The 54,969-nt window shown below is 60.0% G+C and carries 52 protein-coding genes and 4 tRNA genes; 11 read left to right on the top strand and 45 right to left on the bottom strand.

All coding sequences use genetic code 11. The features are described from left to right. Positions 1 to 414: transposase (locus G7Y52_RS07445; protein WP_165068458.1), on the top strand; the 414-nt coding region annotated here is incomplete at its 5' end. A gap of 104 nt (positions 415 to 518) precedes the next feature. Here G7Y52_RS07445 and G7Y52_RS07440 read toward each other — a convergent pair. The 4 genes from G7Y52_RS07440 to G7Y52_RS14960 all read right to left on the bottom strand — a co-directional run bounded on the left by G7Y52_RS07440 (position 519) and on the right by G7Y52_RS14960 (position 4,075). Next, positions 519 to 1,358 (bottom strand): menaquinone biosynthesis protein, encoded by an 840-nt coding sequence (locus G7Y52_RS07440; protein WP_165069194.1) that lies wholly within the window; start codon positions 1,356 to 1,358, stop codon positions 519 to 521. Between the two features lie 138 nt (positions 1,359 to 1,496). Beyond that, positions 1,497 to 2,639 (bottom strand): cyclic dehypoxanthinyl futalosine synthase, encoded by a 1,143-nt coding sequence (mqnC, locus tag G7Y52_RS07435; protein WP_165069190.1) that lies wholly within the window; start codon positions 2,637 to 2,639, stop codon positions 1,497 to 1,499. Then, positions 2,639 to 3,784: an aminofutalosine synthase MqnE gene (mqnE, locus tag G7Y52_RS07430; RefSeq protein ID WP_165069185.1), complete on the bottom strand. Its 1,146-nt coding sequence runs from the start codon at positions 3,782 to 3,784 to the stop codon at positions 2,639 to 2,641. The genes mqnC and mqnE overlap by 1 nt, the downstream gene beginning before the upstream one ends. A gap of 9 nt (positions 3,785 to 3,793) precedes the next feature. Beyond that, the gene (locus tag G7Y52_RS14960; protein ID WP_206215233.1) at positions 3,794 to 4,075 is read right to left on the bottom strand and encodes a hypothetical protein; all 282 of its coding nucleotides are present in this window, start codon (positions 4,073 to 4,075) and stop codon (positions 3,794 to 3,796) included. Positions 4,076 to 4,249: 174 nt separating this feature from the next. Between G7Y52_RS14960 and G7Y52_RS07425 the strand changes: the two genes are divergently transcribed. Beyond that, positions 4,250 to 5,095, top strand: coding sequence for a 1,4-dihydroxy-6-naphthoate synthase (locus G7Y52_RS07425; protein WP_165069182.1), 846 nt, complete (start codon positions 4,250 to 4,252; stop codon positions 5,093 to 5,095). A gap of 258 nt (positions 5,096 to 5,353) precedes the next feature. Further along, positions 5,354 to 6,775: an MATE family efflux transporter gene (locus tag G7Y52_RS07420; protein WP_165069177.1), complete on the top strand. Its 1,422-nt coding sequence runs from the start codon at positions 5,354 to 5,356 to the stop codon at positions 6,773 to 6,775. A 51-nt stretch (positions 6,776 to 6,826) separates the two neighbouring features. Here the strand turns inward: G7Y52_RS07420 and G7Y52_RS07415 are convergent, their stop codons facing one another. From G7Y52_RS07415 to G7Y52_RS07395, 5 genes are all read right to left on the bottom strand, one after another. Further along, positions 6,827 to 8,329 carry a response regulator gene (locus G7Y52_RS07415; RefSeq protein ID WP_165069173.1) on the bottom strand — a complete coding sequence of 501 codons (1,503 nt, stop codon included), beginning with the start codon at positions 8,327 to 8,329 and terminating at the stop codon, positions 6,827 to 6,829. Positions 8,330 to 9,055: 726 nt separating this feature from the next. Beyond that, positions 9,056 to 9,466 (bottom strand): hypothetical protein, encoded by a 411-nt coding sequence (locus G7Y52_RS07410; RefSeq protein WP_165069170.1) that lies wholly within the window; start codon positions 9,464 to 9,466, stop codon positions 9,056 to 9,058. Positions 9,467 to 9,786: 320 nt separating this feature from the next. Beyond that, on the bottom strand, positions 9,787 to 10,404 hold the full coding sequence (locus G7Y52_RS07405) for a bifunctional nuclease family protein (RefSeq protein ID WP_165069167.1): 618 nt from the start codon (positions 10,402 to 10,404) through the stop codon (positions 9,787 to 9,789). Then, a complete protein-coding gene (gene miaB / locus G7Y52_RS07400) occupies positions 10,398 to 11,747 on the bottom strand; it encodes a tRNA (N6-isopentenyl adenosine(37)-C2)-methylthiotransferase MiaB (RefSeq protein ID WP_165069164.1) in 1,350 nt (449 codons plus the stop codon). Before miaB ends, G7Y52_RS07405 begins: the two co-directional genes overlap by 7 nt. 5 nt (positions 11,748 to 11,752) lie before the next feature. Beyond that, a complete protein-coding gene (locus G7Y52_RS07395; RefSeq protein WP_165069160.1) occupies positions 11,753 to 12,127 on the bottom strand; it encodes a hypothetical protein in 375 nt (124 codons plus the stop codon). A 243-nt stretch (positions 12,128 to 12,370) separates the two neighbouring features. Between G7Y52_RS07395 and G7Y52_RS07390 the strand changes: the two genes are divergently transcribed. Then, positions 12,371 to 12,937, top strand: a complete 567-nt coding sequence (locus tag G7Y52_RS07390) for a hypothetical protein (protein WP_165069156.1) — start codon at positions 12,371 to 12,373, stop codon at positions 12,935 to 12,937. Here G7Y52_RS07390 and G7Y52_RS07385 read toward each other — a convergent pair. Next, a complete protein-coding gene (locus G7Y52_RS07385) occupies positions 12,934 to 13,212 on the bottom strand; it encodes a DUF5334 family protein (protein ID WP_165069152.1) in 279 nt (92 codons plus the stop codon). The genes G7Y52_RS07390 and G7Y52_RS07385 overlap by 4 nt on opposite strands. A 68-nt stretch (positions 13,213 to 13,280) precedes the next feature. Between G7Y52_RS07385 and moaA the strand changes: the two genes are divergently transcribed. From moaA to ruvB, 4 genes are all read left to right on the top strand, one after another. Further along, on the top strand, positions 13,281 to 14,279 hold the full coding sequence (moaA, locus tag G7Y52_RS07380; RefSeq protein WP_165069206.1) for a GTP 3',8-cyclase MoaA: 999 nt from the start codon (positions 13,281 to 13,283) through the stop codon (positions 14,277 to 14,279). Positions 14,280 to 14,299: 20 nt separating this feature from the next. Then, positions 14,300 to 14,713 carry an EamA family transporter gene (locus G7Y52_RS07375; RefSeq protein ID WP_165069147.1) on the top strand — a complete coding sequence of 138 codons (414 nt, stop codon included), beginning with the start codon at positions 14,300 to 14,302 and terminating at the stop codon, positions 14,711 to 14,713. Between the two features lie 85 nt (positions 14,714 to 14,798). Further along, positions 14,799 to 15,410: a Holliday junction branch migration protein RuvA gene (gene ruvA / locus G7Y52_RS07370; RefSeq protein WP_165069143.1), complete on the top strand. Its 612-nt coding sequence runs from the start codon at positions 14,799 to 14,801 to the stop codon at positions 15,408 to 15,410. Beyond that, positions 15,411 to 16,430, top strand: coding sequence for a Holliday junction branch migration DNA helicase RuvB (gene ruvB, locus G7Y52_RS07365; protein WP_241159642.1), 1,020 nt, complete (start codon positions 15,411 to 15,413; stop codon positions 16,428 to 16,430). 72 nt (positions 16,431 to 16,502) lie between these two features. Here the strand turns inward: ruvB and G7Y52_RS07360 are convergent, their stop codons facing one another. The 29 genes from G7Y52_RS07360 to ribE form a co-directional block, all read right to left on the bottom strand. Then, on the bottom strand, positions 16,503 to 17,039 hold the full coding sequence (locus G7Y52_RS07360) for a HyaD/HybD family hydrogenase maturation endopeptidase (protein WP_165069138.1): 537 nt from the start codon (positions 17,037 to 17,039) through the stop codon (positions 16,503 to 16,505). A gap of 73 nt (positions 17,040 to 17,112) precedes the next feature. Beyond that, on the bottom strand, positions 17,113 to 17,811 hold the full coding sequence (cybH, locus tag G7Y52_RS07355) for a Ni/Fe-hydrogenase, b-type cytochrome subunit (protein WP_165069132.1): 699 nt from the start codon (positions 17,809 to 17,811) through the stop codon (positions 17,113 to 17,115). 82 nt (positions 17,812 to 17,893) lie between these two features. Further along, positions 17,894 to 19,702, bottom strand: a complete 1,809-nt coding sequence (locus G7Y52_RS07350; protein ID WP_165069127.1) for a nickel-dependent hydrogenase large subunit — start codon at positions 19,700 to 19,702, stop codon at positions 17,894 to 17,896. A gap of 11 nt (positions 19,703 to 19,713) precedes the next feature. After that, positions 19,714 to 20,925 (bottom strand): hydrogenase small subunit, encoded by a 1,212-nt coding sequence (locus G7Y52_RS07345; protein ID WP_165069122.1) that lies wholly within the window; start codon positions 20,923 to 20,925, stop codon positions 19,714 to 19,716. A 56-nt stretch (positions 20,926 to 20,981) separates the two neighbouring features. Continuing rightward, positions 20,982 to 21,548, bottom strand: coding sequence for a DUF305 domain-containing protein (locus G7Y52_RS07340; RefSeq protein WP_165069116.1), 567 nt, complete (start codon positions 21,546 to 21,548; stop codon positions 20,982 to 20,984). Positions 21,549 to 22,103: 555 nt separating this feature from the next. Next, positions 22,104 to 23,699, bottom strand: coding sequence for a (Fe-S)-binding protein (locus G7Y52_RS07335; RefSeq protein WP_165069108.1), 1,596 nt, complete (start codon positions 23,697 to 23,699; stop codon positions 22,104 to 22,106). Positions 23,700 to 23,711: 12 nt separating this feature from the next. Beyond that, positions 23,712 to 24,653, bottom strand: a complete 942-nt coding sequence (locus G7Y52_RS07330; RefSeq protein WP_165069102.1) for a respiratory nitrate reductase subunit gamma — start codon at positions 24,651 to 24,653, stop codon at positions 23,712 to 23,714. 523 nt (positions 24,654 to 25,176) lie between these two features. Next, the gene (rpoC, locus tag G7Y52_RS07325; protein ID WP_165069094.1) at positions 25,177 to 29,349 is read right to left on the bottom strand and encodes a DNA-directed RNA polymerase subunit beta'; all 4,173 of its coding nucleotides are present in this window, start codon (positions 29,347 to 29,349) and stop codon (positions 25,177 to 25,179) included. 73 nt (positions 29,350 to 29,422) lie between these two features. Continuing rightward, positions 29,423 to 33,562 carry a DNA-directed RNA polymerase subunit beta gene (gene rpoB, locus G7Y52_RS07320; protein WP_165069090.1) on the bottom strand — a complete coding sequence of 1,380 codons (4,140 nt, stop codon included), beginning with the start codon at positions 33,560 to 33,562 and terminating at the stop codon, positions 29,423 to 29,425. 1,000 nt (positions 33,563 to 34,562) lie between these two features. Further along, on the bottom strand, positions 34,563 to 34,865 hold the full coding sequence (locus G7Y52_RS14955; protein WP_206215232.1) for a hypothetical protein: 303 nt from the start codon (positions 34,863 to 34,865) through the stop codon (positions 34,563 to 34,565). Positions 34,866 to 34,885: 20 nt separating this feature from the next. Then, positions 34,886 to 35,272, bottom strand: coding sequence for a 50S ribosomal protein L7/L12 (rplL, locus tag G7Y52_RS07315; protein WP_165069087.1), 387 nt, complete (start codon positions 35,270 to 35,272; stop codon positions 34,886 to 34,888). Between the two features lie 54 nt (positions 35,273 to 35,326). Continuing rightward, complete coding sequence (gene rplJ, locus G7Y52_RS07310; RefSeq protein ID WP_165069083.1) at positions 35,327 to 35,854, bottom strand: 50S ribosomal protein L10; 528 nt, start codon at positions 35,852 to 35,854, stop codon at positions 35,327 to 35,329. Positions 35,855 to 36,168: 314 nt separating this feature from the next. Further along, positions 36,169 to 36,876 (bottom strand): 50S ribosomal protein L1, encoded by a 708-nt coding sequence (gene rplA, locus G7Y52_RS07305; protein WP_165069079.1) that lies wholly within the window; start codon positions 36,874 to 36,876, stop codon positions 36,169 to 36,171. 154 nt (positions 36,877 to 37,030) lie between these two features. Further along, on the bottom strand, positions 37,031 to 37,453 hold the full coding sequence (gene rplK / locus G7Y52_RS07300) for a 50S ribosomal protein L11 (protein ID WP_165069076.1): 423 nt from the start codon (positions 37,451 to 37,453) through the stop codon (positions 37,031 to 37,033). 66 nt (positions 37,454 to 37,519) lie between these two features. Further along, positions 37,520 to 38,092: a transcription termination/antitermination protein NusG gene (gene nusG, locus G7Y52_RS07295; protein ID WP_165069073.1), complete on the bottom strand. Its 573-nt coding sequence runs from the start codon at positions 38,090 to 38,092 to the stop codon at positions 37,520 to 37,522. An 8-nt stretch (positions 38,093 to 38,100) separates the two neighbouring features. Beyond that, positions 38,101 to 38,361, bottom strand: coding sequence for a preprotein translocase subunit SecE (secE, locus tag G7Y52_RS07290; RefSeq protein ID WP_165069069.1), 261 nt, complete (start codon positions 38,359 to 38,361; stop codon positions 38,101 to 38,103). A gap of 22 nt (positions 38,362 to 38,383) precedes the next feature. Beyond that, positions 38,384 to 38,460: transfer RNA gene (locus G7Y52_RS07285), tRNA-Trp, on the bottom strand. A gap of 42 nt (positions 38,461 to 38,502) precedes the next feature. Next, positions 38,503 to 38,652 (bottom strand): 50S ribosomal protein L33, encoded by a 150-nt coding sequence (gene rpmG, locus G7Y52_RS07280; protein ID WP_165069065.1) that lies wholly within the window; start codon positions 38,650 to 38,652, stop codon positions 38,503 to 38,505. A gap of 3 nt (positions 38,653 to 38,655) precedes the next feature. Beyond that, positions 38,656 to 39,849, bottom strand: a complete 1,194-nt coding sequence (tuf, locus tag G7Y52_RS07275; RefSeq protein ID WP_165069061.1) for an elongation factor Tu — start codon at positions 39,847 to 39,849, stop codon at positions 38,656 to 38,658. Positions 39,850 to 40,057: 208 nt separating this feature from the next. Next, positions 40,058 to 40,133: transfer RNA gene (locus G7Y52_RS07270), tRNA-Gly, on the bottom strand. A gap of 102 nt (positions 40,134 to 40,235) precedes the next feature. Then, positions 40,236 to 40,321: transfer RNA gene (locus tag G7Y52_RS07265), tRNA-Tyr, on the bottom strand. A gap of 52 nt (positions 40,322 to 40,373) precedes the next feature. Beyond that, positions 40,374 to 40,449: transfer RNA gene (locus G7Y52_RS07260), tRNA-Thr, on the bottom strand. A 281-nt stretch (positions 40,450 to 40,730) separates the two neighbouring features. Continuing rightward, positions 40,731 to 41,609 (bottom strand): peptide chain release factor N(5)-glutamine methyltransferase, encoded by an 879-nt coding sequence (gene prmC, locus G7Y52_RS07255; protein WP_241159641.1) that lies wholly within the window; start codon positions 41,607 to 41,609, stop codon positions 40,731 to 40,733. After that, the gene (gene lon, locus G7Y52_RS07250) at positions 41,587 to 44,067 is read right to left on the bottom strand and encodes an endopeptidase La (protein ID WP_241159643.1); all 2,481 of its coding nucleotides are present in this window, start codon (positions 44,065 to 44,067) and stop codon (positions 41,587 to 41,589) included. The genes prmC and lon overlap by 23 nt, the downstream gene beginning before the upstream one ends. Before the next feature lie 433 nt (positions 44,068 to 44,500). Continuing rightward, positions 44,501 to 45,193 (bottom strand): DNA repair protein RadC, encoded by a 693-nt coding sequence (gene radC, locus G7Y52_RS07245; RefSeq protein ID WP_165069053.1) that lies wholly within the window; start codon positions 45,191 to 45,193, stop codon positions 44,501 to 44,503. Positions 45,194 to 45,447: 254 nt separating this feature from the next. Then, a complete protein-coding gene (locus G7Y52_RS07240) occupies positions 45,448 to 46,473 on the bottom strand; it encodes a DNA polymerase III subunit delta (RefSeq protein ID WP_165069049.1) in 1,026 nt (341 codons plus the stop codon). Between the two features lie 91 nt (positions 46,474 to 46,564). Beyond that, complete coding sequence (gene leuS, locus G7Y52_RS07235; protein ID WP_165069045.1) at positions 46,565 to 49,078, bottom strand: leucine--tRNA ligase; 2,514 nt, start codon at positions 49,076 to 49,078, stop codon at positions 46,565 to 46,567. 23 nt (positions 49,079 to 49,101) lie between these two features. Then, positions 49,102 to 49,590 carry a transcription antitermination factor NusB gene (gene nusB / locus G7Y52_RS07230; RefSeq protein WP_165069041.1) on the bottom strand — a complete coding sequence of 163 codons (489 nt, stop codon included), beginning with the start codon at positions 49,588 to 49,590 and terminating at the stop codon, positions 49,102 to 49,104. 3 nt (positions 49,591 to 49,593) lie between these two features. Next, positions 49,594 to 50,064 carry a 6,7-dimethyl-8-ribityllumazine synthase gene (gene ribE / locus G7Y52_RS07225; protein ID WP_165069036.1) on the bottom strand — a complete coding sequence of 157 codons (471 nt, stop codon included), beginning with the start codon at positions 50,062 to 50,064 and terminating at the stop codon, positions 49,594 to 49,596. Positions 50,065 to 50,097: 33 nt separating this feature from the next. Between ribE and G7Y52_RS07220 the strand changes: the two genes are divergently transcribed. Next, positions 50,098 to 50,262 (top strand): hypothetical protein, encoded by a 165-nt coding sequence (locus G7Y52_RS07220; RefSeq protein WP_165069032.1) that lies wholly within the window; start codon positions 50,098 to 50,100, stop codon positions 50,260 to 50,262. On the opposite strand, the gene G7Y52_RS07215 is transcribed toward G7Y52_RS07220, so the two are convergent. From G7Y52_RS07215 to G7Y52_RS07205, 3 genes are read right to left on the bottom strand one after another with little or no spacing between them, the layout of a single operon-like run. After that, the gene (locus tag G7Y52_RS07215) at positions 50,255 to 50,911 is read right to left on the bottom strand and encodes a riboflavin synthase (RefSeq protein ID WP_165069029.1); all 657 of its coding nucleotides are present in this window, start codon (positions 50,909 to 50,911) and stop codon (positions 50,255 to 50,257) included. The two genes, G7Y52_RS07220 and G7Y52_RS07215, sit on opposite strands and share 8 nt — an antisense overlap. Positions 50,912 to 50,932: 21 nt before the next feature. Then, positions 50,933 to 52,081, bottom strand: coding sequence for a bifunctional diaminohydroxyphosphoribosylaminopyrimidine deaminase/5-amino-6-(5-phosphoribosylamino)uracil reductase RibD (ribD, locus tag G7Y52_RS07210; RefSeq protein ID WP_165069024.1), 1,149 nt, complete (start codon positions 52,079 to 52,081; stop codon positions 50,933 to 50,935). Further along, positions 52,074 to 52,625 (bottom strand): cytidine/deoxycytidylate deaminase family protein, encoded by a 552-nt coding sequence (locus tag G7Y52_RS07205; protein ID WP_241159640.1) that lies wholly within the window; start codon positions 52,623 to 52,625, stop codon positions 52,074 to 52,076. Before G7Y52_RS07205 ends, ribD begins: the two co-directional genes overlap by 8 nt. A 391-nt stretch (positions 52,626 to 53,016) precedes the next feature. Here G7Y52_RS07205 and G7Y52_RS07200 point away from each other — a divergent pair, with 391 nt between their 5' ends. Continuing rightward, positions 53,017 to 53,367 carry a hypothetical protein gene (locus tag G7Y52_RS07200; protein ID WP_165069020.1) on the top strand — a complete coding sequence of 117 codons (351 nt, stop codon included), beginning with the start codon at positions 53,017 to 53,019 and terminating at the stop codon, positions 53,365 to 53,367. Here the strand turns inward: G7Y52_RS07200 and G7Y52_RS07195 are convergent. Then, entirely contained in the window at positions 53,326 to 53,598 is a 273-nt protein-coding gene (locus G7Y52_RS07195; RefSeq protein ID WP_165069016.1) for a type II toxin-antitoxin system YafQ family toxin, read from the bottom strand. The two genes, G7Y52_RS07200 and G7Y52_RS07195, sit on opposite strands and share 42 nt — an antisense overlap. Beyond that, positions 53,598 to 53,873, bottom strand: coding sequence for a type II toxin-antitoxin system RelB/DinJ family antitoxin (locus tag G7Y52_RS07190; RefSeq protein ID WP_165069011.1), 276 nt, complete (start codon positions 53,871 to 53,873; stop codon positions 53,598 to 53,600). Before G7Y52_RS07190 ends, G7Y52_RS07195 begins: the two co-directional genes overlap by 1 nt. Before the next feature lie 110 nt (positions 53,874 to 53,983). On the opposite strand from G7Y52_RS07190, the gene G7Y52_RS07185 reads away from it, so the two are divergent. Further along, positions 53,984 to 54,172, top strand: coding sequence for a hypothetical protein (locus G7Y52_RS07185; RefSeq protein WP_165069007.1), 189 nt, complete (start codon positions 53,984 to 53,986; stop codon positions 54,170 to 54,172). A gap of 153 nt (positions 54,173 to 54,325) precedes the next feature. Here the strand turns inward: G7Y52_RS07185 and G7Y52_RS07175 are convergent. After that, a partial coding sequence (locus tag G7Y52_RS07175; RefSeq protein ID WP_165068998.1) for a hypothetical protein occupies positions 54,326 to 54,969 on the bottom strand: 644 nt, incomplete at its 5' end.

Here is a 54,969-nt window from a genome sequence, read left to right as displayed (position 1 = left end):
GGACGTTGGGAAAGGATAAGCATACTTTCAGCAATCCGGGTAACGGGAGAGACTTGCAGTGTTGTTTTTGATGGGGCACTGGATGGAAAAATGTACAATGCTTATATTGAAAAATTTCTTCTTCCAACGCTTAAAGCTAACGATGTTGTTATAATGGATAATTTGAATGTCCATAAATCAAAAACCGCCCAAAACTTGATAAGGGAAAAAGGCTGCAAGTATATTTTCCTTCCAGAATACAGCCCGGATTTAAATCCCATTGAAAAGATGTGGAGCAAAGTGAAACAATTACTTCGGGGTATGAAAGCAAAAACATGTGATGAACTGTACAAGTCCATTGGAAAAGCATTAAGTTGTATCACACAAAAAGACGCTGAAGGATGGTTTAAATCCTGTGGCTATGTAAAAAGTTAAAAGCAAAATGCTCTAATGAAATTAGAGCATTTTGCTTTTGAAATTGAATAATTTCAAAAGCAAAATGCTCTGGCTGATGAAATTAGCAAAATGCTCTCATCGCGTCACATCCTGAAAAAACGCAGCGGCGGCGGCGCGGGAATCATGCCGGCTGTGGCGAGCTTTTCGTAAAAAAGCCGCAAGCCCTGCAATTCCTCCTGCCCCAGACTGTAGACCAGACCGTCGCGGTAATAGGTCAGAAGCTCCTCGCGCGAGAGCGGGCAACCCAGGCCCGTGAGATCAAGGATCAGATCCATGTGTTGCAGGCCCCAATCCCGCGCGCGGCGCAGCAGCGCGCCGGGGTCGGTTTTGAACAGACCTTGTTCGGCAGCCTCCCTGCTCACCACCCAAAGGCCGAAAATGAAAGGCAGTCCGGTCCAATCCCGCCAGGCTTCGGCCAGATCCAGGCGGTAGGGATAGTCGGGATGGTTGCGCAGGCGCAGCGCTTCGTCGCCGATGGCCAGAAACGCCGTGGGGGGGGTGGCGCCGCGCACTGCGGGCGTGACCGGGCCCGTGGAAAAACGCACGTTGAGCTTGTAGCGGTCGCGCATGAGCAGGCGCAACAGCGCCACGGAGGTATGGGTTTCGCCGCTGATCAGAATGCCGCGCCCGTCCAGTTGCTCAATGGGCAGGCGCGAGAGCAGCAGCACGCTCATGACCGGCCCGCGCGAGCCGATGGAAAGATCTTCCACCAGATAATACCGTTCGGGGCGGCAGGCGTATTCAAAGCAGGAGCACGACGAAACGTGCAGTTCGCCTCGGGCCATCATGTTGTTGAGCAGGGCCGGAGGGCCGGAAACCAACTCAAAATCGTGGGGCAGAATGCCTGCCTCAAGCGGATGATAAATGGGCAGCACATTGAGATAGCCGATGCGGCCCATACGCAGGACCAGTGGAGTGCTCATGCCGAATTTCCGGGGTGGTTGAAGGCTGTCGCAATCGCCGGGCGCGCCCGGCGGAACCGGGGCAAAAGCATGATTTTGCCCCGGCTTTCCTGCCGCGGCTTTGCCGTGAGGCCAATCGCGGCTCATGCCGCTTTGCCCTCAGACTGCGGGCTGCGGCTCCACCGGCGCATAGTTCATGGTGCGCTGCACAGGCGTAAAGCCCGCGGCGCGGATCACTTTGTGAATGTCCGCCCGGCTCATGCTGTAGGACACGCCCGCGGCTGCGACCACGTTTTCCTCAATCATCAGGGAGCCGAAATCGTTGGCGCCGTAAAACAGGGCCAGTTGGGCAATCTCAGGGCCCATGGTCACCCAGGAGGCCTGAATGTTGGGCACATTGTCCAGCACCAGGCGCGATACGGCCAGAAGCCGCAGGTAGGCCGGAGCGGGCAGAGGAGCGCAATGAATACGGGTGTGCGCGGGCTGGAAGGTCCAGGGGATGAAGGCCGTGAAGCCGTGGGTGCGATCCTGCACGGCGCGCACGGCAAAGAGGTGATCCAGACGGTGCCCCGGTTCCTCCTCATGGCCGAACATCATGGTCGCCGTGGTGCGCAGGCCCAGTTTATGCGCCTCTTCCATGACCATCAGCCATTGATCCGCGGAACATTTGTTGGGCGAGACGCGCGCGCGCACCTCGTTGTGCAGAATCTCGGCCCCGCCGCCGGGCAGGGAATGCAGGCCCGCATCCTTCAGGCGGCGCAGCACTTCGGGCACGGAAAGGCCGAATTTTTGCGACCAGAAAAATATTTCGGGCGGGGAAAAGGCATGGATATGCAGCCCGGGCCAGTTTTCGCGCAGCCAGCGCAGCAGATCCTCATACCATTCCAGAGGCAAATCCGGGTGATGCCCTCCTTGCAGGAGGATCTGCGTGCCGCCCAGGCGCAGGGTTTCCTCCACCTTGGCGGCCATTTCCTCGCGGCTGATCAGATAGCCGTCCTTATGGCCCGGCGGCCGGAAAAATGCGCAGAAGCGGCAGCCGCAGACGCAGACGTTGGAATAATTGATGTTGCGATCGCCCACATAGGTCACCACGGGCTCGGGATGCAGGCGCAGGCGCAGGCCGTGAGCCAGGGCGGCCAGGGTGTGCAGGCTTGCCCGGTAATACAGGGTTTCGGCGGCCGCGCGGTCAAGGCGCGCCGGGGCCGCTGAGCCTGTGCCGCCTATGCGGGCGGCCAGCGCGGCAGCCTCGCGCACGGCGGGGCTTTCTTCAAAAGGGCTGTGGGCAGGGGCAAATGTGGCCATCAGCGCACCTCCGCACTGTTCCGGCCGTCAGGGGGCAGGGTTTCAAAAATCGCGTTGCGTCGCACAGGCTCAAAGCCGGACTCGCTGATCATGCTTTCCAGCTCGTTGATGGTCAGGCCCTGGCTGGACTGAGCCCCGGCCATGTGGCCGATGTGTTCCTCCACAATGGTGCCGTCCAGATCGTCGGCCCCGTACCACAGGGCGGTCTGGGCCAGTTTGGGGCCCAACATGATCCAGTAGGCCTTGATATGCGGGATGTTGTCCAGCAGCAGGCGGGAGACGGCCACGGTGCGCAGTTGATCCAGCCCGCGCTGCGGGCCGAGACGCTCGTCCGGCAGCTTGAGCCTGCTGTTTTCGGTCAGAAAGGGCAGGGGGATGAAACAGGTGAAGCCGCCGCTTTTATCCTGCTGATCGCGCAGGCGGCACAAATGATCCACGCGCTGGGCCGCGTTTTCCAGGTGGCCGAAAAGCATGGTGCAGTTGGTTTTGATGCCCAGGCCGTGCGCTTCGCCGGAAATGCGCAGCCAGGCCGCGGCGTCGGCCTTGTGCGGGCAGAGCTGCGGGCGCAGCTCTTCGTCAAAAATTTCCGCGCCGCCGCCGGGCAGCATCGTCAGGCCCGCGGCCTTGAGCCGTTGGAGCACTTCCAGGCTGCTGATGCCCTCCAGTCGGGCGAAATGTTCGATTTCCACGGGCGTGAAAGCTTTGATCGGCAATGTGGGGTTAACGGCCCGCACCGCGCGCAGCACGTCCTCGAACCATTCCAGGCGCAAGCCCGGATGGCAGCCGCCCACAATATGCAGTTCGTCCAGGCGCAGGGAGCTTTGATCCGCATTTTTCAGCCGGGCGAGAATGTCCTCCCTGCTCAGGACGAACGCGCCGGGCTCGTTTGCCGCGTCGCGGCGGAAAGCGCAGAAAACGCAGCCGTTCACGCAGACATTGGTATAGTTGATCTGGCGGTTGACCACATAAAAGGCCTTGCGCCCGTGCAGACGGCAGCGCGCATGCAGCGCCAGGGCTCCCACGGCGGTGATGTCCGGGCAGTCGAACAGGGCCAGGCCGTCATCGAAGCTCAGGCGGCGGCCGTCGAGCACTTTTTCATGGATGGACGAAAGGCCCAGATCGGCGTAGTATGCGGCGTCAAGCATGGCAATGTCCTATGCGTCTATGGCGGCCGGAAATGAAGGATATGCGGGGCAATTTTCCGGCAAAACGCTCTCGCGGCTCCGGCCTGGCGCAAAGGCGCAAGGCCGCCGCACCGGGCGGAGCCATGCCCGCCGCGCGTCACGCGAGCGTTTCAAAAGCACTCTGCTCCAGGATGCGCAGGATGCGCCGGAACCGCCCGCTTCCCGCACGGCAAGGGAACCCGGCTGGAGCATTTTCACTTTGAAAATGCTCTGCTGACGCGAAAGCGGCAGCCGCCGCAACGCGGCGTACATTCAGGCGAAAACCGCGTTTTTCGCCTGAATGCCACCTTTGACTTTCATAAAAAGTCAAAGGTAATCTGCTCTAAGACGTATGGCGCGGCGCGCGCGTTTCGCGGAGCGTGTTTTTTTAAGAGCGCAGTGGGCAGACTATGCCCGTCCGGCGTCTCCTGTCAATGTGAGGAAACTATGGCTGTCTCTCTACCCGGTTCATTGTCGCTGGGGCTTTCGCCCTGCCCCAACGATACCTGTATTTTTCATGCCCTGCTGCATGGCCTGATTCCCGCCCCGGCCGCCATTCGGCCGTACCTGGCCGATGTGGAGCGACTCAACTCGCTGGCCCGGCAAAAGAAACTGGATGTGACGAAAATGTCTCTGGGCGTGGCCGCGCAAATCATGGATGACTATGCCCTGCTGGCATCCGGCGCGGCCCTGGGCTGGGGCTGCGGCCCTCTGGTGGTGGCCCGCGAGGCTTTGCCGCCCGAAGCCTGGCGCACGGCACGAGTGGCCGTGCCCGGTCTCCTGACCACGGCCAATCTCCTGCTTACCTTGCACGGCGGCTTTCAGGGACCGAGGCAGGAAATGCTCTTCAGCCAGGTCATGCCCGCGGTGGCGCGCGGCGATGCGGACCTGGGCGTGATCATCCACGAGGGGCGCTTCACCTTTGGGCGCATGGGGCTGGTAAAGCTTCTGGATCTCGGCCAGTGGTGGGAAGGAGCCTTTCATCTGCCCCTGCCCCTGGGAGCCATTGCCGTGCGCCGGGATCTGCCCTTGCAGACGGCGCGCGCCATGCAGACCGCCATTGCCGACAGCCTGGCCTATGCGCGCGCGCATCCGGAGGCTTGCAAAGACTTTGTGCGCTCCCACGCCCAGGAAATGGAAGACAGCGTGATCAGGGCGCATATTGAAACCTTTGTCACCGATTTCAGCCTGGATCTGGGAGAGGCGGGGCGCAGGGCCATTGAGGCGCTGGCAGGCCGGGCCGCAGCCTTGCTCGGACGCGAGCTGCCCGCGCGGGGCCTTTTTCTGGAGTAGAGCGTTTTGCTCATGAAATGAGCTAAACGCTCTGGCAGGGCGAAGCCATGCCCGCCGCGCGCGTCAGCCGTTGGCGGCTGTGCCGCCTTACGGATGACGACAGCAGCGATAGGCGCAGGCGAAATTTACTTTCGCCGTGAAGCGCCGGAGCGAGCGTTTCAAAAGAAATATGTTCTAAAGGTTCCGCGCCGGTCCATGTTTCCGGCGAGGCCGCCGCAGTCCGATTTGCAGGCCCGACGCCTCGCATCAGGATATCCTATGACCCTATCTTTCTTTTCCTGGGCCGAAGCCCGGCGTTTTTACGCCATCGGTCTGCCCATCTTCATTGCCCAGCTTTCGCAGACCGGCATGAATTTCGCGGATACGGCCATGACCGGCCAGTACAATGCCGAGGACATGGCCGCCGTGGCCGTGGCCGGTTCGGTGTGGGCTCCGGCCGCGCTTCTGGGCATAGGCTGCCTTTTGGCCCTGCCGCCTCTCAGCGCGCAGATGGTGGGCGGGGGGCAGCGCGAGGGCGCTGCGCATCTGCTGCGCCAGGGCCTGTGGCTGACCCTGGGCATGAGCCTTCTGCTGATGACTTTTTTTTACGTCATTTCCTGGCGTCTGGAATCCTTCGGCCTGACGCCGGAGCTGGCCCGCCTGGCCGGGGGGTACTTGCGCGCCGTGCTCTGGGGCTTGCCGGGCTTTATGTTTTTTGTGAACCAACGCAGCTTTCTGGAGGGCTTTTCGCGCACCCGCCCGGCCATGATCATCGGCATGCTCGGGCTGGCGCTCAATATTCCCTGCAACTATGTGCTGATTTACGGCAAGTGCGGTCTGCCCGCCCTGGGCGCGGTGGGCTGCGGCGTGGCCACGGCCCTTTGCTATTGGTTCATGGCTCTGGCCATGCTCTATTATCTGCGCCGCGACCCGCAGTACCGGGATTTGCGACCGCTTTTCGCCCCCCTGTTTTTCCGTCGCGGGCTTTCCGGCCGGCGGCTTCAGGAACCGCGTTTTGACGGCGCGCTGGCGCTGCGCGTCCTGCGCATCGGGCTGCCCGGCGCGCTGGCGCTGTTTTTTGAGGTTTCGCTCTTTGCCCTGAGCGCCATTTTGCTGGCTCCCCTGGGCACGGTGATGGTGGCCGGGCATCAGATCGTCATGAATTTCAGCGCCCTGGTTTTCATGATCCCCCTGGCAGTGGGCATGACCGCCACCATCCGGGTGGGGCATTACCTGGGCGCGGGAAAGGTGGCGCGCGCCCGCCTGGCGGCCCGCACGGCCCTGGCGCTCAGCGTGGTTTTTGCCTTGCTCATCGCGCTCTGCGCCATTGTCTTTCGCCGCGGCATCGTGCTGATTTACAATGACGATCCCGCCGTTACCGCTCTGGCCATGCATCTTTTGTTCTATGTGGCGGCCTATCAACTGGTGGACGGCCTGCAGATGGCGGGCATCGGCATATTGCGCGGCCACAACGACACCCGGATTATCTCTGCGATCTGCTTTCTTGCCTACTGGGTCATCGGCCTGCCCCTGGGCTATGCCCTGGCGCGCACCGATATATTCGGGCCGCCCCGGGGCGCGGAGGGCTTTTGGATCGCCTACATTTTCGCGCTGGGCTTCGGAGCCGCCTGTTACCTTTGGCGTGTGCGCTTTTTGCACGGGCTGGGCGATGCGGAGGCGCTGGCGCGCGTGCGGCGCTGAAACAGGAGAGACTGGGCAGGGAAGGCCCGGCGGGTGTGCGGGCGCGCCGCTCTATTTGTCTCTGCGGACAAGCTTCCAGGTGCATTTCATGACCGAGAGCAGTTCGTTGAGCCTCGGTTTGCCGGTGAAGAGCTTACTGGTGGCTTCAGTTTCGCTAAGGGGTTCCACTGCAGGCAGGCGGCTTGCGGAATCCCGGGCCGATCCGCGGGGTGAAGCCGCAGCGTCTTCGTCCAGAGGCATGAGCGCGGGCCGGTCGCTGTCCTGCGGGCTGACCACGCCGCTGACCGTAACACGGCTTGTGCGCGCCCGGCCCGCCAGAGCGGCCAGCGCCGATGGCGCGCCTGTTTCCGGCGCAGTGCCGCGCGGTTCTGTTTTTTCTTCCCCGGTCGGTTCTTTGGCCTGTTCCGCGCCAGGGTCCGCGCTTTCCTGCGTGGTTCCCTCCTGCATTTCCCTCTGCCGGGCCATGCGGCGGGAAACGCTCCATTGGCGTTCGGCTGCGGCCTCACGCCGTCGGGCCTCCTGCTGCCGGATCAATGCGTCGAGGCACGCCCGGATGTCGCTGCCGAGTCTGTCCCCTTGCGCTCCCAGAGCCCGTCCCAGGCTCTTTTCCAGTTGGCGCAGCATGTGCTCCGGTTCCTCGGCGGTCAGGCAGGTCTGCGCTATTTTGTCGCAGAGCTGGCTTTTGGAGGTGACGTCAAAACCTTGAGCCAGAATTTCGGCGGCCTCGTCGTACAGACCCTGGCGCATGAGCTGCCGGGCTTCGGCCAGAAAGGGGCTTTTAGCGCCGGGATCTTCCTGGAGCACGCGCGCGTGGACGGCGCGGGCGCGGCGCCAGTGTCCGGCGCGCACAAAGGTGGCCGCTGCCTGCGCAAGACAGGCGCGGTAGCGCGTCAGATCACCCTTGCCCTTCCAGGCCACGGCCATGCCGAGTTCTGCCTCGCCCTTGATCTGGGCATCGCGCAGTGCCCGCTGAAAAGCGTTGATGGCGTTGTTCCAGCGTTGTTGCTGCAGGTCTTGCATACCCACGCGGAAATAATCTTCCGGCTGGCGCACCGGCTTGAGAAGCAGGCCGTATGTGTCCAGCGCGGCGTCAAAAGCCTTGGTGTCCGTAGAGCGCGCGGCTTTTTGCAGTTGCGGGAGGCGTTTTGGGGAGACCTCCAGCACGGCCAGGGTGGCTTTAAGATCCGTCACTGAATAGGGGCGGCCGAGCAGGGCGCTGGCGCCGCAGCCCAGGGTTTTGAGCTGCTCCACTTCGCTGTCGCTGGGCAGAATCAGCAAAACGGGCATGGCCAGCAGGCGGGGGTGCAGCCGCAAAATGGCGCAGAACTGCTCGCCGTCCATATCCTCCAGCTTTTGGGCGCAGACGATCACATCGGGCTGAAGGCCGCCGGGGTTGGGGGCCAGGCCCGCCAGAATCCGCGCGGCTGCTATGCCTGAAGTCATGACCTGGATCTGGGTCACGCCCACATCGCGCAGGGCGCGCCGATCAAGAGCGGCAAGCGATTCGCTTTCGCTGAGCAGCAGGATGCTTGGCAAGCTGGGCTGAAGGGTCATGAGCTGCGCTTCCTTACGGAAAAGGCCGCGGCACTGGCGCATAGTGCTTGTGAAACGCTCGCTCCGGCGCGTAACGGCGCAAGGAAATTTTCTCTGCTGTCGTCATCCGCAAGGCGGCACAGCCGCCAACGGCTGACGCGCGTGGGCGGGCATGGCTTCGCCCTGCCAGAGCGTTGAGCTGATTTTATGAGCAAACCGCTCTCAGGGCTGTTTCCAAATTGAGGAGTTTTGCCCTTGCAGCAAGGGAAGCAGGCTTTTTGCGAAAGGAGTGTACTCCCAATGGTGCTCGACTGGAGCAAAAAACGCAGCCTGACAAAGGTGGAAGGCAAAAGAACCAATTGAGAAACAGCCCCCCGGGGCGATCCGCCGGACGCTGCGGCTTTCTTTTTTCACATACTATAATGCCTGTTACGGACATCAGCAAGTGCGGACGCTGCCGCCCGGCGTGGAAGCGGGAGGCTAGAGCGGTTTGCTGTTGCAAACGGCAACCGCTCTGGCGGCCGCGGGAGCGGACGCCCGCGCCGAATGGGCGTCCAGACCGCGTTGCGGTAGCCGTTAGCAAGCTTTGCTTGCGTACGGATAGCGACAGCGGTTGCGTTGGCTGGCTGCCGCAGTAACCAGTTGCTGTCTTCATCCGTAGCTTCCTTCGTCGCAACGGCTGAAGCCTGGACGCGAAATGATGGCAGCGCCGCTTTTGAAATTGAATAATTTCAAAAGCAAAATGCTCTATTTGGCAAAGGGCAGGATTCGCGCCTGGCGCAGAGGCAGCCCGGAATCCGCGTGGCCGCCGGAATCGCGCGCGCTTCCGGCATAGCTTGAATCGCAATACGGGCAGCGCAATTGGCCGCCGTTTTTTTCCAGACGGATCAAGGCGCCTTCGCTCTCATAGCAGTGGGTGCAGAACGGGCCCTGTTTGGCCCCGGCGGTCCTGAGCCAGTAAAAGCCGTTCTCCGCATAAAGATTTCGGGAAAGATAGAAGATGTCTTCAAAGGTCTGAAGGCGGACTTTAAGCATGCTCATTTCGTCGCGCAACGCAATGCAACGGGATTGCAGCTCCATGAGCAGACGACGCGCTCTTTCCGGCTGGCCCGAGGCAAAGAGATCGTTAATTTCTTTAAAGCGTCTATAGTCGAGCATGGTTTTTTCCATCCGTGTTATGTCCAGCCTATCGGAATGCCCGGGCAAACCTTTAGGGCATATATAAACAACTGTAGTAAAATCTGAAAAAAATAATTAGTGATTATAATAGGTTAAAAATGAAAAAAATTCTAGAAAACTCCTGGAGTCTTTTCTTGTGATCGGCATGGCTTTCCACGGCAGCCGACGCGGCAACGTTTGTGAGGCGGCAGGAAATTTTTTGAGGGGGGAGAAGGGAAAGCATACCGGGAGGAAGTGCCGCCTTTGACTTTCATAAAAAGTCAAAGGTAATCTGCTCTGGAGGCCGCAAGGGCGCGGCCTTACATCTTGCGGCGGGAAATGGGGTCCAGGGAGCGCAGCAGCTCACGAAGGCGCTCTTCCTCCTCGCGCGCGTTGCCCTGCGGCAAAACACCTTCACGGGTCAGGACGCCGCTCAGCCGATCAATTTCTTTTTGCGCGCCGGCCTTGCGCATCATATCCGTGGCCGCATCCGCGGCAGGGATCGGCAGAGACTTGTCCGACATGCGGCGGCTGACCCTGTCCTGAGCCTCGGCCGAGCGGCGCAGCACTTCCTCATTGACCAGAATGCGGGCCTTGGCGCGCAAAGCCAGGGCAATGGCGTCCGAAGGGCGGCAGTCCACGCGGATAACGCCTTCAGGGCCGTTCAAAATCAGCAGGGCGTAATATACGCCGTCTTTGAGCTCGGTAATCTCCACGCGCGGCAATTCGGTTTTGAGAGCCTTGAAGCTCATCAGCAGCAAATCGTGCGTCAGGGGGCGGGGAAGATTTTCATTGTTCAGCACCAGGGAAACGGTCATGGCTTCCATGGCCCCTACCCAGATGGGCAGCAGCGTATCGCCGCCGCTCTCACCCAGGATTACAATGGGCGTTTTGGTCTGGGGATCAATGGTCAGGCCCAGCACGCGCATCTCTACCATAACGCACCGGTCCGTCGGGCCGTAAGGCTGTGTTTTTTGGCTTCCATGATCCGTACAGGGACCATGCGCCCGGTATGATCCTCGCCTGCGGGCAAGGGCACATGCACGGGCACGCCATAGGGGTCGCGCCCTTGCCAGCTCGGTTCCGCGCCCTGTCCCTGCCTGCGGCTCGGCCCTTCGATGAGCAGGCTTGTTTCCCGGCCCGTGCGGGCCTCCAGCCAGCGGCGGCTCAGCTTTTCCTGGAGTTCCTGGAGGCGCAGAAGGCGCTCCTGCTGGACCTCGGGCGGAATTTTGTCCGGGAAAAGCGCGGCCCGCGCTCCGGGCCGATCCGAGTAGCAAAAGGAAAAGCTGGACATGAAGCCGCAGGCCTCCATCATTTCCAGGGTGGCCTCAAAGTCCTTCTCGGTCTCGCCGGGAAAGCCCACGATCAAATCCGTGGAAAGCGCCAGATCCGGTCTGGCCGCGCGCAGGCAAGCCACCAGATCCAGAAAATCGCGCCTTTTGTACTTGCGGCGCATGCGTTCCAGCACAGTGTCGGAACCGGACTGCAACGGCAGATGCAGGCGCGGGCAGAGCGGGGCAAGCTCGGCAAAGGCCGCCACATCATCCGGCCCCATATCCTTGGGGTGCGGCGTGACGTAGCGCAGGCGCGCGAGGCCGGGCAGGGCCGCCACGCGCGAAAGCAATGCCGCAAAGCTCACGCCGTCGCCGTTTTTGTCACGGCCGAAGGCGTTGACATTCTGCCCCAGAAGGGTAATTTCCCGCGCGCCGCGATCCAGCACGGCGAGGCATTCCTCCAGTATGGCCGGTGTGGCCCGGGATTTCTGGCGGCCCCGGGTAAAAGGCACAATGCAGTAGGTGCAGAAATTGTCGCAGCCCTGCATGATATTGATATAGGCCACAGGCTCTGCGGCTTGCCGGGGGCCGGCCTCGCGCTCCACATAGCTGCTCGTGAAGTCCAGGAGGGAAAGGCGCAGCCCCGGCTCGGCCAGAAGGCGCTCAATGGCTGCGGGCGCGCCGGAGATGCCGTCGCTGCCGGCCACAAGACGCACCTGGCCCGCGCCTTCAAAAAGCTTCCCGCCCAGTTGTTGCGCCACGCAGCCGGTCACTGCCACCAGCACGCCGGGATTGCCGCCCGTGACCTGACGAACGCGGCCCAGGGCGCTGATGACTTTTTGCTCCGGCTTTTCCCGCACCGAGCAGGTGTTGATCACCACCACCTGAGCCTGCTCCAGGGGCGCTTCCCGGAAGCCGCGCCCTGTGAGCGCGCGCGCGAGCCATTGCGAGTCATGCACGTTCATCTGGCAGCCGAAGGTGAGGATGTGGAAGCTTTTTTCAAGCATGGCGCTTATTGCTCAATGCCCGAATCGGCCTCGTAGAGGCCGGGCTCGCCTTCTTCTTCCAAAGCCGCCACCCGGTCTTCCAGCCATTCCAGCACGGCGCGCGCGGTATGGTAGTTGAGCAGCACCCGGGAATGAATATGGCGGGTGACTTCGCGCCGCTCATCGTCTTCCGGCGTGATTTCATGCCCGATGGAGCCGTCCGGGGCGACCAGCCGTTCGGAATAGGGCGGCAAGGCGTCGCTTTCGTGATAAAAGTTCATTTCAATTTCGCCCTGGGGATTGATCCCGCCCCAGACGCCGTGGGCCGTATTCAGCCGGGCTTCCGGCGCCATCTGGTAATTATAGCGGATTTTCGCCGGATGGGCGCTGCTTTTGCTCATGTGCGTTCCTTATGGAGATGGACAAAATACATAGAGGCAGAGTACAATAAAAAATAGAAAGCGCCAAGTAAAGCCGGGCAGCCCTGGCCGCGGCGTCAAGGGCCTTGACGATGGCAGCCCCCTGGTTACAATAGCAAAAAGACGCTTTTGCCGTTGCGTGAATTTCAGTCGGGCGGTTTGCAGATGCCGGGCGTGTTTGCCGCAGGCGGGACATGCAGGTCAACTGCCCCTCAAGGAGAGCATGTGAGCCAGACAAGCATTGAGGAACATCATATCCGGCCATATTTCGACATGGAAGCCTTTATGATCATGAGCCGGGAAACGCGCCTGGGCGGCGCCGCCCTGGAGCGCCTTGTGGAACTGTGGGGGCAATGGCTGGACCGGTTGAAAGTCTGTGAGGTGAAGGCGGGCAAAATTTCGTATCTGGCCGTCTGGCTGCCGGAATCCGTGGAAGAATTCGTGGATGAAGCCTGGGGCAAATCACCGTCCGAGGGCTATCTGGTCAACAATCTGGCCCAGTTTTTGTGCATGTCCGCTGTTCAGGAGCTCTTGCCGCAAGTGGAGGATGCGGGTTGCGCGCCTTCGCCGCGCCCCACCGAAGCCCTGCGGGAAGCCCTGGCCGGTCTGGGCCTGCCCTACCGGAAAAATTCCCCCACGCTCAGCCGCCGCTATGCCGTGGTAACCCACTATCCCTTCCGGGGAGGGTGCGAGATCTGCCACATGCAGGCCCACTGCCCCAAGGGGCAGGGGCAGGCAGAGAGCGCGGGCGTGATTCTGCCCGGCTACGAGCGGGAAGAGGGGCAGAGCTAGCGGCCTTCCATGACCAGCGTCCGCCGGACGCCCCTGGGCGTGCGCACAACCACTTCCACTGTGCGGGCGTTGCGGGTGACGCTTTCCACAAGGCATGTTTCGCTGATGTCGTTGTCATAGTTGCGCACGTCCACGGTGTCGCCCTGGGCGGGCATTTTGTCGGGCGTGATCTCCACAAGGTCGGTGGTGGCGGCGTCAAAACCGTCCCAGGCCAGAACCGTCAGCGGCAGAACAAGGCAGCCTGCGACGGCCACCCAAAGCAGCAGGTGTTTCATGCAGGCAGATGTAAATCCATTTTGGCTTCTTGGCAACAGGGGGCGCACGGGCAGGGGCAGGGCTTTTGGTGCGCGCCCTGCTTGACGGCCACGGCCGCACGGTGCGCTATCTGCGTCTTTCCGTGACGGATCGCTGCAATTTGCGCTGCCTTTATTGCCGCAGCAATGTGGCGCAGCGTTGCATCCCCCACTCCCAGATCTTGCGCTATGAGGAAATAACGCGCATGGTGGGCATTGCGGCCTCTCTGGGCGTGCGCAAGGTGCGGCTTACCGGTGGGGAGCCTTTTGCGCGCAAGGGCTGCGATGGTTTTCTGGTCATGCTGCATGAGCGCTTTCCGGATCTTGATGTGCGCATCACCACCAACGGCACCCTGCTTGCGCCGCACATTCCCCTGCTGCGCCATGTGCGGGTAAGCGCCGTGAATCTTTCGCTGGACAGCTTTGATCGCGCCACCTTTGCCCGCGTCACCGGTCGGGATCTGCTGCCCCAGGTGCTGGCCGCGCTGGATGCCTTGCTGGCCGCGGGCATTCGGGTTAAAATAAACGTGGTGGCCATGCGCGGGGTCAACGACGGGCAGATGGATGATTTTGTGCATGCGGCCCGGAACATGCCCCTGGATCTGCGTTTCATCGAATTCATGCCTATGGGCAGCGCCACCCCCTGGAGCGTGGAAAATTTCTGGTCCACGGCGGAGATTCAGGCCGAGGCGGAGCGCCGCGCGCGCCTGATCCCCGCTACAGCCGATGCCGCGGAATCCGGCCCGGCCCGCATGTACAGGATTGCGGGCGGCCTGGGGCGGCTGGGCTTCATTTCGCCTTTGACCAACCATTTCTGCCTCTCCTGCAACCGCCTGCGCCTGACCAGCGACGGGGCTTTGCGCACCTGCCTGTTCGCGGATAAGGAATACCGCCTGCGCGGACTCCTGCGCCAACCCCGGATCACGGATGAAACCATCGTCCGCGTCATCCGCAGGGCCTGTGCCGCCAAGCCCGTGGGCGCGGAGCTGCTGCGCGCGCGGCGCGGCGCGGCCGTGGCCGTGAAGCAGATGGTGGGCATCGGCGGCTGAGCAGGCCGCGTGAGGATGTCATGTGGAAGGTCTATGCGTTGCTGGCGGCCTTGTTTGCCGCCCTGACGGCCATTTTTTCCAAAATGGGCGTCAAGGATGTGGACTCCAACCTGGCCACGGCCGTGAGGGTGACCTTCATCCTGGCGCTGACCTGGGGAATAGCGATTTTTACCGGAGTCGCCGGGCGCGTCAAAGAGCTGAGCGGGCATACGCTGCTCTTTCTTTTTCTTTCCGCCGTGGCCACGGGTCTGTCCTGGTTGTGCTACTTCAAGGCCCTGCAACTGGGCGAGGTTTCCAGGGTCGCGCCCATCGACAAGCTGAGCGTGCCCCTGGCCATGATTCTGGCGGCCCTCCTGCTGCATGAGCCTTTGGGCCTGAAGGCCGTGGCCGGAGGCCTGCTGATCACGCTCGGATCTCTGCTCTTGCTGCTCTGAGCGGGGAGCCCGGCGACCGCAACGGCGTATTCTTTTGAAAAAAACCACATGGCGGGCCGCGCCCGCTCCTGCACAACGAGTTGCTATGATCGCCTATCTTGAAGGCCGTCTGGCCGAGACCTGGGGCAATGCCTGCCTGATCCTGACTGCGGGCGGCGTGGGCTATGAAGTGGCCGTGCCCACGCATACGCTTGCCGCGCTGCCCGGCAAAGGCGAGCCGGTGGCGCTCTTCACCAGCCTTGCGGTGCGCGAGGACGCGCTGGAGCTTTTCGGCTTCGCGACCTTTGAGGAGCGCCAGACCTTTGAAGTGCTGGTGTCCATTTCCAAGGTGGGCGCGCGCACGGCCCTGGCCATCCTCTCCATTTACCGGCCCGAGGATTTGCGCCGCCTGGTGCTGGAAGAGGATGTGCTCTCCCTGACCCGCGTTTCGGGCATCGGCAAAAAAACGGCCCAGCATATTTTTTTGGAACTGAAATACAAACTCAAGGTGGACGACGGGCCGCAGACGGCTGTGCTGGCCGCCGCGGGCCGTCCGGGTTCCGTGTACCGGGATGTGCTTGCCGGTCTTGCCAATCTTGGCTATGCCGAGGAGGAATGCGCGCCCGTAGTGAAAAAGATACTGCATGCGGAACCGGATCTGGATGTGACCGGCGCGCTCAGGGCCGCGCTCAAGGCGCTGGCCAGGGGGAGAGCCTAAATGGCGGAATTTGAGGACAATGTGCCGGTCGCGCCGTCCGGGCAGGGGCACGGTCGCGATCCGGCCGTTACGCTGGACGAAAGCGTCCGCCCCCGCAGCCTGGATGATTTCATCGGCCAGGACGAGCTGCGCGCCAACCTGCGCGTCTACCTGGGCGCGGCCAGGGAGCGCGGCAAAGCTCTTGATCATACGCTGTTTTACGGCAACCCCGGCCTGGGCAAGACGACTCTGGCCCAAATCATGGCCGCGGAACTGGGCGTCAACCTGATCTGCACCTCGGGCCCGGTGCTGGAGCGCAGCGGGGATCTGGCGGCCATCCTGACCAATCTCGGCCGGAACGACATTCTTTTTGTGGATGAAATCCACCGCATGCCCATTGCGGTGGAGGAAGTGCTCTATCCGGCCATGGAGGATTTCAAGCTGGATCTGGTCATCGGCCAGGGCCCGGCTGCGCGCACGGTCAAAATTGATCTGGAGCCCTTCACCCTGGTGGGGGCCACCACGCGCATGGGCCTGATTTCCTCTCCTCTGCGCGATCGCTTCGGCATTGTGGCCCGCCTGGAATATTATACCCCCGGCGATCTGGCCCGCGTGGTGCAGCGCACGGCGCGCATTCTGGGGGTGGAAGTCACGCCGGAGGGCGCGGAGGAGATCGGCCGCCGTTCGCGCGGCACGCCGCGCATTGCCAATCGGCTCCTGCGCCGGGTGCGGGATTTTGCCCTGGTCCGGGGCAACGGAAGAGTCACCTTTGAGGAGGCCGCGGCCGCGCTCAAGCGCATGGACGTGGACGAGAACGGCCTGGACCAGATGGACCGCAAGCTTCTGGAAGTGCTGATCACGCACTATGACGGCGGCCCGGTGGGCATCAAGACCCTGGCCGTGGCCTGCTCGGAGGAAGTGCGGACCATAGAGGATATTTATGAGCCCTATCTGATCCAATGCGGTTTTTTGAAGCGCACCCCGCGCGGCCGCATGGCCACCGCCAAGGCCTACAAACATTTGAAGCTGCTGCTTTCCTGATGCCCGCTCCCCGCCGCGTCAGGAAAAAAGGGCTGATCCGGCGCTATGCCGGTCCGGGCGTGGCCTCCTTTCTCATGGCTCCGGGCATTGCCCCAGAGCGTTCAGGGCCGGAGCCGAAAGATGCCTGATTTTGGCGCGCGCGTCGGCCTTCACCCCCCAACGCCGCAAAAGGTCCAGAGCCGCATGCGCGGCCGCTTCAAAGCATCGGGCCACCTGGGGCGAAAAAGGCGCGCCCAGGGTCATGGCAGCGGGCTGCACGCCCAAAAGGGCGCAGCACTGCGGCTGCGTGCCGCGCAGCGCGGCATAGCCCATGACTTCCGAAAAGCTGTTCTGGTGCGGGCCCAGCTTGCGCGCGGTGATATGGGCAGGCACCCCCTCCCGCAGCATCAGCTCGCCGGGCGCAAGGCCGAAGTCCACGGCATCCAGCACCAGCAGCCTGTCGGCCTCCTCCACGAAGGTCAGCAGGGTCTGCCCCTGAGTGCCGCCGTCCACCACGCGGACGCCGGGAGGAAAGTTCCACCCCGCGTACAGCCGTTGCGCCAGGCGCACGCCAAAGCCCTCATCCCCGTAAAGAATGTTGCCGAGTCCCAGGACGATCACGCGTTCCATGTCTCTTCCTTTGAGGGTCACGCGGCCGGGCCGCGCGGCAAAGCCTGAGAGCGGCCGGGCCGTAAGGTTGACCTTAATCTTTGCGCCGCTCTCTGTACCCGCTGAACATGGTGGAGGCCAGGGTGGTCTTGCCCATGATCTCTTCCCGGATCACCATGTAGATATGCACGATCACAAAGGTGATCAAAAGCAGCATGCCCAGCCTGTGCAGGCTGCGCAGCTCCTGATCGTTGCCTCCGATCCAGTACATGAAATCAAGCACAAGGAGAAAGGGTTTGAAGAATGGCGACGCGGAAGCCTGAGCGTACATGCCCAGGCCGCTGAGCATGACGAGCAGCATGAAGATCATGCCCACGGCCATCCCGGCTTGCGCCAGGGGGTTATGCCCCACATACGCGCGCGGCTCCCTGTCCAGAAAGAGATACCAGCGGATCTCGCTCCACAGGCCCTCCCACCAGGATTTTCTCCAGACCGGCAGGATGATCAGCTCCCGCGAATATCTGTTGCCGATCAGCGCGTACAGATAACGCAGTACCGTGGCGATGATCAGGATGAAGCCCGCGATGAAATGAGCCATGCGGGTGTACCCCATGTAAAAGGTGTCACAGGGCTGGCCGGTGACGGAAAGCCAGGGTTTGCCGATGATATAGCCTGTGACGATCAGCACGCTGACGCAGATTGCCATGCTCCAGTGCCAAAGGCGGATGGGCAACTGGTAGACATACACCGATGTGCCCACAGGCATAAGCACGTTGTCGCAATATTCGGTCATGATATTTCTCCACAGCGCGGGACAGGCGGCACGCCGCCTGTCCGCGCCTCAACTCCACGCCGCGCCGGCGCGGCGGCAAGGTTCAAAAGCCGCGATCCACGCGCACGGTCAGCAGGTCCGAACCGTCGGGCCCGATGATATGCGTGGCGCAGGCCAGGCAGGGGTCAAAACTGTGAATGGTGCGCAGAATTTCCAGAGGTTGCTCGGGGATGGCCATCTGCGTGCCCATCAGAGCGGCCTCATACGCGCCTAACTGGCCGTTGGGGCCGCGCGGCGCGGCATTCCAGGTGGTGGGCACCACGCATTGGTAACGCTCGATCTTTCTGTTCCTGATCACCACCCAGTGGCCCAGCGCGCCGCGCGGGGCCTCGGTGAAGCCCACGCCGCGCACTTCTTTTTCGGGCCAGGTGTCCGGTTCCCATTTCCGGGTAAAGGCCGTGGCCCGGTTGCCGTTTCTGAGATTGGCGATCAGCCGGTCGTAAAAATAGCGCAGCCGGTCGGCAGCCCAGGTCGTTTCCAGGCAGCGGGCCGCAATGCGCCCGAGGGTGGACTGGAGAGCGCCGAGCGGCACGTTGAGCCGGCCGCAGAATTCGTCCACAGCGCCTTTGATCTCGTTATTGCCCCTGGCGTAGCCCACCAGAGTGCGCGCCAGCGGGCCCACTTCCATCTGACTGCCGTGCCAGAGCGGCGTTTTAATCCAGGAATAGCGGTCCCGGGCGTCCAGTTGCTGGATATTGGTGGGCGTGCCCTTGATGTTGGGCCCCGGCGCATACCGCGGTTCCGTGACGCCCTCGAAGGGATGCAGACCCACTTTGCCCTCAGGATACACATACCAGGCGTGCGTGACACTTTCCTGGATTTCGTCGGGATCACGCAGATTGACGGGCAGAACCTCGTCAAAATTGCCGTTGATGATTGCGCCGCGCGGCATCAGCAGGCTTTTGTCCGAAAAGTCGTTGGCAATGTCCGGGATGCCGCCGCAGGCCAGCACCGAGAGTTTGGAAAGGCCGCCGCCGACGCCCAGCCACTCGGGATAAAAACCGGCCAGGGCCATGACGTCTGGAATGACCACCTGGCGCGAGAAAACGCGGCAGCGCTCAATAAGCTGGGAGACCAGCTCCAGACGCTCCATATTGATCACGTCGGCCCCGCCCTGTCCGTCCAGGGTCAGCGAACAGGGCACGCCGCCCACCAGCCAGTTGGGGTGGGGGTTTTTGCCGCCAAAAACAGTGTGGATCTTCACCACGTCCTTCTGAAAATCCAGGGCTTCCAGATAATGCGCCAGGAACATGAGATTGGCTTCCGGCGGCAATTTGTAGGCCGGATGCCCCCAGTAGCCGTTGGCGAAAATGCCGAGCTGGCCGGATTCAATGACCCGCAGCAGGCGGTTTTGCACCTCCTTGAAATAGCCCGGGGAGGCATTGGGCCAGGGCGAGATTTTGCGGGCCAGGGCCGAAGCCTGGGCCGGATCGCCCCTGGCGGCCGAGATCACGTCTATCCAGTCCAGGCCGCTCAGATGATAAAAATGCACCAGATGATCGTGAAACATCAGGCACAGTTGCATCAGATTGCGGATGATGTTGGCATTGTCCGGCACTTTGATGCCCAGGGCGTCTTCCACGGCATAGACCGAGGCCAGGGCGTGCGTGCCGGTGCACACGCCGCAGATGCGCTCGGTAAATGCCCAGGCGTCGCGCGGATCGCGGCCTTTGAGAATGATCTCAATGCCGCGAAAAAGCGTGCCGCTGGACAGGGCGTTGGTGATCACATTCTCCTCGTTGAGGTTGACTTCGCAGCGCAAATGTCCCTCAATGCGCGTAATCGGGTCCACCACAACGCGGCGGCCCGCGTCAGTGACGGTATAGCCTTGAGTGCTGTATTCGTAGGGCATGGATGCATTCCTCAGCGGTTGGAATCGTTACGGGGGGTGGAGGAGCCCGCGGCAAGGGGGGCCTGGGCGCCGGGGGTGGCCGTATCCCTTTTGACGACCGGGATGCCATGCTCGCAGGGAGCGTGAGCTTCGCCGTTGCCCGGAGGCGTCGCCTTTGCTTCAGGGCAACGGGCGTGGCGGATCATGCTGGCCACGCCGTGCGCGGCCACGCCAGCGGCCACGGCCGCCACTGCGGCCACGCCCACGGTTTCGGCCGTGGCATTGGCGCCGAAATGCGGGATGGTGGTGATGCGATCATAAAAGGAGCCCTGATCCCAGAAATGCTGTTCCGAGCAGCCGATACAGCCGTGCCCGGACGCAATGGGAAAGGAGACGCCGTCATTCCAGCGCGTGGCCGGGCAGGCGTTGTAGGTGGTGGGGCCCTTGCAGCCCATTTTGTAGAGACACAGCCCCTGGCGCGCGCCTTCGTCGTCCCAGGATTCCACATACTCGCCGGCGTCAAAGTGGGCGCGGCGGTAACACTGGTCGTGCACGCGCTTGCCGTAAAAGGCCAGAGGCCGGCCCTGGGCGTCCAGCTCCGGCAGGCGATCGAATGTCACGATATAGGCGACAATGGCGCTCATCACCTCCGGAATGGGCGGGCAGCCGGGCGCCTTGAGCTGGGGCTTGTTGGGAAAGAGTTTGTGCAGGGGCGTGGCGTCCGTGGGATTGGGATGGGCCGCCTGCACGCAGCCCCACGAGGCGCAATTGCCCCAGGCCACCAGGGCGCGGGCATGCTCCACGCCGTGGGCCAATTTTTCCAAAAAGGGCTTGCCGCCGTCAATGCAGTACATACCGCCCGCGCCCAGGGGCGCGTTGCCTTCCAGGGCGAGAATATACCGGCCCTTGTAACGGCTCACGGCCTCGTTGAAAGCGTCCTCGGCCTGCTCTCCGGCCGCGGCCATGATCAGATCCGCGCAGTCCAGGGCGATCATCGAAAGGATGATGTCCGTGGCCAGCGGATGAGCCGTGCGCAGAAAGGATTCCGTGCAGCAGGAGCAGGTCAGGCCGCTCAGCCAGATCACCGGCAGGCGCGGCCTGGTGGAAAGGGCTTGAGCGATGGCTGTTTCCGCGCCCGGCCCAAGACCCAGGGAGACGGCCGTAAGCGCGCAGAACTTCAGAAAATCACGGCGGCTGAAGCCGCGGCTGCGCAGAACTTCAGCGGTTGTTTCCAGATGTGACATATCTTACCTCAATGATAAACAGCTTTAGAGCATTTTTTGATTGAAAATGGATATGTTCAATCAAAAAATGCTCTGGTATGATCGCCGCGGGCGTTGAGCCACGTCCTGAAGGCGTGCATTTCTCTGGCCTGGGACACACTGATCTCCTGTGCGAGCTTGAGCAGAGCCTCATGCTGGAAGTGAACCAGCACCGGCACGGTCATAATCACGGCCATGCCGTGATGCGGCAGCATCTGTTGCACAAACTGCACGTTGGGATCTTGGGAAGTGTATCTATGCATCATGGCCTGCATTTCCCGATGCATCTGATCATAGGCATTTTGATCAAGGCCGCCCACGTCTTTGAGCCAGCCTTTCATTTCTTCTATTTCGCTTTTCTGGGCTTTGATGATTTCTCTGGCCCAAGCCGCAACCTGCGGGTCCTGCCGGTTTTCGGGCGCGCGCAGCAGTGCTTCGGACATGGCCACAGCCCCTTCGTGGTGCGCGATCATGCCGGAAAGAAAGGCCTGCCCGGAATAGGCGGGCTCGCTGTCGTGCATGTCGTGATCTTGCATGGGCGGCTCTGCCGCCTGCACCGGCAGGGCCAGAAGCACGAAAGCGAGAAAAAGATATATGTGACGCATACGTTCTCCATTTTCGTAACAAATGAGAGGAAGTATCGGTCGTACCCCGTGCAGCGGCCGATCTTCAGAAACTGCAAAAGCTCTTCCTGCGTTTTTCGAGGTACTTTCCCCGGAGTCAGGGCGTCATAAAAACCAGCGCAAAAGCAGATGCAGTGAAGAAACGGAAACCATAGATACGGGCACAAGGCGGATTCATTCTTCATACGGACCGGATTTATGCGCACTGAACGAAGTTTGTAGAGTTTGAATCCGGACATTTTATCATACTCAGGGAAGTGCTTGCATAAACTGCGTACATGAAAAAATGTTCTTGCCCTTCACAACGTCAGATACTCTGTTGTCAGACGTTGTTGCGCAGTATACGACTGGAGGCGCGCTCTTGTCGATAGTTTAATCAATATAAAAAAAGTTATATAACGCGTAGGGCATTTTACCTGTAAAATATTCTACAGCCGTCCGGCGCGGGACATTGCTGACAGAAAAAAACGGAGAGGCGCAGGGCATAAAAAAAGGGGGGCATATTGCCCCCCTTTGCAGGTATTGCTTGTATCGCGCTTACTCTTCGTCGCCTTCCCACTTGATAAAGCCGGGATTGACGTTGGCCATGGCGTTGACGATCAATTCCACCAGGCCGCCGTAAGCGAAGCTGTTTTTGGAATACAGGTCGTTGTGCTCCAGCAGCTCGCGGATCTGGCCCTTGCAGTTGGAGCAGGGGGCGCAGATGTATTTCTTGGTCTCAGGGCCAAGGCAGTCCTTGAAGGCTTCGCCGATCTGCCACATCTTTTTGCGGCCCGAAATGTTGCCGCGCCATTCATCAATGTTGTTGCGGGTCATGATCGCGAAACCCGATCCGCCGCCGCAGCAGTAGTTGTCCACACCGTGGCAGGGCATTTCGCGGAACTTGGGCGCGATCTTGTGCAGGATCTCGCGCTGCGGCTTCACAATGCCCATCAGGCGCACAGCGTTGCACGGGTCGTGCAGGGTCACGGGAAAGTCATTGCGCGAGGGATCCAGCTTGAGCCTGCCGGACATCACGATGTCGCGCAGCGTCACATAGCAGGACTCGCGCGGCACCTGGTACTCAAAGGGGATCACGCGATCCGCGATGACAGTCAGGGCCTTGTGGGCATGCCCGCACTCGCCGATGACGATCTTTTTGACGCCCAGCTCCTTGGCGGCCATCATGTGCTGCAAGGCGATGCGCGCTGTCTGGGCGTCGTCGTAGAACACGCCGTAGTTCACGCCGTCATAGGCCACGGCCTTGCTGGAGAGTGTCCAGGAGAGACCGGCCTCCTGGAAGATCAGCGAGAAAGCGGCGATATTTTCGGGCCAGGCCATGATTTCGCCGGCATTGTGCAGCAGCATGATATCCGCGCCCTGCACGTCAAAGGGCGTATGGATGCCCACGCCGGTGATCTCCGTATAGTCCTCGTCGATGAACTCCACATTTTCCTTGACCACTTCCGGGGTCATGCCGGTGGAGGAACCGACCTTCATCTGATTGATGGTGCCCTTTTCGTGCAGTTCGCGAGGATAGATGCCCAATTCCTGGCTGAACAGCTTGCGGATTTCACGGGCGATCAGACCGTTGTCCACGCCGATGGGGCAGGTCTGGGCGCAACGGCGGCAGAGATTGCAACGGTAGGCCAGTTCGCCCAGACGGGCCACTGTTTTCCAGTTCAGGCCCATGTCGCCGTAGCGCCATTTGGCAAGGGGCTCTTTTTTCACATACTGCTTGTAGATGCGCCGGAAGATTTCCGAGCGGAAATTGGGCCGGTACATTTCGTTCTCGCCCGACATTTCATAGAGATGACAGGCCGCGGAGCAGGAGTTGCACTGCGCGCAATAATCCATGCTGGTCTCCAGCATGGGCAGGAAAGTCCAGTTGTTTTCCTTGGAAAAGAGCTTGCGCATGCCGGCGAGGAACTTGTTGACCAGCTCTTCCTCTTCCTGCGGCGTCTTGGGCTTGGGAATGTTCAGCACGCAGACGTCGTCCAGGATGCAGGCCGTATTTTCCTTCTGCTCGTCCGTGAAGGGCTTCCAGGGCATGGGGCGCACGTCCAGGGAGAGCTTGGGAAGGTCATTGAGATCAATGCTGACCATCTGCCCCTCGGCAGTGGAAACATCGGTCAAGTGCAGATTGTTTTTCATGGTTGGGACTCCCTAGTCTTCGTTCTTGGGTGCTGCGGGATTGGTGGTGGCCACATCCACCCAGGTCTTGGGCTTGCCGTCGCCGGCGATGTGGTCGGCGGACCAGGTCACGTTATATTTGAGCGCATCGGCGATTTTCTGCTTGTTCCTGTCGCTGTAGTTGGTGGGTTCATCGCCCCAGCGAATGTCATGATAGGTGAAATACTTCATGAAAAGATGCCCCATATGGGTCATGGGAATCCAGATCAGCAGGAAAAAGCCCACCAGCAATTGCAACGAGAAGAGCGTGCTGGTCTGGGCCGCGAAGTTGAAGGTAATCAGGTTGTAGATAAAGGTGCGCGCCAGCTCGAAATACGAGGGGTTCACGGCCCAGGCCGCCAGGCCCAGAATGCCGAAGAGCACAAAGACCAGCAGGTTGAAGTAATGCTCGGGCGTGGTGTATTTTCTCAGGCCCTCGTCGTTCATGCGGCGCAAGACCAGCGCGGTGCCGCCGCCGATGAAGCAGAGCGTGCCGACCAGGCTCACGGCGTTAATCACGTTGCCCACAAAGATCATGAAGCCGCCGTGAGGATCGAGGCCGCAGAGCTGGGCAATGGCCGAGAGAAGTACGATGATCGTGCCGCCCATGAGCAGGTACATGCCCACATGGAAAGGATAGGTGCGGATCCAGAGCCTGGGATTGTGCTCAAGGGTGGCGTGCAGCGCGAGCACTTCGATGAGCAGGGCCTTGAGGTCGCCCCAGTGCGAGACATGGCGGGGCTTTGTCCACCAGTCTTTTTCTTCCATGAAGCTGCCGCCGTACGAGGTTTTCTCGCTGCCTTCATGAGGCACGGGGTACAGCTCCCAGCGCGCATGCAGAGGGCTGGCCGCCAGATAGGATTTGATTTTTGTGTAGGCCAGGCAAATGAAGCCGACTACCGCCAAGTAGCCCAAGATGTAAAACAAAATGGTCATGCGTTTTCTCCCGTAAGTCAAGATGCCGCTGCATCATGGGTTTGCCGGAGCGCCGGCCCCAAGCCGTCGCCGCCGCAACAAGCCCGGCATACGCCTGCTTGCCTTTCAACCTCTCCCCAATGGCGCACGCACCCCGCCGCTTTGTACCCGTGTTATCAGGAATTGGTTACAAAAGCAGGAAAGTCAAGGTGTGTGCGAAGCATCTTTGATAACGAAAATTCACAAAAATGCAAAGATCTCGCTGTGATTGGAAGAAAGGGCGGCAATCGTGACAAAAATAATTTTATTTAAATAAATCAAGTAGATTATCGGAGAAAAAGATTCCGTAAATTTTTTTGGGGGCCGGAGCAGAAAAAAATTTTTATGCAAGGCAGGAGAGGGGCAGAAGAGAGCGTTTTGCTGCTTTCATGAGCAAAACGCTCTGCCTGCAAGCTTCTCAGAAACCGCTCCAACGGAAGGAATCACCCGCAAAAAGCCCCGGACGGCATACCGTCCGGGGCTTTTTGCGGGTGAGAGCGTCGCGCTACTGGTTGAGGTCCACCAGCACGGGATTTTCCTCCAGGTCCTCCAGGAACTTGTCGGGCCGCTCTTTCTGATCCGGCACTTCGATGTCGCCGTGCACGTATTCGCGGTAGCCTGTGCCCGCCGGAATCAGGCGGCCGACAATGACGTTTTCCTTGAGGCCGCGCAAATAATCCATCTTGCCCTTGAGCGAAGCTTCGGTAAGCACCTTGGTGGTTTCCTGGAAGGAAGCCGCGGAGATGAAGGAGGAGGTTGTCAGCGAAGCCTGGGTGATGCCCAGCACCAGCGGCTCGGCCGTAGCCGGCGCGCGACCGTCGGCAATGGCCTTCTGATTTTCGGCCTTGAACTCGCTTTTGTCCACCTGTTCGCCCACCAAAAAGCTGGTGCCCCCGGAGTCGAGAATCGTCACTTTCTTGAGCATCTGGCGCACGATCACTTCTATGTGCTTGTCGTCAATGCCCACGCCCTGGAAGCGGTACACTTCCTGGATTTCATCCACCAGATAGCGGGCCAGGTATTTCTCGCCCCTGGTGCGCAGGATGTCATGCAGTTCGGGATAGCCTTCGGTGAGGGGATCGCCTGCCTCCACAAAGTCGCCGTCCGCGGCGGTGATGTGTTTGCCCTTGGGCACGAGGTATTCCTTGGCCTCGCCGATTTCCGGCGTGACCACCAGCTTGCGCTTGCCCTTGGACTCGCCCGCGTAGGTGACAGTGCCCGCGATTTCGGAAACCACAGCCATATCCTTGGGCTTGCGCACTTCAAAAAGCTCGGCCACGCGCGGCAGGCCGCCCACGATATCCTTGGTCTTGGAAGTTTCGCGGGGCTTGCGGGCGATAATATCGCCTGCCTGGATGCTCTCGCCATCCTTGACCATGATGATTGAACCCACGGGCAGGCTGTAAACAGCCGCGGCCGCGCCGTGAACGCGCTTCTTGACATTGCCGTTTTCGTCGCAGACGGAAATTGAGGGCCGGAAGTTGGTGGTGCGGTACTCCATGATGGTCAGCGAAGCCTGGCGGGTGACGTCGTCCACCTTTTCCTGCACGGTCTTGCCGTCAATGATGTCGGTGAAATGGATCACGCCCTCTTCTTCCGCCACAAAGGGCTCGTTGAAGGGGTCCCATTCGGCCAGCACCACGCCCTTGGCGACTTCCTGGCCGTCATGGACCAGCAGGCGCGCGCCGTTGGGCAGGATGTACTTCTCCCGTTCGCGGCCCTGCGCATCCACGATGGTCAACTGGCCGCTCTTGCCGAGCACCAGTTCCGCGCCGTCGCGGTTGGTCACGGCCCGCACGCGGTTCAGAATCACCCGGCCCGCGTTCTGGGCCTCGAACTTGTTCTTTTCAATGGTGCTGGAGGCCGTGCCGCCGATGTGGAAGGTGCGCATGGTCAACTGCGTGCCCGGCTCGCCGATGGACTGGGCAGCGATGATGCCTACGGTCTCGCCGGTGTTCACCAGATGGCCGCGCGCCAGATCCCGGCCATAGCAGAGCGCGCAGATGCCGCGCTCCGATTGGCAGGTCAGGGGCGAGCGCACGGTCACTGAGGCAATGCCCTTGTCGCTGAGCAGCCTGGCTTCATTTTCCGTGATCATGGTATTCTCGGGGAGCAGGATTTTTTCCGGCTCGTCCGGGTCATACACAGGGTAGAGCAGCACGCGCCCGACGATCCGCTCGGCCAGCGGCGTCTTGATATCCCCGCCTTCCTTGAGATGGCTCAGCTCAATGCCGTCCACCGTGCCGCAGTCGTGCTCGGAAACGATCACGTCCTGGACCACGTCCACCAGGCGGCGGGTCAGGTAGCCGGAGTTGGCCGTTTTCAGGGCCGTATCCGCAAGGCCCTTGCGCGCGCCGTGCGTGGAGGTGAAGTACTGCAACACCGAAAGCCCTTCCCGGAAGGAAGAGGTGATCGGCGTTTCAATGATTTCGCCCGATGGTTTGGCCATCAGACCGCGCATGCCCGCAAGCTGGCGCATCTGATCCTGATTGCCGCGCGCGCCGGAGTTGGACATCATGAAGATCGGGTTGAAGCTCTGGTTTTTCTCCTGCTTGCCGGTCTTCGGGTCCGTGAGCACGTCGTAGGAGATCTCCCTGGTCATTTCCGTGGAGACGTCCTGCGTGGCCTTGGTCCAGACATCCACCACCTTGTTGTATTTCTCGGTGCGGGTGATGATGCCGTCCCGGTACTGGTGCTCAATGTCGTCCACTTCGGCCTGCGAGGCTTCCAGGATGCTTTTTTTGGCGGCGGGGATGGTGAGATCCTTGACGCCGATGGTCACGCCCGCGCGGGTGGCGAATTCGTAGCCCATGTCCTTGAGCTTGTCGCAGAGAATGACCGTGGCCTTGATGCCGCACTGGCGGTAGGCCGCGCCCACCAGTCGGGCGATGTTTTTCTTGGTCAGGACGCAGTTGACCAGTTCAAAGGAAAGTTCCGGGGGCAGAATGTCGCTGACCAGCACGCGGCCGGGCGTGGTCTGGACGGCTTCCCCGCCCTCGTGCATGCGCACCTTGATCCGGGCATGCAGGGAGACCTGATCCGCGTCATAGGCCGCCTCCACTTCCCAGGGCGCGCAGAAGGTCATGCCCTCGCCCTTTTCAAAGCTGCGCTCCACGGTCATGTAGTAGAGGCCCAGCACAATGTCCTGCGAAGGCACGATGACCGGGCCGCCGTTGGCCGGGGAAAGGATGTTGTTGGTGCTCATCATCAGCACGCGGCATTCAATCTGGGCTTCCACGGAAAGCGGAATGTGCACGGCCATCTGGTCGCCGTCAAAGTCCGCGTTGTAGGCCGAGCAGACCAGCGGATGCAGACGGATGGCCTTGCCTTCCACCAGCAGAGGCTCAAAGGCCTGGATGCCCAGACGGTGCAGGGTCGGCGCGCGGTTGAGCAGAATGGGGTATTCGCGCACCACTTCCGAAAGAATGTCCCAGACCACCAGTTCCTCGCGCTCCACCATCTTTTTGGCGCTCTTGATGGTGGAGGCATGGCCGCGTTTTTCCAGCTCCGAGTAAATGAAGGGCTTGAAGAGCTCCAGAGCCATCTTTTTGGGCAGGCCGCACTGATGCAGCTTCAGATACGGGCCCACGGTGATCACCGAACGGCCCGAGTAGTCCACGCGTTTGCCCAGCAGATTCTGGCGGAAGCGGCCCTGCTTGCCCTTGATCATGTCGGAGAGGGATTTCAGCGGGCGGCCGTTGGTTCCGGCAATGGCCCGGCCGCGGCGACCGTTATCAAAGAGCGCGTCCACGGCTTCCTGCAGCATGCGCTTTTCATTGCGGATGATGATTTCAGGCGCGCCCAGCTCCATGAGCCGCTTGAGGCGGTTGTTGCGATTGATCACCCGGCGGTAGAGGTCGTTGAGATCCGAGGTGGCGAAACGGCCGCCGTCCAGGGGGACCAGAGGACGCAGCTCCGGCGGGATGACCGGAATCACTTCCATGATCATCCATTCGGGCTTGTTCTGGGATTCCAGAAAAGCTTCCACGATCTTCAGGCGCTTGGTCAGCTTTTTCTTCTTGGTCTGGCTCTTGGTGTTTTCGCTTTCCTCGCGCAGCTCCACGCGCAGCTTTTCCAGATCCAGCTCTTCCAGCAGGCTGCGCACGGCTTCGGCGCCCATGCCCACAGTGAGCACCTCGTCGCTGCCGTAATGATCCAGAATCTGCAGATACTGATCCTCGGAAATGACCTGGCGCTTCTGCAAGTTGGTCTGGCCCGGGTCCAGAACAATATAGGAGTCGAAGTAGAGCACCTTTTCCAGATCGGCCATGGTCATATCCAGCAGCGTGCCGATCTTGGAAGGCAGGGTCTTCAGAAACCAGATATGGGCCACGGGCGCGGCCAGCTCAATGTGCCCCATGCGCTCGCGCCGCACTTTGGAGGCTATGACTTCCACGCCGCACTTTTCGCAGACAATGCCGCGGTGCTTCATGCGCTTGTACTTGCCGCAGTTGCATTCGTAGTCCTTGACCGGGCCGAAGATCTTGGCGCAGAACAGGCCGTCCCGTTCCGGCTTGAAGGTGCGGTAGTTGATGGTTTCCGGTTTTTTCACTTCGCCGTACGACCATTCGCGAATGGCCTCCGGCGAGGCGATGGAAATCTGGATGGCTTTCAGATTGCGGATGTTGGTCACATTGGCCGACGTGCCGCGAGCGGTGAAAAGATCGTCCAGGCTCATATATGTCTACCTTGCTTTGTAAAAGCTCGTTTGGAATCGTTACTGTACTCCGTGCGCGGGCCGCGGCGGGCGTTTATTCCGCCTCGTCGTCGCGTTCGCGCAGATAGCCCACGCGCTTGGGTTTTTTCTTGCCTTCTTCCTGGTGCAGGGTCACGTTGAGCCCGAGGCTCATCAGTTCCTTGACCAGGACGTTGAAGGATTCGGGCAGGCCGGCTTCCAGGAAGTTATCGCCTTTGACAATTTTTTCATACATTTTTACGCGCCCGGTCACGTCGTCGGACTTGACCGTCAGGAATTCCTGGAGCAGGTAGGCCGCGCCATACGCCTCCAGGGCCCAGACTTCCATTTCGCCCAAACGCTGCCCGCCGAACTGGGCCTTGCCGCCCAAAGGCTGCTGGGTGACCAGGGAGTAGGGGCCCGTGGAACGGGCATGGATTTTTTCGTCCACCAGGTGATGCAGCTTGAGGATGTACATGACGCCCGTAGTGACCCGGTTTTTAAAGGGTACGCCGGTACGGCCGTCGTAAAGCGTGGTTTTGCCGTCGTTGGCAAGCCCGGCCTTGTCCATCCAGCCCCAGATTTCCTCTTCCGTGGCGCCGTCAAAGACCGGGGTCTTGGTGACGATGCCGTTGCGCAGTTTTTTGACCGAGGCGACAAATTCCTCGTCGTCCATTTCGTCAATCAGGGCGCTGATTTCTTCGGAGGCGAAAACCTCCTTGGCTTCCTTGCGCGCCACCTGGAGGGCCGCGCCGGAATCCACCAGCTCGGCCAGTTGGCGGCCCAGCTCTTTGGCGCCCCAGCCCAGATGGGTTTCCATGATCTGGCCGATGTTCATGCGCGAAGGCACGCCCAGGGGGTTGAGCACAATATCCACGGGCCGCCCGTCGGCAAAGAAGGGCATGTCTTCTTCGGGCAGGATGCAGGAGACCACGCCCTTGTTGCCGTGGCGACCGGCCATTTTGTCGCCCACCGAGAGTTTGCGCTTGATGGCGATATGCACTTTGACCATCTTGATCACGCCCGGGGGCAGATCGTCGCCTTCGGTGACTTTTTCGCGCTTGGCGTCATAAATGGCTTTGAGGTAGTCCACCTCATGATCGTAGGTCTTGAGCAGCTCGGTCACCGTGTCGTTGACTTCCTTGCTCTTGAACAGCCCGGCCAGCTTCTTGACGGGCAGAGCGTTGAGTTGTTCCTCGGTAAGAGCCGCGCCGGCTTCCACCAGCATTTCGCCCTTTTTCTTTCCCGGCACGGAGGTCGCCGTCTGCTTGCCCAGCACATGCGGAGCAAGCAGAACACGGGTGCGATCCGTCAGGGCGCGCATGTGATCGGCTTCCTTCTGATCCAGCACGGCCGTGTCGTGGGCCTCAATGGCCAGAGTGCGCTCGTCCTTCTCGCCAGAGCGGCGGTTGAAGACCTTCACGTCGATGATCGTGCCTTCCACTCCCGGCGGCACCTTGAGGGAGGTGTTTTTCACATCCCGGGCCTTTTCGCCGAAAATGGCGCGCAGAAGCTTTTCTTCCGGAGTGAGCTGCGTCTCGCCCTTGGGCGTGATTTTACCGACCAGAATATCGTCGGGCTTGACCGCCGCGCCGATGCGGATGATCCCGCTGTCGTCCAGGTTGCGCAGCATATCTTCGCTGACGTTGGGAATATCGCGAGTGATTTCCTCGGGCCCCAGCTTGGTGTCGCGGGCAACCACCTCGAATTCTTCAATGTGGATGGAGGTGAAGACGTCCTCCTTGACCGTGCGCTCGGAAATCAGGATGGAGTCTTCATAGTTGTAGCCGCACCAGGGCATGAAGGCCACCACCAGGTTTTTGCCCAGCGCAAGCTGCCCTTCGTCGATGCCCGGGCCGTCGGCGAGAATCTGGCCCTTTTTGATGATCTGACCCGGATAGCACGTCGGTTTCTGGCCGAAGCAGGAGTTCTGGTTGGACTTGTGGAACTTGAGCAGATCATAGGCGCGCACGCCGCCCTGCGCTTTGTACAAATCGCCTTCATAGGCCACCACAATGCGATCCGCATCCACGTATGCCACTTTGCCGTCGGCCGGCGCCACGATGCAGGCCCCGGAATCGCGGGCCACGTCCACTTCCATGCCCGTGCCCACCAAAGGCTTTTCCGAGCGCAGCAGCGGCACGGCCTGACGTTGCATGTTGGAGCCCATCAGGGCGCGGTTGGCGTCGTCATGTTCCAGAAAGGGAATCAGGGCCGCGGAAATGGAAACCATCTGACTGGGCGAAATGTCCATAAGAGTCACTTCGTCGCGGTGACGCATTTCCACTTCGCCCCTGACGCGCACGGTGACGAATTCGTCCAGCAGATTGCCTTCGGCGTCAATGCGGGCGTTGGCCTGGGCCACCACCTGATCGCCCTCGCGCGAGGCGTCCAGATGCACGACCTCGTTGGTCAGCCTGCCGCTGCGCACCACCCGGTAGGGGGTTTCGATGAAGCCGTAGTCATTGACCTTGGCAAAGGTGGTCAGGGAGACGATCAGGCCGATGTTCGGGCCTTCGGGCGTCTCAATAGGGCAAATGCGGCCATAGTGCGAGGTATGCACGTCGCGCACCTCAAAACCCGCGCGCTCGCGCGTCAGACCGCCGGGGCCCAGAGCGGAGAGACGACGCTTATGGGTGACCTCGGAGAGCGAGTTGGTCTGATCCATGAATTGCGAGAGCTGGGATGTGCCGAAGAATTCCTTGAGCACCGCGGCCACAGGCTTGGGGTTGATCAGATCGTGGGGCATGAGCGTGGAGATTTCCTGAAGGCTCATGCGCTCCTTGATGGCACGCTCCATGCGCACCAGGCCGATGCGGTACTGATTTTCCACCAGCTCGCCCACCAGACGCACGCGGCGGTTGCCCAAATGGTCGATATCGTCGGCCGGGCCGTGGCTGTCCTTGAGCTGGACCAGCACCTTGATGGCCGTGAGAATGTCCTTGTCAGTCAGCGTGCGCAGATCCGCGGGCTCGTCCAGTTCCAGACGCTGATTGAGCTTGTAGCGGCCCACCGGCGAAAGATCGTAGTAATCGGCATTGCGGAAGAGATTGTCAAAGAAGCTGGCCGCAATCTCAGCCGTGGGCGGCGAGGACGGGCGCAGACGGCGATAGATTTCTTCCTGGGCTTTCTGCTGATCCGGAATGCGATCCAGCACCAGCGTATCGCGAATGGAAGAAGAAGTGTCCGTGCCTTGGGTGTGCAACACGGAAATTCGCTCAATACCGGCTTCGCGCATGCGCTCCATGAGGCCGGGCGTGATTTCGTCGGCAGCTTCGGCCAGTACTTCGCCGCTCTTGGGAGCCACGGCGTCCTCGGCCAGAAACATGCCGTCCAGCAGATCCGGGCGCACCTCAATGGCCTCAATGCCAGTTTCGCAGATCAGCCGCCAGCTCCGTTTGGTGATGGGCTTGCCCGCTTTGACGAGCACAGTGCCGTCAGGCCCGGCGATGTCCGCATAGGCGTTATCCTTGCGGTAAAGCTCCTTGCGGACTTCCCAGAACAACCTGCCCTGGTCGCCCAGGCGGTAGTGTTCCCGGCTGTAAAAATAGTCGAGAATTTGCTCCTTGCTCATGCCCATGGCCTTGAACAGAATGGTGGCGGGCATTTTGCGGCGGCGGTCGATGCGCACATAAAGGATGTCTTTGTGGTCGAAATCAAAGTCCAGCCAGGAGCCGCGCATGGGGATCACCCGGCAGGAGTAGAGCACCTTGCGGCTGGTGTGCGTCTTGCCGCCGTCGTGTTCAAAGATAATGCCGGGCGAGCGCTGCAACTGATTGACGATGACCCGCTCGGTGCCGTTGATGATGAAGGTGCCTTTCTCGGTCATCAGGGGCAGGGTGCCGAAATAGATGTCCTGCTCCTTGATGTCGCGGATGGTGCGGTTGCCCGACGCTTCGTCGGCGTCATACACCACCAGCCGCACCTTGATGCGCATGGGCGCTTCATACGTCAGGCCCTTGGAGATGCACTCGGCCTGATCATACTTGGGCTCGCCTATCTCGTAACTGACAAATTCGAGGCTGGCGGTCTTGTTGAAGTCCTCAATGGGAAAAACTGTGTGGAAAACTCCTTCCAGGCCCTCGTCGGGTCTGCGATCGGCTTCGGGCACGCCTTCCTGGAGGAACTTCTGATATGAGTCTATCTGCAGGTTCAGCAGATGGGGGATGGGGAGGGAGATCTTGATCTTGCCGAACTGTTTGGTGAGCTGGCCCATGGGTACCTCAAGATAGGTAGCGGTTGCGCCCCGCCTGCAGAACAGGGGGACCTGTTGCCGCCGACCGCAGGCTGGCGCCGCGACCGTGTCGGACCCGCCGTAATCCGCGCGCTGGCGGGAGGCGGAGCCGCAACCGGCGGCTGATGAGGCAGCCTGCCGGCGGGCAGGAAATTGCTGTCAATGCATCTGAAAGCAACGTGCGTCAGTGCCGGAAGAGATGCCGATGACGCGCTGTATTCAGTCCGCGGCAAAAGTGCCGCGCCGTTTGATCCTCCAGGTAGAAAAGTCTCTTGCGCAGGCCATGCCCGCCGCGCGCCAGCCGTTGACGGCTGTGCCGCCTTACGGATGACGACAGCAGCGACAGGCGCAGGCGAAATTTACTTGCGCCGTTACGCGCCGGAGCGAGCGTTGCAAAAGCAATCTGCTCTACTGTCTGCGGGCTGAGCGCCGCTCAACGCTTGAGCCGCAGCAAAGGCGACAAAAACCCATTCCCTGTCTGGGAAACAGGGCCTGGGTCTTGCTGTCAGCCTTAAAAAAATATGCGTATACAGTAGGTTATACAAGCCAGAAAGGAAACCTCCCGTGCCGTTATATTGAACAAAAATAGATACTCAGAAAAAATTATTTTGGCAAGTGTTTTTTACAGGGAAATTCAGAGCCCTTCAGTCGGGCGAGCAATCAATACAATGGAAATAAGCTTATACGCGCATACATGATTATACTGTATTGCAAAAATTGCAACCTGCCATAGCTGCGCCCATCTTGAATATTTCCCCAACCAACTTGCAGAGTAAAGTTACGCATGCCGGCAGTTGATGGTTCATGGCCATTGGCCATCTTTCAAAAGCGCCATATATATTTCTTCAGGAAAAAGTTACCATACATACGCATGTCCCCTTTTTACCTGCTCGCCGTGCGCAGGGCAAGCGCAATAAATTTCGACACTTTCCGGAGCGCGCAGGGCGCGCCAAACCCGGCGTATGTTTGTGCCTCCAGAAAGTTAGAGCGTTTTGCGAATGAAAGTAGCTAAACGCTTGAGAGCAGTTCCCCTTTGAAACTGCCTTAGAGCATTTTCTCTTTGAAAATGCTCTGCTGACGCGAAAGCGGCAGCCGCCGCAACGCGGCGTACATTCAGGCGAAAACCGCGTTTTTCGCCTGAATGCCACCTTTGACTTTTATAAAAAGTCAAAGGTAATCTGCTCCAGATCGGTTTACTGTTGAAAACGGCAACCGCTCTAAAGAAAAGAAGGCGGAGTCTTCTGACTCCGCCTTCAAAAAAAGCAGGAAGGCTTTGTGCGGCCACAAAGCCTAGCGGCTGACAATCTACTTGATTTCCACAGTGGCGCCGGCTTCGGTAAGCTGCTTTTTGGCTTCTTCGGCCTCTTCCTTGGAAACGCCTTCCTTCAGGGTGGAGGGAGCGCCGTCCACCTTTTCCTTGGCTTCTTTGAGGCCAAGGCTGGTCAGAGCGCGCACGACCTTGATAACGCCGATCTTGTTGGCGCCGGTTTCTTTGAGAATGACGTCAAACTCGGTCTTTTCCTCAGCGGCGGCGGCATCGCCGCCGGCGGCCGGAGCCGCCATCACCATGGCCGCGGCAGGCGCGGCGGCGGAAACGCCGAATTTGTCTTCCAGTTCCTTGATGAATTCGGAAAGTTCCAAAACAGTCATGTTGGAGATAAACTCAACAACGTCTTCTTTGGTCACGGCCATGATACTCTCCTGATCTTCGGCTTTTGAAAGTTCTGCTGCAAAATGCCTTTCAGCCTACGCGGCGGCTTTTTCCTTCTGCTCCTCAATGCCCTTCAGAGCATAGAGCAAGCCACGCAGCATATTGGCAAACAGCGACACAAAGTTGGTGGGCACGGCGTTCATGGTGCCAAGCAAATGGCCGAGCAACTGTTCCCTGCCGGGCAGTTTGGCCAGAGCTTCCACCTGGGCGGAGGTCATTTCCTTCCCTTCCAGGCTGGCGCAGCGAAGCGTAAACAGCTTGCTTTGCCTGGCAAAATCGTTGAGCGCCTTGGCCACCGCCACAGGGTCGTCGAACCCAAGGGCCACGCCGCAATTCTCATGGAACTTGTCCTTGAGCGCGTCATGCGTGCCGCCGGTCAGAGCAATACGAGCCAGGGTGTTCTTGACGACATGATACTCGCCGCCTGCATTGCGCAGGCTCACCCGCAGGTTCGTCAGCTCTTCCACCGTCATACCCTTGAAGTCCGTCAACACCGCAAAGGAAGCCTGGTCGGCCTTGGCCTTTATGGCTTCAATAATCGCGGCTTTTTCAGACCTGTTCACGTGATACCTCTCACGTTCGGGGTTGCCAGGTGGAATGCCGAGCCAAAGAAGAAGCGTCTGGGCAGGTGATTAAGGGCCAATGCCCGCCTGCCGTCTTCGACTCGAATTCCGTTTCCTCAGACATCCGGCCTGAAACTGCAATTCAGGCCGGTATAAAAAGCCGAGTTTCAGCTTTTTGTTATGATTGGGAAAAGCGGGATTTTTTTCTTGTGGCACGGAGGAGGATTTTTTGCGCAGTGTACAAAAAGATACCCGACTGGAGCAAAAAATTCGTCTGACGCAGCCACAAGGAAAAAGAGCCGCTTTGCCCAGGGTTAACCCTCAAGAAATTTCTTCACGAGCGGCATATCAATCTTGAAACCCGGGCCCATGGTAGTGGAAACCGCCATGGACTGCATGTACGCGCCCTTGGCCGCCGAAGGCTTAAGCCGATTGACGGTATCCAGCAATGCCTTGAGGTTGCCCAGAATTTTTTCGGAACCAAAGGAAACTTTGCCCAAAGGGGCATGCAACACGCCGGCTTTGTCGACCTTGAATTCCACGCGACCGGCTTTGAGCTCACTCACGGCTTTGGCAACGTCAAAGGTGACGGAGCCGGTTTTGGCATTGGGCATCAGACCGCGCGGTCCCAGCAGGCGACCGATCTGGCCGACCAAAGCCATGACGTCCGGAGTGGCGACTGCGGCGTCAAACTCAAGCCAGCCTTCCTTGACTTTGGCTACCAAATCTTCGGCGCCCACAATATCGGCGCCGGCCTCCCTGGCTTCAGCCTGTTTTTCGCCCTTGCAGAACACGGCCACGCGCACTGTCTTGCCCAGGCCGTGCGGCAGGGTGACGGCGCCGCGCACCATCTGGTCGGAGTATTTGGGATCAACGCCCAGGCGGATAGCCACGTCCACGGTTTCATCAAATTTGGCAAAAGCCGCTCCGAGAGACTTGCTGACCGCATCTTCAACACTGAAGCGATCTTGCAAGTTGTGACCCTCAAGGGCCTTGCGAAAGTTTTTGCCATGTTTGGGCATGAGATATTCCTTGTCGTTTTGCATCTCCTGCCGGTTCCCGGCATGAGCGGAAAGCAGCAGTACAATTGATTTCAACGAGTATGAGCAAAAAAAGCTTCGCTCATCAGTGGTATCCGCCGCAAGCGGCAGTACGCCCTGGGCGGACTTACGAAGCTTACTTTATATCAATGCCCATGCTGCGGGCAGTGCCGGCTATGGACTTGATTGCCGATTCCAGGCAAGCGGCATTCAGATCCGGCAATTTCAGCCTGGCGATCTCTTCCACCTGGGCCATGCTCAAGACGCCCACCTTGTTGCGGTTGGGCTCGCCGGAACCCTTTTCCAGCTTGGCGGCCTTCATGATCAGCACCGAAGCCGGAGGCGTTTTGGTGATGAAAGTGAAGGAACGGTCGGCAAAAACCGTGATGACAACGGGAATAATCATCCCTTTTTGATCCTGAGTTCTGGCATTGAACTCCTTGCAGAAGCCCATGATGTTCAGGCCGTGCTGGCCCAGGGCCGGGCCTACCGGCGGCGAGGGATTGGCCCCGCCCGCGGGAATCTGCAATTTGATTTTGGCAACTTCTTTTTTGGCCATCTGCGTTATCCTTCGTCGCTCTTTCGTGCGGCTTCCCGATATGTCACGACCGCCGCACGGGGCAAGTTAGCCTTTGGAAACCTGTACAAAATCCAGCTCCACCGGCGTCTGACGACCGAAGATGGAGACGGAGACGCGCAGCTTTCCCTTGTCATAGTTGACATCTTCCACCACGCCGTTGAATCCGCCGAAAGGCCCGTCAATGACGCGGACTTCGTCGCCCCGGTCGAAGTTGAACTTGGGCCGGGGAGTTTCCTGACGTGTTTCCATCAACGCCAGAATGCGCTCGGCTTCGCTGTCGCGCATGGGCGTGGGGCGATTCTTGCCGCCCACAAAACCGGTCACCTTGGGGATGGATTGCACCAAATGCCAGGATAAGTCGGTCATAATCATGCGCACCATCACATAGCCAGGGTAGAACTTGCGCGTTGTTGTGCGCCTTTCTCCACCCTTGGCAAGCTCGATGACCTTTTCGGTGGGTACCACCACCTCCTGGATAAGGCCCTGATCCTGCCCGGTGCGGCTCATCTCGTTGATGGTTTTTTGCACGCGCTGCTCAAAACCCGAATAGGTATGCACAATATACCAGCGAGATTTTTTGCCCAGCTCGGAATTTTCGTCAATAACGGGATCTTTCATAACAGCCTTCAGGACAGAACGGACTTGATCAAAGCCGACAAGCCAAGATCCACAAGCCAGAGAATAAACGCCATCACAGCCACAAAGCCCAATACCGCAAGCGTGGCTTTGCGCGTCTCTTTCAGCGTGGGCCAGGTGACCTTGCGCAGCTCGGCCTTGGAATCTTCCACATAGCGCGCAAAGCGCGTCACGGAATGCGCAAGGCGCGCAAATGGATTCAAGGTCTTCTCTGCCTTGGCGTCAACGGCTTGAGCCTGTTTTTTTGCCATGATGATACCTAAAGATAAAAAATGGCAGGGCAGGAGGGATTCGAACCCCCAACTTGCGGTTTTGGAGACCGCCGCTCTAGCCGTTAGAGCTACTGCCCTGCGTGCCGTCCGGGGGGCTTGCGCCCCCCGCCGGAAAGTTTGCTACCTGGTTTCGCGATGCACTGTGTGCTTCTTGTCCCAGGGACAATATTTTTTGATTTCCAGCCGCCCGGTCGTATTTTTCTTGTTCTTCCGGGTGCTGTAATTACGCCGTTTGCACTCGGTGCAGGCCAGAATGATGTTGACTCTCATGGTTTACTCGATGATTTCGGTCACCACGCCGGAACCCACCGTGCGACCGCCTTCGCGAATGGCGAAGCGCAGGCCGTTTTCCATGGCGATGGGCGCGATGAGCTCGACGATGAACTGCGAGTTGTCGCCGGGCATAACCATTTCCACGCCCTCGGGCAGGTTGATCACGCCGGTGATGTCAGTGGTGCGGAAGTAGAACTGCGGACGATAGCCCGTGAAGAAGGGGGTGTGACGGCCGCCTTCCTCCTTGGAGAGCACATACACTTCGGCCTTGAACTTTTTGTGCGGCGTAATGGATTTGGGCGCCGCGAGCACCTGGCCGCGTTCCACTTCGTCACGCTTGGTGCCGCGCAGCAGCGCGCCGATATTGTCGCCGGCCTGGCCCTGATCCAGCAGTTTGCGGAACATTTCCACGCCCGTGCAGGTGGTCTTCTGCGTGGGCTTGATGCCCACGATTTCCACTTCGTCGCCCACCTTGAGCACCCCGCGCTCCACACGACCGGTCACCACGGTGCCGCGCCCGGAGATGGAGAACACGTCTTCAATGGGCATCAGGAAGGGCTTGTCAATGTCGCGCTGCGGCTCGGGGATGAAGTCGTCGCACGCCTGAAGCAGGTCCAGAATGGGCTTGGCGTCGGCGGAGTCGGGGTCGTCGCTTTCCAATGCCTTCAAAGCGGAGCCGCGGATCACGGGCACGTCGTCGCCGGGGAAGTCATAGGAAGAGAGCAGCTCGCGCACTTCCAGCTCCACCAGTTCCAGCAGTTCTTCGTCGTCCACCAGATCGCACTTGTTCAGAAAGACGACGAGCTGCGGCACGCCCACCTGACGGGCCAGCAGAATATGCTCGCGGGTCTGCGGCATGGGGCCGTCAGTGGCGGCCACCACTAGGATGCCGCCGTCCATCTGGGCGGCGCCGGTGATCATATTCTTGATGTAGTCGGCGTGGCCGGGGCAGTCCACATGCGCGTAATGGCGCTTTTCGGTCTCGTATTCCACATGGGCCGTGGCAATGGTGATGCCGCGTTCCTTTTCTTCGGGAGCCTTGTCGATTTCGTCATAGGAAACGAACTTGCCCGAACCCTTGAGGCCCGCAATCTTGGTGATGGCGGCGGTCAAAGTGGTTTTGCCGTGGTCGATGTGGCCGATAGTGCCGATGTTTACATGGGGCTTTTTGCGTTCATATTTTTCTTTGCCCATTGTACGTCTCCCTGGAAAAAAAGTGTTTGCGGTTTTACGTGCGCTGCGGCTTCAAGGCCTGATGCCCTTGGCAACGTCTGTTCCTCGCGTAACGGCTGAGGCAAGGCCAAGCCGCGAACGACCGTCGTCGCTGCCAGCATTCAATCCCTGGTCACCAGGGAACGTGCGTTGGCGGGAAGACTACTGAGGGGTTGGATTTTCGCAGGAATGGAGCGGGAAACGGGATTTGAACCCGCAACCCTCAGCTTGGAAGGCTGATGCTCTAGCCGTTGAGCTATTCCCGCACGCTACCGTAGTCACCCGACAGACTTCTGTCTCCTACAGCCAAGGCAGTTTGTAAAAACCAGCCACCGCCCGTCCGAAAATTCCTGAAGACGGTAAAGTGGTGGTGGAGGGGGGTGGATTTGAACCACCGAAGTCTTACGACGACAGATTTACAGTCTGTTCCCTTTGGCCACTCGGGAACCCCTCCACGCGATGCCGCAAAGGCCTTGCCGGACGGCGCGCCTTTGGTCAGCTTTCAGTGGAGCTGGCGATGGGACTCGAACCCGCAACCTGCTGATTACAAATCAGCTGCTCTGCCAGTTGAGCTACGCCAGCGGCAAGATGCTCTCTTAGCTGCTTCCGGCGCTCTTGGCAAGAGAAAAATGCGTTTCAAGGATTTTTTTCACTGCTTTTTGCCCGTGCAGCCGCCCCTAGAGCATTTTCTCTTTGAAAATGCTCTGCTGACGCGAAAGCGGCAGCCGCCGCAACGCGGCGTACATTCAGGCGAAAACCGCGTTTTTCGCCTGAATGCCACCTTTGACTTTTATAAAAAGTCAAAGGTGATCTGCTCTAGGATGCAGGGAAACAGCCTGAAACGCCTTGGCCGCGGCAAAGCATTATTTTTTCCGGGCCAGGGTGCAGCGCTCCAGCCCGGCCAGATCGCGGCGCGTGGCCACATGCGCAAAAACCGTTGCCGCGGCCAGCAATCCGCGCACGGCTGCGCCTTGCCCCGCGCCGTGCTCCAGAAGCAGCAGACCTCCCGCTTTAAGAGCGCGCGCGGCCTGGGCGACGGCCGCCTGCAGATGGGCAAGGCCGTGATCCGGGGAGAAAAGAGCCGTGTGCGGTTCAAAGCGCGCGACTTCGTCCATGACCAGGGGCCGTTCACATTCCGCAATATAGGGGGGGTTGCTGACCAGCAGATCACAGGAACAGGCCGCCAGCGGCGCCTGCCGCAGATCGGCCCGCAGACATGCCAGGCGCTGAGCGGCGCCCAGGCGACGGGCATTGGCCCGGGCCACGGCAAGGGCTTCGGCGTTGATCTCGATCAGCAGGCCGCGCCAGGCGGGCCGCTCCAGAGCGAGCGTCACGCCGATGCAGCCGGAACCCGCGCCCAGATCCGCAAAATACAGCGGCGCCTGGGCAGGCAGCAGTTCCAGCGCGGTTTCGACAAGCAACTCTGTTTCAGGGCGGGGGATCAACGTGGCGGGCGTGACCAGAAAATCCCGGCTGAAAAATTCCTTGCGGCCGAGAATCCGGGCCAGAGGCTCGCCTGTGGCCCGGCGGGCCGTGAGCGCGTCCAGCCTGTCCATTGCGGCAGGGTCCAGCTCGCGCTCAGCTTCCAGAATGCAGTGCAGGCGATCCAGACCCAGCACATGAGCGGCGAGCAGTTGCGCGCAAAGGCGGGGGCTGTCCACCCCCGCCTTTGTCAATCGCGCTGTGGCGTTCCGTTCATAGTCCCGCAGGCGCACGCCGTCAGGCTCCGGCTTCGGCTGCATTTTTGCGGCGGCTTGCTGCCGTCCTGGCCGGACGGGCAGCCACTGCGGCAGTTTCTTCGCTTGTGGCGGCGGTTTTTTTCGCCTTCCGACTTCTGGAAACGCCGCCGCTGCCGCTTTCAAAGACCAAAGGCAGCAGCTCGTCATACTGATGCACAGGATGCACTGTGATCCGTTTGAGCAGCTCCCTGGGCACATCTTCCAGATCTTTCACGTTTTGTTGCGGAATGATCACATGCTTGAGGCCCCGCGCCACGCCGGCCAGGATTTTTTCCTTGATGCCGCCCACGGGCAAGACCCGTCCCTGGAGCGTTATTTCGCCGGTCATGCAGAGGTCGGCCCGCACCCTGCGCCCGCTGAGGGCCGAAATCAGGGCCGTGGTCAGGGTTACGCCCGCCGAAGGGCCGTCTTTGGGCGTGGCGCCGGCAGGCACATGCACATGGATGTCCTGCTTGTTCACAAAGGACGGGTCCACGCCCAGCGCGTCGGCGCGGCTGCGGATGTAGCTCAGGGCCGCCTGGGCGCTTTCTTTCATGACATCGCCCAACTGGCCGGTGAGGGTCAGGCCGCCCTTGCCCTTCATCACGCTGGCCTCCACAGTCAGCACTTCGCCTCCGGCCGGGGTCCAGGCAAGGCCCAAAGCCATGCCGGGCATCAGCCGCTTTTCTTTTTCATCTTCCACAAAGCGGGGCGCGCCGAGAAGTTTTTCCACATCCCCGGGCTCCACCTTGAAGGGGCCTTTTTTGCCCTCGGCCTTGCGGCGGGCCAGCTTGCGGCAAATGGAGGACAATTCGCGCTCCAGATTGCGCAGGCCCGCTTCGCGCGTATATTCCCTGATCACTTTTTCAAGCGCCGCGTCGCTGAGCGCGAGGTCGTTTTCGGCAAGGCCGTTTTCCGCGATTTTTTTTGGCAGCAGGTGCTTGCGGGCGATTTCCACCTTTTCCTGCAAGGTGTAGCCGGGCAGGGAAATGACCTCCATACGGTCGCGCAAAGGCGCGGGAATGGTTTCCAGGTGGTTGGCCGTGCAGATGAACATGACCTTGGACAAGTCAAAAGGCACATTCAGATAATGATCGCTGAAGGTGTGGTTTTGCTCCGGGTCAAGAACCTCCAGCAGCGCGGAGGAAGGATCGCCGCGAAAGTCCATGCCCAGCTTGTCCACTTCGTCCAGCACGATAACCGGATTGCGCGTGCCGGCCTGCTTGATGGCCTGGATAATCCGCCCGGGCATGGAACCTATATATGTGCGCCGGTGGCCGCGGATTTCAGCCTCGTCGTGCATGCCGCCCAATGACAGCCGCTGGAATTTGCGGCCCAGGGCCCGCGCAATGGAGCGGCCCAACGAGGTCTTGCCCACGCCGGGAGGGCCTGCAAAGCAGAGAATCGGCCCTTTGGACTGCGGGTTAAGCTTGCGCACGCTGAGAAATTCCAGGATGCGATCCTTGATTTTTTCCAAACCGCAGTGATCCTCGTCCAGGATTTTCTTGGCATGGGCAATGTCCAGTCGATCGCGCGAGAGCTTCTTCCAGGGCAGATCCACCAGCCAGTCCAGATAGGTGCGCACCACGTTGGCTTCCGAAGAATCGGCGTGCATGCCCGAGAGGCGGCGCAACTGCTTGGCCGCCTCCTTGCGGACGTCCTTGGGCAGGCCGGCCTTGTCCAGGGCTTTTTTCAGCCCTTCCAGGTCGTCCTCGCCCTCGCCTTCGCTCTCGCCCAGTTCCTGGCGGATAGCCTTGAGCTGCTCGCGCAGGAAATAATCTTTTTGCGCCTTGTCCATGCCCTCGCGCGCGGAGCTCTGGATTTTGGCCTGCATCGTGGCCACCTCGACTTCCCGCTGGAGTTGGGCGTTGACCAGACGCAGACGCTCCAGGGGATCAGCGGCTTCCAGAATGTGCTGGGCGTCCTCAATTTTCATGCGCATATTGGCCGCGATCAAATCCGCCAGCCGGCCGGGATCTTCCACGCCCTGCAAGACGGCCAGCACGTCCGGCGAAGAGAGCCCGCGCAGGGAGAGCACCTTTTCGCTCTGCTCGCGCGCCGCGCGCAACAGAGCCTCTGCCGTGGCGTCAACAACCGGCGTGGTTTCGGGCAGAGTTTCAATGCGCGCCTCAAGATAGGGCTCCACCTGACGGTAGCCCGTGACCCGCGCGCGGTTGACGCCCTGCACCAGAATTTTGACCCGCGAATCCGGCATCTTGAGCATGCGCATGATCTGCACCACAGTGCCCACGTCGTAGAGATCGGAGGGGCCGGGATCTTCCGTGCTTTCCTCTTTTTGCGCGCAAACAAGCAGATGCCGACCGCTTTTCAATGCCGATTCCACCGCGTGCACGGATTTTTCGCGCCCGATGAACAACGGCAGAATCATATACGTAAAAATGACCACATCGCGCACGGGCAGCACGGGCAGAACGTCCGGGATGCCCTGAGCGGCGGTGTTGGCGCTGTTTTCGTTGTCCATCAGATCGCTCGCGGCGGCGCGCTGCTCCTTCTGCTCCTCGTTGCGGGCATCCGGCCCGGCGGCGCTGACTTCCTGTTCTCCAGCGCGAAGAACATGTTCTTTATCTTTGTTATCAACCATATATACTCCCTGACTGCCCCAGAAGCGAGCGTTGCGACGCAATTGTCCCGAGGCGTTTGCCGACAAGTGCGAAAAGGCAAAAAGCCTTCCGTGGAGACCGGGCTGCCTTGAGGCTGTTTCTCAATGGGTTCTTTTGCCTTCCGGCTTCGTCAAACTGCGCTTTTTGCGTAAGGAGCGTAACCTGGGAGTACGCTTTTTCGCAACAGCTTGTTTTGCTTACTGAAAAGGTAAAATTCCTCAAACAACACCCTCGGGGCCCGGCAAAATTTTTCTCAGGCATGCACCCTGGTTGATGGTCGCCTGTCGGTTGTCGTTAAAGAAGTTTGGATTGCGTTATGCTGTAGCAGTTTCCCTCGGTGACGACGACATGGTCCAAAAAGCGCAGGCCCATGCGCGGCGCCAGCCGTTGCAATTCCGTGGTCAGCAGCATATCCGGCCTGGACGGCGCCGGGTTGCCGCCGGGGTGGTTATGCGCAAGAATAATGCCGGCGGCCTTGTGCGCGAGCGCGGTTTCAAGCACATCCCTGGGCTGCACCGGCACTTCGCCGATGCTGCCGCGTTGCAGCCGCTCCCAGGCGATCAGGCCGTTGCGTTTGTCCACCAGGGCCACCCAGCATTCTTCATAAGGGCATCCGGCCAGGCGGGCTTTGGCCATCTGCGCCACTGCCTGCGGCGTGGCCAGGATCTCGCGTTGGCGCACCGCCGATGCGGCATAGCGGGCAAGCAGTTCGCGCAGCACCCGCCAGAGGCTCATAAGCCCGGGCCCGAAGCCCGGCGTCTGCAACAACTCGTCCGGTCGGGCGTCAAGCACGCCCCGGATGCTGCCGAAACGCTGCAGCAGTTCTTTGGCCAGAGGTTTGGTGTCTTTGCGAATAAGCCCGTAACCAAGGAAAAGTTCAAGCACTTCGTAATCTTCAACGGCCAGGGGTTCGCATTCAAGCCGCCGGCGCAGGCGGGCGCGGTGCCCGCTGTACGGGGAAGAACTGGAAGCAGGCTTCGCTGTCATAAGGTAAGCAGTCTTGAAACTTATGCAAGGGGTTAGAGCGTTCAGCTCATTTCATTGGCAAAACGCTCCGGGGGCTGTGCCCGTTGGCGACGAAGGAGCCGTACGGGCATCGACAGCAACGATAACCACGTTTTTCGGCGCAGCGTTCTTCACACTGAAAACGCAGCAGTATGTATGACGCGTCACCAGAGTACACGAGTGATGTTTCCCCTGCGCGACAAGCCTGCCGGCCCTGCGCCGCGTTGCGGCCGCGATCAGGCTCGCGGCTGCCCGGCAAACAAACAGGTCAGGCGTGCGGCCAGAAATTCCAGGCTTTGCTCCGGCGTGCGGCGACCGCTCTTGACCTGCCATTCGGCATCCATAATGGCAGCCATGCTTTCCGCCAGGCCCCGCGGGCCGAGGCGCAGGGCCAACTGCCGCTTGAAGCCCGCTTCAGAGGGATGCAGGCGGACCTTCTCACCGGCCCAGGTTTGCCAGAGCAGGCGCATTTCCCGAGCCAGCAGAGCCAGAAGAGAGAAGAGCAGGCTGTCATTGTCCCGACTGCGCGCCAGCTCCTTCCAGACCGCGGCGAGATTGCCCGCCTCCATATGACGGATGCAGGCAAAGATGTTGCATTCCGGACTCCAGGAACCTGTGGATGTCATGGCGGTGGTAATGGTTTTCAGGGCCGGGGCATTTCCGGTCGCCGTATCTTCCGGGCTGCGGACCCCGCCCGCGTTGCGCAGCAGCGTCAGTTTTTGCAGCTCGTTTTCAATGGCCAGGGCGTCCGGCGGCACGGCGGCGCAGAACTGTTCCAGGGCGTCCGGCTCAAAGCTCAGTTGCAAAGCCGCGGCGCGTTGCTGCACATGCCGCTTGATGCCGCGCTCCGTAAGCCCTTCATGACGCCAGATCCAGCCTTGCCTGTCGGCAAAGCCCATGCAGCGCAGTTTGGCAATATGGGCCGGTATTTTGGGCTGGCCTTTTTCCCAGTTCACTTCCAGGCAGAAAAAAGGCCAGCATTGCGTCGACGGGCGGCCCAGCGCCTGGGAAACATTTTTCCACACCGCCGCAGGCCAGAGCTGAGCCTGGCGCACAACCAGCGCGCGCGCTGTGCCGAACAGGCCTGGCAGGGCGAGTTGTTCCCAGAAGCGCGGCGGCGGTTCCTCATCGCCCCAATACACATGGCGTTCCCACTGGCCGCTTGCCGGCGGAAAGGCGGCAAGCTGCTCTCTGAGATACGTTCGGAGCAACTGGCTGTCGGGACAGACCAAAAAAGTGAAACCTGGTTTGCTCTGGGGCATGCTTTGGCATCCGGCTTTGCACAGTTCGACGTTGCGCTGCGCAGCATTTCAAAGCTGTAGATCGTTTAGCTAATTTCATTAGCTAAACGATCTAATTCGCCACAATATTTACCAGTTTGCCCGGCACCACCACCACCTTGCGCACAGTCAGGCCGCTTGTGTGCCGCTGCACCGCGGGATCGCCAAGAGCGGCCTGCTCGCAGGCGCTCTTGTCCGCTTCTGCCGCAATTTCCAGGGTGCCGCGCAGCTTGCCGTTGACCTGGAGAGCCACGGTGAGCATGTCCCGGGCCGTGGCCGCAGCATCCCATTGGGGCCAGGGCGCGTCGGCCAGGGGGCTTTTGTGGCCCAGGCGCTCCCACAATTCCTCGCAAAGATGCGGGGTGATGGGCGAGAGCAGGGTCAGCACCGTGGCCATGGCTGAGGAGAAGACCCGCCGCTCAGCCTCGCTGCGGCCCAATTTTTCGCGCGAAAGATACATGGCGTTGACCAGTTCCATGATCGCGGCAATGGCGGTATTGAACTGAAAACGCCCTGCCATGTCCTCGCCCGCCTTTTTTACGGTGAGATGCTCCTTGCGCCGCAGCTCGCGGGCAGCCGGGCTTTGGGCGTCGGCAGCCGCGGCTTCGCAGGCCTTGAGCGGCAAAAGGCGTTCCGCTTCCTCGTTGAAGAGACGCCAGACGCGGTTGAGAAAGCGCGAAGCCCCTTCAATGCCTGAATCCGACCAGTCGAAATCCCGTTCCGGGGGGGCCGCAAAAAGGCAGAACAGACGCACCGTGTCTGCGCCGTATCTGGCAATCATCTCCGTGGGATCAACCACATTGCCCTTGGACTTGGACATTTTGCCGCCGTCCTTGAGCACCATGCCCTGAGTCAGCAGATTGGTGAAGGGCTCGGCCAGATCCCTGGGGAAAAAGCCCAGATCCCGCAGAACTTTCGTGAAGAAGCGGGAGTAGAGCAGATGCAGGATGGCGTGCTCCACGCCGCCGATATATTGATCTACGGGCAGCCAGTATCTGAGCGCCTCGGGCGTGAACGGGGCCGTGGCGTTGCGGGCGTCGGTGTAGCGCGCGAAATACCACGAGGACTCCACAAAAGTATCCAGCGTGTCTGTTTCACGCCTGGCCGGACCGCCGCAGCAGGGGCACACGCACTCCGCAAAAGAGGGGGTTTGGGGTAAGGGCGAACGGCCGTCGTCGCGGATTTTCGCATCCAGGGGCAGGAGAACGGGCAGATTCTCTTCTTTTTCCGGGACAACGCCGCATTTTTCGCAGTAGATTACGGGGATGGGCGCGCCCCAGTAACGCTGGCGCGAGATATTCCAGTCCCGCAAACGAAACTGGGTGGTGGCTTTGCCTTTGCCCTGATTTTCCAGGGCGGCGGCAACGGCGGCCTTGCCTGCCACATTGGGCAGCCCGTCAAAGGCGCCGGAATTGACCATGAAGCCTTCGCCGGTATAGGCCTCGCTCATGCTTTCCGGTTCAAGCCGTTGCCCCTGCGGATTGATCACCACCCGCACGGGCAGGCCGTATTTGCGGGCAAAGTCAAAGTCGCGCTGGTCATGCGCGGGCACGCCCATGACCGCGCCTGTGCCGTAGTCGGCCAGGACGAAGTTGCCGAGCCAGAGGGGCACGCGCTGCCCGCTGAAGGGATGCACGGCATACGCGCCGGTGAAGATGCCTTCTTTTTCCAGGGTGTCGGACTGCCGATCCAGGCGATCCATGTTCCGGATGCGTTCCACAAAGGCTCGCACCTCATCCGCCTTTTCGTAGCCCTGGATCAGCTTTTCCACCAGCTCATGCTCCGGGGCCAGGGTCATAAAGGTCACGCCGTAGAGCGTGTCCGGCCGGGTGGTGAAAACGTCGATGCCCTGCGAGCCCGCAACGGCCCTGTCCAGGCCGAAGGTAATGAGCGCGCCCGTGGACTTGCCGATCCAGTTGCGCTGCATGGCAATCACGCGCTCCGGCCAGCCGCCGTCCAGGCGGGCAAGATCTTCCAGCAATTCGTCGCCGTAGGCGGTGATGCGCAAAAACCACTGGGTCAGATCCTTTTGCTCCACCCGGCTGTCGCAACGCCAGCACAGACCGTCAATGACCTGCTCGTTGGCCAGCACCGTATGGCAGGAAGGGCACCAGTTCTGCGGCGCTTTTTTGCGATAGACCAGGCCCTTTTCCAGAAGGCGGAGAAAGAACATCTGCTCCCAGCGGTAGTACTCGGGGCGGCAGGTGGCAAGCTCGCGATCCCAGTCGTAGGAATACCCCAGGCGCTTGAGCTGGGCGCGCATAGTGTCGATATTGGCGTAGGTCCATCGGGCAGGGTGGGTGTGATGTTTGATGGCCGCGTTCTCGGCGGGCAGGCCGAAAGCGTCCCAGCCCATGGGGTGCAGCACGTTGAAGCCCTGCATGCGCTTGCAGCGCGCCACCACGTCGCCGATGGAGTAGTTGCGCACATGGCCCATATGGATGTTGCCCGAAGGATACGGAAACATCTCAAGCACATAATACTTGGGCTTCTCGTTCTCATGCCTGACGGCGAAAGCGTTTTCGGCCTGCCAGCGGGCCTGCCATTTTTTTTCGACAGTCTGCGGATCGTAGCGTTCTTGGGTCATGTGCGGATCACCGGGTTGGCAGGTTAGGAGTGAGATTCGGGCTGTGCGTGCGCGGTATGCAATTCCCCGTTTTCCAGGGCCCTGGCCGCCGCGTCAAGAATGCCGTTGATAAAATTTTTGGCCTTGCCTTCGCCGAACTGGCGGCTCAGTTCCAGGGCTTCGTTGATGGCCACCTTGGGGGGCACATCCTGCCGGAAGAGCATTTCAAAGACCGCCAGACGTAAGAGGGTGAGTTCAATGCGGCCCATGCGATCCACGCGCCAGTGGTGGGAGAAGCGACCGATGGCGGCGTCCAGTTCCGCGCTTTTGCTCCAGACGCCCTCCACAAGCTCCCAGGCAAAACCCGCGGGCTCGGGAATGCCTGCTTCAGCCTCGGCGGCATTGTCGGGCGAGAGCCGGAAAGCCCTGCGCAGATCCTCGCGATTGGCCGCCGGGGTGAAGGAGAGCCCGTAGAGCACCTGGAAAGCGCGCTCGCGTTCGCCGCGGCGAGTGGCGTTTTTAGCCTTGCTCATGAATTACAATTGCTCCAGCACGCGGATGGTTTCCAGCATGGCGGCGGCGGCCTCGACGCCCTTGTTGCCGCCTTTGGACCCGGCCCGCTCTATGGCCTGCTCAATGTTGTCGCAGGTCAGAAGGCCGAAACCAATGGGCGTGCCTGAGGCCAGCATGGCCTGGGCAATGCCCTTGCTGGCTTCCGCGCAAACATAGTCAAAATGGGGCGTGCCGCCGCGGATCACCGCGCCCAGGGCCAGAATGCCGTCATACTTCTGAGAGGCGCCCAGTTTCTGGCAGATCAACGGGAGCTCAAAGGCGCCGGGAATACGCACCAGGGTGATGCCGGAAGCCTCAAGGCCGTGACGTTCAAGATAGTCCAGCGCGCCGCCCACCAGGCGGTCCACAATAAAATCATTGAAGCGCGTGGCAACAATGGCCACCTTGAGGCCTCTGGCGTCCAACTGACCCGCAATGGTCGTGACAGTGCTCATGGCAACTCCTGCTGATGATGACGGCAAAGCGTTGTGTCGATCCTTGCACGGCTAGAGCATTTTCACTTTGAAAATGCTCTGCTGACGCGAAAGCGGCAGCCGCCGCAACGCGGCGTACATTCAGGCGAAAACCGCGTTTTTCGCCTGAATGCCACCTTTGACTTTCATAAAAAGTCAAAGGTAATCTGCTCTAGATAAAGCCGGTTCGGAGCAAAAATTCCCTGCTGATTTGCGTATGTTTTTCCGCTGCCTTTGTCTGCCACGGGCCCAGCAGGCGGCGCACGTATTTTCCGATCAGATCCGTTTCCATATTGACATGAACGCCGGGACGCCAGAGGCGCATGGTTGTGCGTTTCTGCGTATCCGGGATACTGTTGATTTCCAGAAAATCCGAACCGCAATCATTGACCGTAAGGCTGATTCCGTCAAGGGCCACCGAACCCTTGGGAATGACCTCCGAACCGTAGGCGGTCGGAAAAGTGAGACGGCAGCAGAGGGATTGCCCGGCGGGCCGCACTTCCAGCACTGTGGCCAGACAATCCACATGGCCGCTGACCAGGTGGCCGCCCAGGCGGTCGCCCACGGCAAGCGCGCGCTCCAGGTTGACCGCGTCTCCCCTGGCGAGTTTGCCCAATGTGGTGCGCGAAAGGGTTTCGGCCGAGGCATAGGCCGTAAAACTCTCCGGCCTGTGCATTTCCACGGAAAGGCAGGCTCCATTGACCGCAATGGATTCGCCGTCCGTCAGATTTTCAAGGGTAAAAAGCGGTTGAATGTCCAGGCGGCATTCCGCGCCGCTTTTGCGCACGGCCACGATTGTGCCCTGGCCCTGGATGATGCCCGTGAACATGCCGCGCTCTCCCGGATACTGTCAATCTCCGGCGGTCGGGGCCGCCGGGCGAAGAGTGATGTGGATGTCGCCGCCGCAAAGGCCCATGCTGCTTACGCGCAGGCGCAGCGCTTCGCTCAGATCCAGGGGGGCGCGGCCGCTGAACAGGGGGTGCGCGTCATTGTCGCCCAGGATCATGGGGGAGAGGTGCAAGCGGAACTCATCCACAAAACCGGCTTCCAAAAGGGCAAGGCCGAGTTTGCCGCCGCCCTCGCAGAGCACATACGGGCAGTTCAACTCCCGACGCAGCGTCTGGAACATGCCGAGAAAATCCGGGCCGCCGCGCGGGGCGGGCCCCAGAGCCAGAACGCGCACGCCTTTTTGGCGCAAAGCCTGGGCTGTGGTGGAAGCCGCGGCTGCGGGCGAAGCCAGAAAGATGGTGTGGTCCGGCCGATCCTTGAGCAAATGAAAGTCCGCGTCAGGCATGGGCAGACGCGACGTGAGCACGCAGGCCAGGGGCTGCGGGTCTGCCGCGGATGTGCCGCGGGCCGTGAGCCGGGGGTTGTCGGCCCTGAAAGTGCCGCCGCCCACCAGCACAGCGCCGCCGCACAGCCCTATGTCTGCCCGCAGCCTGTGCACCTCGCGGCGCGAATCCTCCGAGCTGATCCACTGGGACTGGCCTTTGCGCGTGGCAATGCGGCCATCCAGGGTTGCCGCCATCTTGAGGAGCACATAAGGACGATCCAGGTTCTGCCAGATCAGAAAATCCGCCAGCATGTCGCGGCATTCCTGCTCGCAGACATGCTCGATCACCTCCACCCCGGCCTGGCGCAGGCGCGCGGCGCCTCCCGCGGCCAGGGGATTGGGATCGGCAAGTCCCATGACCACCCGGCTGATGCCCGCATCCAGAATCGCCTGGGTGCAGGGAGGGGTTTTCCCCTGATGGTTGCAGGGCTCCAGGGTGACCACCAGCGTGCAGCCGCGCGTATCCACGCCCTGGGCGGCAGCGTCTTTCAGGCATTCGATCTCGGCATGAGCCTTGCCGGCCGCATGGTGATACCCTCGGGCCAGAATACGACCGTCGCGCGTCAGCACTGCGCCGACCGCGGGATTGGGATAGGTTTTCCAGCGCCCCAATTCTGCCAGGCGCAAGGCCTCACGCATGAACGGCGCAAAATCCGGCTCAGTCATGGCAGCCCTCTTCACATCCTGTCGCGGTTGCGCAGCCGGGCAAAGGCTGAAGCCTGCCGTCAGGCGTTTTTCCGGCCAGATCCCGGATAAGAGGCGGCGTGAAATTGAACTGCTCCACAAGCACTCCTGCTTCCTTGAGCATGGCTGCGGCCAGATCGTCCGGATAATCCTCGGTGTAGAAAATACGGCGGATGCCGCAGTTGATCAGCATTTTGCTGCAAAGCCCGCAGGGATGGGTGGTGCAGTAGAGCTCAGCGCCCTGAATATTGATGCCGTGCACTGCGGCCTGGATGATCACGTTTTGCTCGGCGTGCAGACCACGGCAGATTTCATGCCGCTGGCCGGAGGGGATGCCCAGTTGCTCGCGCAGGCAGCCCACTTCAAGGCAGTGCGGAACGCCGGCCGGAGCGCCGTTGTACCCTGTGGCCAGGATGCGCTTGTCCTTGACGGCCACGGCGCCCACCCTGCGGCGGGTGCATGTGGATCGCTCGCTCACCAGGTAGGTGATATTCATGAAATAGTCAGGCCAGGGCAGTCGTCGCATGGGGCACCTTCACGGAAGTTTACGGCAGTTTACACAGAGCCGGCCCAAAAGCCAAGCCACGGTGTTTTTCATCCCAGGGCAGATGCACTCTCAGGGCGTATGCCCTGCACAGGCTCCCGGCGGGATCAGCGGCAAAAACAAATTTTTGCGATCTTTCAACGCCTTGCCCTGCATCGGGTGTTGTGCCTGCCGGCTTCGTCAGGCTGCACGAGACGGATAAAATTTGTCAGATAATAGTGTGGTATTATTGATAATTTACCATTTCAAAAATACTTTGCTGGATGTTCAAACACCTTGCTGGACAGCGGGACCAGCAGACTGCTTTTATGATGGCATAGCCGGGCAGCCTGTCAGGACAGCCCCCGCCTGCAGGAGAGCGTCACGCGGCTGGTTGCGCTGTTTTTGGCACAAGAGGCCCTTAGAGCATTTTCTCTTTGAAAATGCTCTGCTGACGCGAAAGCGGCAGCCGCCGCAACGCGGCGTACATTCAGGCGAAAACCGCGTTTTTCGCCTCAATGCCAGCTTTGACTTTCATAAAAAGTCAAAGGTAATCTGCTCTAAAGCATATTTGCCCGAGCCCCACAGCGCCCGAGGAGTGGCGGAATCCGGAAGCATACCGATCCGCGTAACACTCTCACCAGCCCTGATTTATCACTGCATCCGAGCGAGGCAGGTTACAATGTTATCCGAAGAGCTTTCCTCAGAACAAATCGCTGTGTGTGCCGGTTCGGGTCAGATATAAAAAAGTCTCTTGCTCATCAATCTCATAAATGAGCAACCAGTCTGGAGCAATATGGCATTCCCAACATCCGGCATAGTCTCCAGACATTGGATGATTACAATTTATTGCAGGCAACGATTTCTTGGCAGCCAACTGATTGATGACAGCAGTCAGCAGGTCCAGATCGTAGCCCCGCCGCCGGGCACGCTTTACGTCCTTCTTAAATTTCGTTGTGGGCTTGACAATGAACATCACGCAAGCATGTCTTTCATCATGGCGTCAACATCGGTATAGCCCTTGTACCGTTCAGGGTGCTTCTTCATTTCCCGCACTTCCGCAATGGCCTCAAGCGTCTCGCGGTTTGGTCTGTTCAGCGCCACGTCGAAGGGAAGCCCCTGCCGCCGGATGGATTGCCGGAGAAAAATATTAACCGCTGTCGTCATATCCATGCCCAGAGTGGCAAAAAGCTCCTGAGCCTGCCTTTTGATCGTGCTGTCCATGCGGATATTCATGCTTGTCGTGGCCATAGTTCCTCCTCTTGAAAAAGTATGCCTATTATGCTCACATTGTCAAGCTACAAGGCATAAAACTGCTTGATGGAAGAGGATAGGCAGCCAGCCACCAAAGCGAAAGCCTTTTGCACCGTCAATGCCTGCCTGAATTCAGGTTAGAGCGTTTTCTCTTTGAAAATGCTCTGCTGACGCGAAAGCGGCAGCCGCCGCAACGCGGCGTACATTCAGGCGAAAACCGCGTTTTTCGCCTGAATGCCACCTTTGACTTTCATAAAAAGTCAAAGGTAATCTGCTCTAGGGCGTTTTGCTCATGAAATTAGCTAAATACCCTGGCGACAGTGTTAGCTGGCGCCCGCGCCAAATGAGCGCCAATAGCGCACTCTGGACGCGAAATGATGGCAGCGAAGTTATTGAAAATGGATATTTTCAATCAAAAAATGCTCCAGGGATTTATATATGAGTGACTCTCAACGTCCCTCACATATTTTCATGAATAACCCAAAAACTATTAATAAAAACAAATAATTATTTTCATCATTTTTATCCCGAAAATCCATTTTGGATAATGGATGGATAATCATCTTCCCTTTTGAGGGATTCGCCGTTATCATGCTTCCATGAACGACGTAACTACCCGAAAATACATAAAAACGAAGTTTGAAGGCGTTTTCTATCGCCTGTCTTCCAAGAAACGCAACCCCAAGACGGGAGAGCCGGATCGCATCTACTGTTTTTGCTATACCGATGCTCAGGGCAAGGGGCACTGGAAAACGGTCGGCAGGCACAGTGAGGGTGTCCGGCCCGCATTGGCCAAACGTGAACGGGCAAAATTCATTGCCGAAATCGCCGATACCGGCATAGACCCCGCAGCCCGTGACAGGGTAACGGTCGGACAGCTCGTGGACGCCTACCTCATATGGGGCCGCAGTGAGGGGAAATACGTTGACCAGCACTACAGTCAGTATCGCGTCCACCTCAAAGCTAAAATCCACGATCTGCCTGTTTCCGACTTGAGTGCCGGATTGCTCTCCAATCTCAAGGCGAAACTGCTCGCTACCCCAAAGGGCAACACAAAATCCAAAAAGAATGTTGCTGTCGAGTCCGTGTCCAG

This window comes from Desulfovibrio sp. ZJ200, assembly GCF_011039095.1.
Lineage (GTDB): Bacteria > Desulfobacterota > Desulfovibrionia > Desulfovibrionales > Desulfovibrionaceae > Desulfovibrio.
The sequence above is the reverse complement of the archived record's forward strand: the minus strand, read 5'-3'. Positions and strand labels throughout refer to the sequence as shown.

What these genes read in the sequence shown, in the direction of transcription:
- G7Y52_RS07440 (WP_165069194.1), bottom strand. Translation starts at nt 1,358, where the DNA reads ATGAGCACTCCACTGGTCCTGCGTATGGGCCGCATCGGCTATCTCAAT.
- mqnC (WP_165069190.1), bottom strand. Translation starts at nt 2,639, where the DNA reads ATGGCCACATTTGCCCCTGCCCACAGCCCTTTTGAAGAAAGCCCCGCC.
- mqnE (WP_165069185.1), bottom strand. Translation starts at nt 3,784, where the DNA reads ATGCTTGACGCCGCATACTACGCCGATCTGGGCCTTTCGTCCATCCAT.
- G7Y52_RS14960 (WP_206215233.1), bottom strand. Translation starts at nt 4,075, where the DNA reads ATGTACGCCGCGTTGCGGCGGCTGCCGCTTTCGCGTCAGCAGAGCATT.
- G7Y52_RS07425 (WP_165069182.1), top strand. Translation starts at nt 4,250, where the DNA reads ATGGCTGTCTCTCTACCCGGTTCATTGTCGCTGGGGCTTTCGCCCTGC.
- G7Y52_RS07420 (WP_165069177.1), top strand. Translation starts at nt 5,354, where the DNA reads ATGACCCTATCTTTCTTTTCCTGGGCCGAAGCCCGGCGTTTTTACGCC.
- G7Y52_RS07415 (WP_165069173.1), bottom strand. Translation starts at nt 8,329, where the DNA reads ATGACCCTTCAGCCCAGCTTGCCAAGCATCCTGCTGCTCAGCGAAAGC.
- G7Y52_RS07410 (WP_165069170.1), bottom strand. Translation starts at nt 9,466, where the DNA reads ATGCTCGACTATAGACGCTTTAAAGAAATTAACGATCTCTTTGCCTCG.
- G7Y52_RS07405 (WP_165069167.1), bottom strand. Translation starts at nt 10,404, where the DNA reads ATGGTAGAGATGCGCGTGCTGGGCCTGACCATTGATCCCCAGACCAAA.
- miaB (WP_165069164.1), bottom strand. Translation starts at nt 11,747, where the DNA reads ATGCTTGAAAAAAGCTTCCACATCCTCACCTTCGGCTGCCAGATGAAC.
- G7Y52_RS07395 (WP_165069160.1), bottom strand. Translation starts at nt 12,127, where the DNA reads ATGAGCAAAAGCAGCGCCCATCCGGCGAAAATCCGCTATAATTACCAG.
- G7Y52_RS07385 (WP_165069152.1), bottom strand. Translation starts at nt 13,212, where the DNA reads ATGAAACACCTGCTGCTTTGGGTGGCCGTCGCAGGCTGCCTTGTTCTG.
- G7Y52_RS07375 (WP_165069147.1), top strand. Translation starts at nt 14,300, where the DNA reads ATGTGGAAGGTCTATGCGTTGCTGGCGGCCTTGTTTGCCGCCCTGACG.
- ruvA (WP_165069143.1), top strand. Translation starts at nt 14,799, where the DNA reads ATGATCGCCTATCTTGAAGGCCGTCTGGCCGAGACCTGGGGCAATGCC.
- ruvB (WP_241159642.1), top strand. Translation starts at nt 15,411, where the DNA reads ATGGCGGAATTTGAGGACAATGTGCCGGTCGCGCCGTCCGGGCAGGGG.
- G7Y52_RS07360 (WP_165069138.1), bottom strand. Translation starts at nt 17,039, where the DNA reads ATGGAACGCGTGATCGTCCTGGGACTCGGCAACATTCTTTACGGGGAT.
- cybH (WP_165069132.1), bottom strand. Translation starts at nt 17,811, where the DNA reads ATGACCGAATATTGCGACAACGTGCTTATGCCTGTGGGCACATCGGTG.
- G7Y52_RS07350 (WP_165069127.1), bottom strand. Translation starts at nt 19,702, where the DNA reads ATGCCCTACGAATACAGCACTCAAGGCTATACCGTCACTGACGCGGGC.
- G7Y52_RS07345 (WP_165069122.1), bottom strand. Translation starts at nt 20,925, where the DNA reads ATGTCACATCTGGAAACAACCGCTGAAGTTCTGCGCAGCCGCGGCTTC.
- G7Y52_RS07340 (WP_165069116.1), bottom strand. Translation starts at nt 21,548, where the DNA reads ATGCGTCACATATATCTTTTTCTCGCTTTCGTGCTTCTGGCCCTGCCG.
- G7Y52_RS07335 (WP_165069108.1), bottom strand. Translation starts at nt 23,699, where the DNA reads ATGAAAAACAATCTGCACTTGACCGATGTTTCCACTGCCGAGGGGCAG.
- G7Y52_RS07330 (WP_165069102.1), bottom strand. Translation starts at nt 24,653, where the DNA reads ATGACCATTTTGTTTTACATCTTGGGCTACTTGGCGGTAGTCGGCTTC.
- rpoC (WP_165069094.1), bottom strand. Translation starts at nt 29,349, where the DNA reads ATGAGCCTGGACGATCTTTTCACCGCTCGCGGCACGTCGGCCAATGTG.
- rpoB (WP_165069090.1), bottom strand. Translation starts at nt 33,562, where the DNA reads ATGGGCCAGCTCACCAAACAGTTCGGCAAGATCAAGATCTCCCTCCCC.
- rplL (WP_165069087.1), bottom strand. Translation starts at nt 35,272, where the DNA reads ATGGCCGTGACCAAAGAAGACGTTGTTGAGTTTATCTCCAACATGACT.
- rplA (WP_165069079.1), bottom strand. Translation starts at nt 36,876, where the DNA reads ATGCCCAAACATGGCAAAAACTTTCGCAAGGCCCTTGAGGGTCACAAC.
- rplK (WP_165069076.1), bottom strand. Translation starts at nt 37,453, where the DNA reads ATGGCCAAAAAAGAAGTTGCCAAAATCAAATTGCAGATTCCCGCGGGC.
- nusG (WP_165069073.1), bottom strand. Translation starts at nt 38,092, where the DNA reads ATGAAAGATCCCGTTATTGACGAAAATTCCGAGCTGGGCAAAAAATCT.
- secE (WP_165069069.1), bottom strand. Translation starts at nt 38,361, where the DNA reads ATGGCAAAAAAACAGGCTCAAGCCGTTGACGCCAAGGCAGAGAAGACC.
- rpmG (WP_165069065.1), bottom strand. Translation starts at nt 38,652, where the DNA reads ATGAGAGTCAACATCATTCTGGCCTGCACCGAGTGCAAACGGCGTAAT.
- tuf (WP_165069061.1), bottom strand. Translation starts at nt 39,849, where the DNA reads ATGGGCAAAGAAAAATATGAACGCAAAAAGCCCCATGTAAACATCGGC.
- prmC (WP_241159641.1), bottom strand. Translation starts at nt 41,609, where the DNA reads ATGCAGCCGAAGCCGGAGCCTGACGGCGTGCGCCTGCGGGACTATGAA.
- lon (WP_241159643.1), bottom strand. Translation starts at nt 44,067, where the DNA reads ATGGACAACGAAAACAGCGCCAACACCGCCGCTCAGGGCATCCCGGAC.
- radC (WP_165069053.1), bottom strand. Translation starts at nt 45,193, where the DNA reads ATGACAGCGAAGCCTGCTTCCAGTTCTTCCCCGTACAGCGGGCACCGC.
- G7Y52_RS07240 (WP_165069049.1), bottom strand. Translation starts at nt 46,473, where the DNA reads ATGCCCCAGAGCAAACCAGGTTTCACTTTTTTGGTCTGTCCCGACAGC.
- leuS (WP_165069045.1), bottom strand. Translation starts at nt 49,078, where the DNA reads ATGACCCAAGAACGCTACGATCCGCAGACTGTCGAAAAAAAATGGCAG.
- nusB (WP_165069041.1), bottom strand. Translation starts at nt 49,590, where the DNA reads ATGAGCAAGGCTAAAAACGCCACTCGCCGCGGCGAACGCGAGCGCGCT.
- ribE (WP_165069036.1), bottom strand. Translation starts at nt 50,064, where the DNA reads ATGAGCACTGTCACGACCATTGCGGGTCAGTTGGACGCCAGAGGCCTC.
- G7Y52_RS07215 (WP_165069029.1), bottom strand. Translation starts at nt 50,911, where the DNA reads ATGTTCACGGGCATCATCCAGGGCCAGGGCACAATCGTGGCCGTGCGC.
- ribD (WP_165069024.1), bottom strand. Translation starts at nt 52,081, where the DNA reads ATGACTGAGCCGGATTTTGCGCCGTTCATGCGTGAGGCCTTGCGCCTG.
- G7Y52_RS07205 (WP_241159640.1), bottom strand. Translation starts at nt 52,625, where the DNA reads ATGCGACGACTGCCCTGGCCTGACTATTTCATGAATATCACCTACCTG.
- G7Y52_RS07195 (WP_165069016.1), bottom strand. Translation starts at nt 53,598, where the DNA reads ATGTTCATTGTCAAGCCCACAACGAAATTTAAGAAGGACGTAAAGCGT.
- G7Y52_RS07190 (WP_165069011.1), bottom strand. Translation starts at nt 53,873, where the DNA reads ATGGCCACGACAAGCATGAATATCCGCATGGACAGCACGATCAAAAGG.